Origin of the sequence: Rhizobium sp. C104, assembly GCF_022354505.1 — a bacterium.
Taxonomy (GTDB): Bacteria; Pseudomonadota; Alphaproteobacteria; order Rhizobiales; family Rhizobiaceae; genus Rhizobium; species Rhizobium redzepovicii.
In genome coordinates this window covers 968157-1023927 of the sequence record NZ_CP092348.1, presented here as the reverse complement: position 1 = coordinate 1023927, position 55771 = coordinate 968157, and the positions used below count along the sequence as shown (strand labels likewise).

Below are 55771 nucleotides of genomic sequence, written 5' to 3'. Positions count from 1 at the left end.
GATAATCATCAAGCGACGCGGGAAGAAATCGGGATAGCCGAACCAACTCGCAATCGCGGCGTAATCGTCTCGGAAGAGCCAGCCATGCCCGGGCATGCCGGGTGCATCCGGATTTCGAAGGGATCAGGAAATGGACGTCGCACGCAGTAAGGTTTCCGAGGCCGGCACGCCCGTCGCTTGCCGTTCCTGCCAGGCCCGGCACGGCGTCGTCTGTGGCGCCTTGTCGAGCAGCCAGTTGCGAGAGCTCGGCCGCCATTCGCTGCGCCGCAAGGTCGATGCGGGCTCTGAGATCGTCGCTCAAGCGTCGGAAAGCTCTTTCTATTCGAACATCATGCGCGGGGTGGTGAAGCTCTGCAAGGTGATGCCGGACGGTCGCCAGCAGATCGTCGGCCTGCAATTCGCCCCAGATTTCGTCGGCAGGCCTTTCGTGCGCGAGAGCACGCTGTCGGCCGAGGCTGCGACCGATGCCGAAATCTGCGTCGTCCCCCGCAACTTGCTCGACCGCATGATATCAGAGACTAGGGAATTGCAGCGCAGCCTCCACGATCAGGCACTGAAGGAGCTGGATGCCGCGCGCGAATGGATGCTGACGCTCGGCCGGCGCACCGCCGAGGAGAAGGTCGCAAGCCTGCTCCACCTCATCGCCACGCATGCCGAGCCGCAAACGGCCACCAGCACCGCCTTCGATCTGCCGCTATCGCGCGCCGACATCGCCGATTTTCTCGGGCTGACGATCGAAACCGTCAGCCGCCAGTTGACCCGGCTGCGCAAAGAGGAAGTCATCCGCATCGAGAACATCCGGCATATCGTCGTCCCCGGCATGGATGAGCTGGAAAAGAAAATCAGCGCGTAATCACCACACGGGTATTGGCAAGGCCGGCCTGACGCGCCAGCGAGAAGAACTCGGCCGCATTGTCGGGATGCAGGCGGACGCAGCCATGCGAGGCCGGCCGGCCCAGGCGCTTCAGGTCGAAAGTGGCGTGAACGGCGTAACCGCCGTTGAAGAACACAGCGTAGGGCATCGGCGCATTGTCGTATTTCCGGGAACGATGATCGCGCGACAGCCACTTGGCGCTCCACGAACCGGTGGGCGTGACGTAGCCGTTGCGTGCGGTCGAAACCTTCCAGCGATACTTGACGAAGCCGTTCTCGGTGACGGTCATCGTCTGCTTGCCGATGCTGATATTGGCAACCAGCATTGCTGCCTCGGCGGCAACGGGAAAAAACTGCAGCAATAAACTTGCGGCCGCAGCCGCCAAAATCGTCTTCATGATAGCCCCTCTTCGCACCCGCGCAGTTTATTGCGCCCTCACGACAGAGAGACTAAGCCAATACTTTCTATATTGCTTTAATCCGAATGGTAATCACAATTTTAACACGTTTAAGCCGTGAGCAACTAACCTACTGGAGCTTGCGCCCGGCCGCAGGCCGGCTGACGCGCTGATAGGCCTTGTTCATCTTCTCGCGGATAGAGGCCATCGTGCCGAGATTGTGACCGCAGGCGGCACAGGTAATGATATCGGTCTCCCGGATTTCGGGCCGCTCGAACTTCATCTTGGTGCTCTTGCACTTCGGGCACGGTAATTCAACCTGAACTGTCATCGCTCTGCTTCCGGTCTGATGAGATATGAGGCGCTTCGCATAAACCTTTGCGGCGGAGCTGTCCACCGGGGCGTGGACGCGCTGCGTGGCGCCCTACAGAAAACACAGAAACAACCCGAAGATCAGACCGGTGAGCACCATGCAGCTGGCATAGAACACCGACACGCCGTCTTCAATGTCCGCGGCGGTGGCGACGTCCCGCCCCGGGTTGTTGATCATCGGCTCCGTCACGACGACACCGCCATAAATGCGCGGTCCGGCGAGCTGGACATTGAGGGCGCCGGCCATGGCCGCCTCCGGCCTGCCGGAATTCGGCGAGCGGTGCAGGCCGCCGTCGCGCATCGCCACGCGGATCGCCTCGCGGCAGGGGCTCATGCCGCGCCGGATACAGGCCCCGGCGGCGATCAGCAGGATGGAGAGCCGCGCGGCCGGCCAGTTGACGATATCGTCGAGCCGGGCAGCGGCCCAGCCGAAATCGATGTATTTTTCCGATCTGTGGCCGATCATCGAATCGGCCGTGTTCAGCATCTTATAGGCAAGCAGGCCCGGGAGGCCGAAGATGGCATAGCATAGGGCCGGCGCCACGACGCCGTCGGAGAAATTTTCCGCAAGGCTTTCGATCGCCGCGCGGCAGACGGCCGGCTCGTCGAGCGTTTCGGGATCGCGGCCGACGATGCGGGAGACAGCGTTCCGGCCGCCGGCGAGCCCTTCGCCGCGCAAGGCGGTCGCGACGGCCGCGACATGATCGGCAAGGCTCTTCTGCGCCAGGAAAATCGCCACCAGACCGGCCTCCAGCACGAGGCCGGCAAGGCCGAAGAGCGCGAAGAACCGATCGAACACGAAGCCCGCGGCGATCGACAGCAGCAGCAGCGCCAGGATTGCCGCGACGCCGTTCATCCGGCGCTGGGAGCCCGTAAGGCTTGAGGGATTGAGCTGCTGGTCGGCATAGGAAATCGCCACGCCGAACATGACGACGGGATGCGGCACGCGTGACCACAGCCACTGCGGATCGCCGGCGATCCGGTCGAGCAGCAGCGCCAGAAGCAGCACAAGAAGGTTTTCGTCGATCGTCATCGCTCAAATCCCTGAAGGGCTTCGCCAAGCCGCCTGTCCGCCGCCGGATCGGGCGTCAAGCCGAACCGCAGCCAATCCGGCGCATAATCGAACTTGCGGACGAGAATATGATGCCGGCAAAGATGCGTGTAAATGTCGCTCGCCCTGCTATCGGCGGCAAGGGTGAACAATGCCGTTCCTCCCCTGATCCTCAACCCGGCCGAAGTCAGCGTCGCCTGCAGCGCGGCGCTACGTTTATCGAGAGAGTGGCGGATCGCGGAGACGTCGGAGCGAAACAGCGAGGCGGCCAGCGACAGCGCCGGGCCGGAGACCGCCCAAGGGCCAAGCCAGTCCTCGATACGAGCCAGAATATCCTCGCGCGCGATTGCAAAACCGAGCCGCAGGCCGGCAAGCCCGAAAAACTTCCCGAAGGAGCGGAAAATGATCAGGTTGGAGAGCTCTTGCGCGTGGGCTGCGAGGCTCCGCGCCGGATCGGCATCACCGAAGGCCTCGTCGACGACGAGAATCCCGCCTGCCGCTTTCATCCTGTCGTGCAGGCCGATCAGCGTTTTGGCCGGCCAGACCCTGCCGTCCGGATTGTTCGGATTGACGACGACCGCAAGCCTGTGTTCACCGCCGGTCGCAGCAATATCATCGACCGCATCGACGACAAAACCGGCAGAGGCGAAGGCGCGCGCATATTCGCCGTAAGTCGGCGATACCACGACAATCCTATTGTCCGTCACGGCGACCCTGTCGTCCGTCGCGGCGCCCCGGCCTCCCTGTCGAAGCAGGCGCGGCAGGAGCTGGATCACGGATTGCGTCCCGGGCACCGGCAGCGGCAGGATCGCTCCGCTGCCATAATGATCGCGCGCCGCAAATCTTGCCTCGTCGACGAGATGCCTGTCCGGCAGACGGTGCCAGGCCATTGCCGGGATGTCAGGCAGGGCGACGGGACAGGGGTTGATGCCGGTGGAAAGGTCGAGCCAGTCTTCCGGCCTGCCGCCGAAAGCAGCGGCTGCGGCGGTAATGCCGCCGCCGTGGGCGATCGGCGCGCTCACGCGGCCGCTCTCGCAAGATCGATCAGATGCATGTAGGAGCCAGCTACCTGGCCGCGCCGGAGCCCGACAGCACCGAGATCGGTTCCCAAAGCGTCCTGTGCGGCAAACAGCCGCTTTCCCTCGCCCTCGGAAACAACGCTGGAATAGTGGAATTCATGCGCCGTCATCGTCCGCGCGAAGAAGGCGCCGTCGAGCGGTGTCACACGGCGATAGCCGAGATGACGCCGGCGCTCGGCATAGCTGGTGACAACAGGCAGCAGGCCGAGCATTTCATGGCGCTTGCCCTCGGCATCGATCAGCCCATCGCCGAGCACCATGTAGCCGCCGCACTCGCCGTAGATCCTGATGCCGCGCGCCGCCGCATCGAGCATGCCGGCGCGGAAATTCTGCGCTTGGGAGAGCCGTCCCGCATGCAGCTCGGGATAACCGCCCGGCAGATAGATCGCATCGGCGTTGCCGGCCGGCGCCTCGTCGGCGAGCGGCGAGAAGAAGGAAATATCGGCCCCGCGGCGGCGCCACCCCAGCAGCATATGCTCGTAAGAAAAGGCGAAGGCGACATCGCGCGCCACGGCGATGCGGGCGCCGATCGGCATCAGCCGATCGATATTGGCGGCAGACGGCCGGTTGAGCCCCTGCCTTGCGATGCGCAGCAGGAATTCGAAATTGCATTCCTCGGAAACGGCGTCCGCCGCATGGTCGATGAAATTCTCAAGCGTCGCATGTTCACCGGCCTGGACGAGGCCGAGATGGCGCTCCGGCAAGGCAAGCGTCTTGTCGCTGGCGATCACGGCGACAACAGGCATGCGGATCGCTTCGAGCGAGTGGCGCAGCATCGCCTCATGCCGTTCGCTGCCGACCTTGTTGAGGATGACGCCGGCAACGCGGACATCGGCGCGAAAGCCGGCGAATCCTGATACCAGCGGCGCCACCGATTGCGACATGCGCGAGGCATCGACGACCAGCACCACGGAGAGGCCGAGCTGGGCGGCAAGATCGGCCGCCGTCCCCTTTCCGTCGGCCGCTCCGTCGAAAAGTCCCATCATCGCCTCGATGACGAGGATGCGGTCGCCGGAGCGGTGAAGGGCTGAATTGGCCGAGATCAGTTCCGGGCGCATCGCCCAGGGATCGAAATTCAGGCAAGGCGTGCCGCTTGCCGCCGCATGGAAAGCGGGATCGATGTAATCCGGCCCGGCCTTGCCGGGTGCCACCGCAACGCCGCGTCGGCGCAGCGCCCTCAGCAGCCCGAGCGTCACCGTCGTCTTGCCGGCGCCGGAGGAAGGGGCTGCGATCAGAAGGCCGCTCATATCAGCACCTGGCCGGACCGGCGAAATGGATCGGATTGCAGGCGCCGGCCCGCCAGGGCGCCGAGCCAGTCGAGCGAGGCTCTGAGCCGCACCACCTCGCCGACGACGACCACCGCTGGCGGCTCGAGCCCGGAGGCGGCGACTGTCTCGGGCGCGTCGCCAAGCGTCGTTTCCAGCACCTGCTGCCGGCCGGTGGCGGCGTTGCAGACGAAGGCAACGGGTTCGGACGGCGGCCGGCCGGCGGCGATCAACCGGGCGCTGATCTCGGCAATATGTTTCATCGCCATATACATGACGATGACAGGTGAACCCCGGCCGATCGCCTCCCAGTTGATCCTGTCGGGCACGATGCCGGAGGAATCATGGCCGGTGAGGAAGGTGACGGCATGGTTGATGTCGCGATGTGTCACCGGAATGCCGGCATAGGCAAGCCCACCGATGCCGGCGGTGATGCCGGGCACGATGCGGAAGGGGATGTTGTGCTCGACCAGCGTCAGCGCCTCTTCGCCGCCACGGCCGAAGACGAAGGGGTCGCCGCCTTTTAGCCGCAGCACTCGCTTGCCGGCCCGCGCCAGCTCAACCAGCCGTAGCGAGATGTCGCGCTGTTTCGCCGAAGGCTTGCCGCCGCGTTTTCCCGCAAATTCCACCACCGCCTGCTGCCGCGCCAGCGCCAGGCATTCCTCGTTGACGAGCGCGTCGTGCACGATGACATCAGCCTCGGAAAGTCCCTTGGCAGCCAGCAGCGTCAACAGCCCGGGATCACCGGGGCCGGCCCCGACGAGCCAGACGCTGCCCGGCTCCAGCGCCGGAAGATGAGAGAGTTGGCTATTCAACATTTTGTTGATCTAGGCCCAGCGAGGAGCAAGGTCAACGCCGCCTGCCCCGCCTCACTTGAAGTTGCTGAGATGACCATGACTCACTTTACGAGAAAGCGGATTCGAATTCTCCGAAAATCCGAATAACAATATGAATATATTATCATATGATCGCAAAAGCCGGCCGCGATGCAGCCGGCCTCCCAGTCGGTCAAACGCGAAGCAGCGCCTTGCGGATAAGGTCGATGACTTTCTCCGATTCGATACCGGTGCAGATGATCTGGCTCGGTAGACCATCCCAGTCGCCCGGCGGGAAACGGCGACCGTCCGGCTTGATGATTGTCTGGCCGTCGGCAATGCCGCCGCACACGACGCGCACCGCACCCGATATCGACGAGAACAATTCCGGCGCCACGACATAGACCGCAGCGCAGCTGTCATGCACCATCATGCCGTCTTCGACCGCATGCTTGTAGAAATCGATATAGGACTGCGACAGTGCGTCGAGCAGCTTTACAGCCTCGTCGCCCTTGGCAGCCATCTCGCCGAGATAGCTCCGGCTCATCGTGGTGATCGAGGTGACGTCGAGGGCGATGACGGCGACCTTCCAGGGCGCGGTCATGACGATGTCGGCCGCTTCGGGATCACCGTGGATATTGGCCTCGGCGACCGGCGAGACATTGCCCGGCACATAGAAATTGCCGCCCATGATGACGACGTCCTTGACCAGCCCCGCAATCTCCGGGTCTTCCTTCAGCGCCCGTGCCAGATTGGTCATCCGGCCGACGGCGACGAGGCGCACTTCCCCTGGGTTGGCGCGGACGGTGTCGATGATGAAGCGATGCGCCGGACGCGGATCGAGTGCCACATCAATCTTTTCCGGCACCTCGATATCGCCGAGGCCGTTGTCGCCATGCACCATCGCCGGCCATTCCCGCTCGGCGCGCGATGGATCGATGGTGACGCTGGCGCCCTTGGCAACCGGCGCTGCGATACTCCATTCGCGCTTCAGGAAAAGCGCATTGCGCGTTGTCGTCTCGACCGAGGCATTGCCGAAAACGGTGGTGATACCGATCAGATCGATTTCGGGATGGCGGTGCAGGAAAAGAAGCGCCATGGCGTCGTCGACGCCCGGATCCGTGTCATAAATGACCTTGTGCATGGAATATCCTTTATGTGCAAACCGCGAGCTGCCGGACGGCGCCGCGAATTGCCGCCACCATAACGCCCGTCAGGCTTTCTGCAACCCGATGCGGGCGACCGCCGCCGTCGCATGCGCGGATTTGATTTTGCCGAGCAAGAGCTCCGCATCCGCTCCGATGGCCACAAGTGCCGCCGATTCCGCCACGCCGTGACAGCCGACGCGGGCAAAGACGATCTCCGAGGGATTTTTGAGCCGCGGCGTTGCCGCTTCCAGCCGCGGCGCATCGAAGAACAACGCCGGCACGGAAAAATGCTCGGCAGCGGCAAGGATTGCCGCCTCCTGCCTCCGGCTGTCGATGGAAGCGATGGCAGCAAGCTCCGCCCCGCCGATACCGGCCGCATCGAGGGCCGTTATCGCCAGCGCTAGAACCTCCGCAGAGGGCGTCCCGCGCTCGCAACCAAGGCCGAGCACGTGGCGTCGTGCCGTATCGAAGGAAATATCACTCATGGAAGCCGTCGAATGCGCTCTGCTGTGTCCCAGAAGATGATGCCGTCGGGAAACCGCTCCTGCTTGTCGGCATCATGCTCTGGCAGCCATTGCAGCTTAGAATGGGAAATGCAACAAAGCCACCCGAAAGCTCTCCGGAATACCATCTTGCCTGACATTGCTCCTCATCTGCTTCTGCTGCTCTGCGCGGCTGCCTTCTTTGCCGGTTTCGTCGATTCGATCGCGGGCGGCGGCGGTCTCATCAGCGTTCCCGCCATGCTGATTGCCGGCATTCCGCCGCTGCAGACGCTCGGCACCAACAAGGTGCAGTCGATCTTCGGCGCAGCCTCGGCAACGCTCGCTTATGCCCGCAAGGGCCACGTGCAGCTTCGCGAACAATTGCCGATGGCGCTGATGGCGGTCATGGGCGGGGCGCTCGGCGCCGCTCTTGCCACGATCGTGCCCGGACAAGTCCTGCAGGCGATCATGCCGGTGTTGCTGCTGTCGATCGCGATCTTCTTTGCCGTCAAACCGAACCTCAACGACGTCGATACCCATCGCCGCATCACGCCCTTCGCCTTCGGTCTGACACTGGTCCCGGCTATCGGCTTCTATGACGGTGTCTTCGGCCCCGGCACCGGTTCCTTCTTCATGCTCGCCTTCGTCACCCTCGCCGGCTTCGGCGTGTTGAAGGCGACGGCGCACACCAAGCTTCTCAATCTCGGCTCGAATTTCGGCGCGCTGATCGTCTTCGCAAGTTTCGGCGCAATACTGTGGAAGATCGGCCTGTTGATGGGCGTCTGCCAATTCCTCGGCGCGCAGCTCGGTTCGCGGCTCGCCATGCGTATCGGCGCAAAGCTCATCAAGCCGCTGCTCGTCATCGTCTGCGTCGCCCTTGCAGTCAAACTGCTCGCCGATCCGGCAAATCCGCTGCGCGTCTGGCTCGGCGTTTAGCCTAAATATTTGACCGCCTCCATTACCTCTGACGTAATTGATAGGCCGCATCGCCTTCCCGCATGATCGCGCTGCCTGGAGTGAACGGGCGATCAAAAGGAGATGACCCGATGAACGACGCAAACAGCAATGCCGAGCGCTACCTCGCCGTCTGGAACGAGACGGATGCGGCTCACCGCCGCGCTCTCATCGCCGAGAGCTGGGTGGAAGCCGCAACCTACGTCGATCCGCTGATGTGCGGCGAAGGCCACGAGCAGATCAATTCGCTGGTGGAGGCCGTGCAGAACCGCTTTCCCGGTTTTCGTTTCGAACTGATCGGCACGGCTGACGGCTATGGCGACAATCTGCGTTTCTCCTGGGGCCTCGGGCCTGCCAATGGCGAAGCACTGATCAAGGGCACGGATTTTGCCGAGCTTGAGGGTGGCAAGCTGAAATCCGTCCGCGGCTTCATCGACCAATTGCCGGAAGCCGCCTGATGGCGCCGACCGCCCGCTCTCTTGGCGATCATTTGCGCGAATGGCGCCAGCGCCGCCGGATGAGCCAGCTCGACCTGGCGCTGGAGGCCGATATCTCGCAGCGGCATCTGAGCTTCATCGAGAGCGGGCGCTCGACGCCGAGCCGCGACATGCTGCTGCATCTTGCCGAACGCCTCGGCGTGCCGCTCCGCGACCGGAACCCGCTGCTGCTGGCGGCGGGTTTCGCTCCCGTCTTTACCGAGCGTGCGCTCGACGATCCCGCCTTGGAACCAGCGCGCCGCGCCATCGACATGGTGTTGAAGGCTCATCAGCCTTTCCCGGCGCTCGCGATCGACCGCCACTGGACCCTCGTTGCCTCCAACGCGGCGCTGGCGCCGCTCATCTCAGGCATTGCCGATCCGTCCCTGCTGGAACCCCCGGTCAATGTGCTGCGCCTCAGCCTGCACCCGCAAGGACTGGCGCCCCGCATTGCAAACCTCCCGGAATGGCGCGCCCACCTTATCGACCGGCTGCGCCAGCAAATATCGGCCTCGGGCGATCCGGTATTGGAAAGGCTGCTGAAAGAACTGCTGTCCTATCCGGTGCCCGAAGCGGCGAACGACGCGCATAGCGACCACGCCGGCATCGCCGTTCCGCTGAAGCTTTCGACCAAGGCCGGCCCGCTATCCCTGATCTCGACGACCACAGTCTTCGGCACGCCCGTCGACATCACTCTGTCGGAACTGGCCGTGGAATCCTTCTTCCCGGCGGATGAGGAAACAGCCGCGATCCTGCGCGGCCTTTCCCTCAACTGATGCCTAGAATTCTACCCCCGGCTGCCCCTTGATGCCGGAGCGGAAGGGATGTTTGACAAGCTCCATCTCGGTCACCAGATCCGCGATCTCGATCAGTTCTTCTTTGGCGTTGCGCCCCGTCAGCACCACATGGGTCATGGCGGGCTTCTCGGTCTTCAGGAATTCCACCACCTCGTTGATATCGAGATAGTCGTAGCGTAGCGCGATGTTGATCTCGTCGAGCAGCACCATGGAATTGCGCTCGTCGCGGATCAGTTCCTTGGCCTTTTCCCAGGCAGCCGAGGCGGCGGCAACGTCGCGGGCGCGGTCCTGCGTTTCCCAGGTGAACCCCTCACCCATGGTGTGGAACTGGCAGAGATCGGAGAAATGCTTCTCGATCAGATCGCGCTCGCCGGTCCACATCGCGCCCTTGATGAACTGCACGACGGCCGAGGGTTTACCATGGGCGATGTGGCGAAAGATCATGCCGAAGGCGGCGGATGATTTGCCCTTGCCCTTGCCGGTATGGACGATGATCAGCCCCTTGCCGTCGGTCTTGGTCGCCATGATCTTGTCGCGCGCGGCCTTCTTCTTCGCCATCTTCTCGGCGTGGCGCGCATCATCCTTGCCCGTTTCGTTGTCCGGGATTTCGTCACTCATCGGTTCACCTCATTCTGTGGTTTGGCCAGGTCGAACCGGGCCGAATTGCTGCGCGGCGTCCAGAGGCTGCGGTCGATCGCCTCGCGCAGCCGCGCTGTCATCTCGTCGAATGCCGCCGGGTTCTTTTCCGTCATGAAGCTACGCACAGCCGGATCGGTGACGAAAGCCTGGTAGACCGCCTCGAAATGATGCGCACCGACCGCGCCCGTCGTCGCCGCGAAGGCGAAGAGATAGTCGACGGTGGCGGCAATTTCGGCCGCACCCTTGTAGCCGTGGCGCATGACGCCGGATATCCATTTGGGATTGACGACGCGTCCGCGCACGACGCGACCGATCTCTTCCTCCAGCGAACGGATCACCGGCCGCTCCGGCCTCGAGTGATCATTGTGGTAGATCGAGGGGCGCGCGCCGCTGAGCGCCTCGGCCGCCGCCGCCATGCCGCCCTCGAACTGGTAGTAGTCATCGCTGTCGAGCAGGTCGTGCTCGCGATTGTCCTGGTTCTGAACGACGGCCTGCACCGAGCGCAGCCGCTCCTCGAACAGGCCGCGTTCGGCCTTGCCCTCCTCACCGGCGCCATAGGCATAACTGCCCCAGACGAGATAGGCCTCGGCGAGATCGGCGCGTCGCTCCCAACCCTTTTCGTCGATCAGCGCCTGCAATCCGGCGCCGTAGGCGCCGGGCTTCGAGCCGAAAATCCGGTAGCCCGCCCGACGTTTCGCCGCGGCGGCGTCGAGGCCGGCAGCCGCAAGCCTTGCCGCCTCGCCGCGCATGCGCGTTGCGATCGGATTGTCGGCCTCGTCCTCTTCAAGCGCGCCGACGGCGCGGACCGCCTTGTCGAACAGAGCGATCTGCTCGGGAAAAGCGTCGCGGAAGAAGCCGGAGATGCGGAGTGTCACGTCGACACGCGGCCGCCCGAGCATGGCTTGCGGTATGATTTCATAGCCGGTAACGCGGCGAGAACTCATGTCCCAGAGCGGCTTGACGCCAATCAGCGCCAGCGCCTGGGCGATATCGTCGCCGCCGGTGCGCATATTCGACGTTCCCCATGCCGTCAGCCCCAGGGAAACAGGCCATTCGCCGTGATCCTGCACATAGCGGCGCACCAGCAGCTCGGCGGATTTCTTGCCGAGTTCGTAAGCGGCCGGTGTCGGCACTGCGCGGCTGTCGACCGAATAGAAATTTCGGCCCGTGGGCAGCACGTCGGGCCGCCCGCGTGTTGGCGCGCCGGATGGGCCAGGTGCGACGAAGCGACCGTCGAGCCCGTTGAGTAGACCGTGAATTTCGGCGGGGCCGCAGGCGAGGATGGAGGGCTTGAGGCGGGTTTCGATCTCGGAGAGTACAGCCTGCGTAGCCTTCCACTCTGCTGGGCACTCCATTTCGCCGGAAACGAACTTCGCTGCCAGCAGTTCGACGCGCTCGACGGCGTCGCCATTGGTGCGCCAGGGTGCATCGAGAACGTCGGCGAGGATGGCGGGACGTGTTCTGGTCCAGGGGGTGGCCATGTCGCAGTCGAGAGGGTCGAACGTGGAGTTACCCCTCTCTGTCCTGCCGGACATCTTCCCCACAAGGGGGGAGATCGGCAAGGAGTAAGACAATCGCTCTATATCGATTGTTTGGGGAGGCCGGCGCTCCGATTCAATCTCCCCCCTTGTCGGGGAGATGTCCGGCAGGACAGAGGGGGGTGCCCCAGGCACATTGCCCATCCCCGCATCCGCCGCGATCACCCGCTGCAAGCTCGCATCACCGCCCTCGCCCAGCCCGCGCGGCACCCGCGCCAGCGCCACGGTGAGATCTGTCAGCAACCGCCCCTCCGGCGACACGCCGAACACATGCAGCCCATCCCGAATCTGCATTTCCTTGAGGTCGCAGAGATAGGCGTCGAGCTTCTTCAGCGCTTCGCCTTCGCTTTCGCCGCTCTTTATACCGGCATCCCGGTCGAGGCCGATATCGGTCACCAGATCGAGGATCTGCCGGCTGAGCAGGCGAATGCGGCGGGGATCACTGCCGGAGGCCTCGTAATATTCGTCGACCAGCGCTTCCAGATCCTTGAGTGGCCCATAGCTCTCGGCCCGCGTCAAAGGCGGCGTCAGATGATCGATGATGACGGCGGCAGTCCGGCGCTTGGCCTGCGTGCCCTCGCCCGGGTCGTTGACGATGAAGGGATAGAGATGCGGCAGCGGCCCGAGGATCGCCTCGGGATAACACTCCTCCGATAGCGCCAGCGCCTTGCCCGGCAGCCATTCGAGATTGCCGTGTTTGCCCATGTGGATGACGGCATCGGCGCCGAACGCGCGCCGCAGGAAAGCATAGAAGGCAAGATAACCGTGCGGCGGCACGAGATCCGGCGAATGATAGCTCTCCTTCGGATCGATATTATAACCGCGCGCCGGCTGAATGCCGACGAGGACGCTACCGAAGCGGGCGAAAGGCAGGGCGAAGACGCCGTCGAGAAAATACGGATCGTTCTCGGGATCGCCCCAGCGGGCCCTCACCTCATCCTGAATCTTATTAGGAAGAGTATCCAGGAAGCCGTTGTAGAGACTCAGGGAAAGGGTCTCGCGAATGACCCTGCCGTCATGACCTGAATTGGTCGGCCCTTGCATCAGATGCCGGATCAGCGCGTCGCCATCGGCCGGAATATCGGCGAGCGGATAACCCGCTGCCGCCATCGCCCGAAGCACCTCGATGCTGCCGGCCGGCGTATCCAGGCCAACCCCGTTGCCGAGCCGGCCGTCGCGATTCGGATAGTTCGCCATCACGAGCGCGATGCGCCGGTCGCGAGCCGGAGTAGCGCGCAGCCGCGCCCAATTGGCGGCCAGTTCCGCCGTATAGCGCACCCGGCCGGCATCCGGTTCGCTGGCGACAATGTTGGTCTCGACGGCTGCATCGTAACGCGCCGCCGTCTTGAAGGAGACCGCCCGCGCCAGCACCCGGCCGTCGACTTCGGGCAGCGCCACGTTCATGCCGAGATCGCGCGCCGACAGGCCTTGCGAGGAGGCCGCCCACGCTTCCTTGGAGGACGCAGACAAGATCGCCTGCAGCACCACCGCCCCATTCGCCTCCAGCACCGTCGGCTGCCGGTCGGCACCAGGCGCGGAGACGGCAAAGCCGGTCGTGTTGATCACGACATCGGGTTTCAGTACTGAGAACACGCTCTCGATAATGCCGGTCGAAACGGGGTCCTTGAGGCTATAGGCAAAGACCGGCAGCGGCCGGAGACCGTGCGCCTGCAAGGCTTCGATCAGCGCTTCGATCGGCTTGGTCTCGCCGCTCTGCACGAGCGCTCGGTAGAAGCTGATGGCGACGATTGGCTCCACCGCCACCTTCTCTGTCACCCGCCGCCACTCCTCGACCCCGATCAGCCCTCGCCCCGCCCACCAGATCCCCGCCTTCATCAACGGTACCGCCGGCGCGGGCTTCTCCGCGCCCGACAGCATCGCCGCGGCATAATCGAGAAAGGCGCGCCCATTGGCCTCGCCGCCCTCGATGAGATAGGCCCAGAGCGCATCGAGATCGTCGACCTCGATGTTCGAGAAGGGTACCAGCCCCGCATCCGACCTGGCATCACCCGGCAGCACCGCAATCTGCGCGCCGGCGCGGGACGCTGCAGCATGCAGCGCCTCCAGCGCATAGCGGAAATAGCTGGCGCCGCCGAGCGCACGGACGATGATGAGCCTGGCGTGCCGCGCCGTGCGCTCGACATAGGTATCGACCGACATCGGGTGCTTGAGGCTCATCAGGCTGGCAAGCCGCAGCGAATGCGGCCCACCGCAGGCGCGATGGGCGGCCGCGATCGCCGCAAGCTCGCTGTCGGCGGCCGACAGAAACAGGATATCGCCCGGCGTCTGACCGAGATCGATCGCCTCTTCGCCGTCGCTGATCATTCCCTGCTGGGCCAGAAGCAGATGCATGGGCCTACGCCAGCGCCTCGATCGCCGCTCTCACCGCACCCTGATCCATCTCATGCAGACCAATGACGACGAGGCGCGTGCCGCGGTTTTCCCCAGGCGCCCAGGCGCGATCGAAATAGTGGTCGATGCGGCTGCCGACTGCCTGGAGCTGCAGGCGCATCGGCTTGCCCGAAACATCGACGAAGCCCTTGAGGCGCAGCACGTCATGGGCCAATATGATGCTCTTCAGCGCCTCGATGAAGCCGGCCGGATCGGCGACCGGGCCGAGATCGACGACGAAGCTGTCGAATTCGTCATGATCGTGCGGCGTGCCGTCCTCATGCTCCAGTTCGTGATGGGACTTGCGGTTGGCGATATCGTCCTCCGTGCCGATGCCGAGGCCAAGCAGGATGCCGGCCGGCACCTCGCCGTTTTTCGCCTCGATCATCACCGGCTTGCGCGAGGTGCGGGCGGCGACCTCGTCGCGCACCCGGCCGAGGCCGGCCACGTCGATCAGGTCGGTCTTGTTGAGCACGATGAGATCGGCGCAGGTGAGCTGATCCTCGAACAGTTCCTCGATCGGGCTCTCGTGATCGAGCGATTCATCCTCGCTGCGCGCCGCCTCGACGGCATCGTGGTCGTCGGCGAACCGGCCGGCGGCAACAGCCGCACTGTCGACCACCGTGATGACGCCGTCGACGGTCACCTGGGTGCGAATGTCAGGCCAGTTGAAGGCGGCGACCAGCGGCTGCGGCAGAGCGAGGCCCGAGGTTTCAATGACGATATGGTCGGGCCGCTGCTCACGTTCCAAGAGCTTCGTCATCGTCGGAATGAAATCGTCGGCGACGGTGCAGCAGATGCAGCCATTAGTCAGTTCGATGATGTCGTCCTCGCTGCAGTTCTCCGCACCGCAGCCCTTCAGCACCTCGCCGTCGACACCGAGATCGCCGAATTCATTGATGATCAGCGCGATCTTTTTACCGCCGGCATTGGTAAGCAGGTTGCGGATCATCGTCGTCTTGCCGGCGCCGAGGAAACCGGTGATGACGGTTGCGGGAATCTTCTGTTGATTCATGGATTTAACCCTTCATTTTCAGCGGCAGGCCTGCCGCGATGAATAGACTTCGGCGGCCTTTGCCGCGATCAGCTGGTGGAGACGGCCGGCATGATCGCGAAAATCCCGCGCCATGCGATTGTCCGGCACGATGCCGAGGCCGATCTCGTTTGACACGAAAACGAGCCGCGCCTTTGCCCGCGGCAAATAATCGGCGAGCGCCAAAAAATCCGCCGCCATATCGCGCTCCTCCATCATCAGATTGGTGACCCAGAGCGTCAGGCAGTCGATCAGCACGACCCGGCCCTCGCCGTCGATGGCGGCGAGCCTGCCGACGAGATGGAGCGGTTCCTCATGCGTCGTCCATGACGGGCCGCGATCGGCTCTGTGCTGGGCAATCCGCGACTGCATCTCCTCGTCCCACGCCCGGCCGGTCGCGACGTAGTGACGATCGAGGCCGGTTGCAACGACGAGGTTTTCGGCAAACCGGGATTTGCCGGAGCGTGCGCCGCCGAGGATGAAAATGGCATTGGAGAGAGCGGTCGTCATGCGCAGACGGCCTGCTGGGAGAATGCGACACCCCACCACGCTCCCTCATTCCTGTGCCTGTCACAGGAATCCAGGCACGGCGCGTCCGCGCCGTGAATGACTCTCATTCGGGAAGTAAGTCTCTCGCGCCCAAGGACTTGGTCGCACTGGATTCCTGTGACGGGCACAGGAATGAGGGAGGAGAGGGAAATGCGCTCCAGTACCCCACGAGGCAACGCCGAATTCAATCGTTCAGCCAAAACAACCTCCGTGCTGGCAGCGGGTCTCTTGCCCAGGATTGGGCTTTTCGCCCGGCACGAATGGCAGGTCTCCTGGCTCGCGGTTGTCGGCCGCGATCGGGGCGGACCGGAAACCGGTCGCCCCTGATCGTGCCAGCGGATCTGCCTCGCCTTCCCGGCTGCATTGGTGAAGAGGTGGACGATTCGTAGAAATAGAGGCGTCCGACCCCGGTTGATCACCATGCATGTCCAGTGGCTTTTCCGGCATGTCGCCCGTCACGCCCGCCTGCATGATTGCAAGCGGGCAGGAAGGGCTCGATGCCGGATGGAAGACCCTGACCGCTCTACAGTCGCGGGGTCGGCTGTGATGAAGGCGCCCGGTGTGGGTCCGCCCCGTCACATTCCCTTTTCATCCGGAAGGCGTAACGCCGATCCGGAACCATCCGTTATATCCGAGGATGGCCAGATGACCATCCGCGTGGGATGGTCTGGCGACCATCCGTTGAGGGATGGTTAGGCAAGCTCAGGAGTGAAGTCAACCGGCCTTGGCGGTCGGCCGTGGGCGGCAAGGCAGGCACGCTCATCCAAACACGACTTACTCGACCAGGAATATCGTCATTTATCAGAGGCTTACGTCATAAATATTTGACGCGCCCGCCGGCTTTTCGCCGCAATTGCGCTGCAAGCGGACTGCGCCATCGCCCTTGACCGGGCCTCTTCCTGCCTAGTTGTCTTGCCATGCTTATGAAATTGGATCGGCGCCGGTTCCGAGCGCTGCGTGTTTTCTTCGATCCGGGGCGGCTGCGGGCGCTGACCCGCCGCAGCGAAGTCGGTCTGTCTCTGGCGGGCGCTGTCGTCGGCATTGCCTCCGGTCTTGCCGTGACCGGCATGAGCTTCGTGTCCAATGAACTGCATCAGTTGGTCTTCGGTATCGCCGACAGCGAAAGGTTGAGCTCGTCGGTGATCGACGACAAGCTGCTGCTGCTCACCGCCCCGATCATCGGCGGCATCCTGCTCGGCCTGTTGCTCTTCATTTTGGCCAAACGCCGCAAGAAGCCGATGGTCGACCCGATCGAGGCCAATGCGCTGCATGGCGGCCGCCTGTCCTTGACTGACAGCATTATCGTCGCCGTGCAGAACCTGATCTCCAACGGGTTCGGCGCCTCCGTCGGCCTGGAGGCCGGCTATACCCAGCTTGCCGCAGGGCTCGCCTCGAAACTCGGCCTGAAGCTGCAGCTTCGCCGCTCGGATCTCCGCGTCCTCGTCGGCTGCGGCGCAGCCGGCGCCATCGCCGCCGCCTTCAACGCGCCGCTGACCGGCGCCTTCTATGCCTTCGAACTGATCATCGGCACTTATACGATCGTCTCGCTGACCCCTGTGGTGGTTTCGGCCCTTGTTTCCACCCTGATCGCAAGGCTGCTCACCCACGGCGATTTCACCATCGATATCGGCGGCTTCGGCGCGGTCGTGCCGGCCGATTATATCCCGGCGCTGCTGCTCGGCGCGGTCTCAGCCGGCGTCGGCATCCTGATCATGCAGGGTGTCGCCTTTGTCGAAGAACTGGCGCGCAAGAGCGCGATCGCCCCGCCCTTCCGCCCGGCCCTCGGCGGCATCATCGTCGGGCTGCTGGCGATGATCTCGCCGCAGGTGCTTTCGGCCGGCCATGGCGCGTTGCATCTGAACCTCTCCCGCGACGTCGCCATCCCGGCGCTGATCGGCCTCTTCCTGTTGAAATCCTTGGCTTCGGCGATCTCGATCGGCTCGGGCTTCAGGGGCGGCCTGTTCTTCGCCTCGCTGTTCATGGGCGCCCTGCTCGGCAAGCTCTTTGCTTATTGCGGCCCCTATTTTGCCGATGCGACGCTGACGCCCGTCATTTATGCCGTGGTCGGCATGAGTTCGCTTGCCGTCGCCGTCATCGGCGGGCCGCTGACGATGACCTTCCTGGCGCTCGAAATCACCGGCGACTTCCCGATCACCGCGCTGGTGCTCGCCGCCGTCATCACCTCCTCGCTCGTCGTGCGCTCGACCTTCGGCTACTCCTTCGCCACATGGCGCTTCCACCTGCGCGGCGAAAGCATCCGCAGCGCCCATGACGTCGGCTGGATCCGCAACCTGACGGTGGACAAGCTGATGCGCGCGGACGTCAAGACGGCAAGGGCTGGCATCTCGCTGGAGGAATTCAAGCAGGCCTTCCCAATCGGCTCGACCCAGCGTGTCATCCTTGTCGAGGAGAGCGACAAATATGCCGGCCTCGTGCTGGTGCCGGAGATCTACGCCAACCCGACCGACACCCAGGACGAGGGCAAGACGCTTGCCGATTTCATCCACTACCGCAACGATTTCCTGCAGCCACAGATGAATGCAAGGCAGGCGGCGGCGATCTTCGATAAGAGCGAAAGCGAAGCACTCGCCGTCGTCAACAATTTGATCGAGCGCAAGGTGATCGGCCAGCTCAGCGAAAGCTATACGCTGCGCCGCTACAGCGAAGAACTGGACCGCCGCCGTCGCGAAGTCTCCGGCGAAATCTGAAGGGGTGTTATGACGCGGCGCCGGCCAGCCGGAAGACGTCGGCCTTCTTCGAAACGCCCCGCAATTCGAAAGAGCCGAGATACTCGCAGGGGACGGCTGAGGTCGCCGCGAAGCTCTCCGACAGCAGCAGGTGCTGCTCGAGCATTCCGCAGAGCTTTTCCAGCCGCGAGGCTTCGTTGACAGCCCTGCCGATCACCGTGAAGTCGAGCCGGCCGTGGGCGCCGACATTTCCGTAGAAAACCTCGCCGAGATGCAGCACGACATCGATGCCGATATCGGGGCCTCCGTTGCGTGTCCGCTCGCGATTAAGCTCTTCGTTGGCCTTCAGCAGATTCTGAGCCGAAGCCAACGCTGCCCTGCAGGCCTTTTGCGGATCCTCCGCCTCAGTCGGAAAGATCGCCAGTACACTGTCGCCCATGAACTTGAGGATCTCGCCGGAATTTTCCTCGACATGCCGGTCGATCAGCTCGAAATGCTCGTTGAGAAACCCGACGATCTCCGCGGGCTGATAGACCTCGGTCAAGGCCGTGAAATTGCGAAGGTCGGCCAGTAGGATGGCGGCATCGATGGAACCGCCCATTCCTCTGCGGGTTTCGCCGGCAAGGATACGCGCACTCGTCCTAGCGCCGGTATAGACCGCGAGGATATCGCTCGCCGTCTTCGAAACCGCCACGCGGTAGGCCGCCAGTCCGAGTGCCGGGAATAGCGCTGCGACGATCGCCAGTTGATCATCGGAAAATCCGCCCGGCGCATCGCTCGTCAGCGAGAAACCGAGCCCGCGCAACGCGACTTCCTTCGGGAATTCGAACAGGCTAATCACGTGATCCGTGCCCCCGGAAAGCGCGAATTCGTTGAGCTCGGTATAATCGAGACCCTCGCCCCTCGCCAAATTCCATCGCCCCGTTCTTTCGCCGCGGCTCAAAAGGTAAAAGATCGGCGTCTTCTCGAAGTCACGCTCCGTAGCACTGCCGTGCTCGGCATTTTCAAGGACGGTCTCACCGCCCCGCATGAAATTGGCCGCGACGCCGCGATACATCGGATGCAGGGACGGCATTCTGATACTCGCCCGCCAGATCGGAAACCCGTCCGCGATCAGCCGCTTACACAGGCCGGAAACGAGGTCGCCAATATGCTCGCTGGTGATTCCCTGCTCTATAATCCACTGAATATGACCGTTAATTTCCGAACCTCCACATGAGCCGGCGCAACCTTATGACGGCAAATCGGGCAAATGGGCGGCGATGCCGAACCGGCTGCCGCCCTATCAATTGATAGTCGCGCCAAACCGATATTTCCAGCCGTTATCAACGGCAAGTCATTTCATCCGAAGCCGGCACAACGCCGGCGGGTATCGTCCTCACATCCGGACCGTCATGCCGCCGTCGACGGTCAATACGTGGCCGTTGACGAAGGATGCGGCGCCGCTTGCAAGAAACAGTGCTGCACCGGCGATCTCGTCCGGGCGTCCCCAGCGTTGGACCGGGATGCGCTGGCGCACGAAGGGCATCAATTCCTCATTCGCGGCCATTGCCGCGTTCGTCTCCGTGGCGAACCAGCCGGGTGCGATCGCGTTGCTGGTGATGCCGTAAGGGCCGAATTCGACTGCCATGCCGCGCATCAGTCCGGTCAGACCCTGCTTGGCAGCCGGATAGACGCAGTCGCCGGGCATGACGACATGACCGCTGATCGAGGTCACCGCGATCAGGCGGCCATAATTGCGCCGCTTCATCAGCACCGCGGCATCGCGCGAAAGCATCATTGCCGCGGCCAGATCGGTGTGCAGCAGCTCGATGATGGCCTCATCGTCGAATTCGGTCAGCGGCCGCCTGTCGCGGGCGCCGACATTGTTGATCAGAATATCGAGACGGCCGCGGACCTTTTCGATATCGGCCATCACAGAACGCTGGGCCTCGCGGTCGGCGATGTCGAACACGGCAGCCTCCGCCGAGCCGCCCGCCGCACGCAGCGTTCTTAGGGCCTCGTCCAGCGTCGCCGCCGTCCGTCCGGTGATGATGACATGCGCGCCGGCCTCGGCAAGCACGCGCGCCATCTCGAAGCCCAGACCGCGGCCGCCCCCGGTCACGAGCGCCACCTGACCAGCCAGTGAAAATCTATCCATTACGCTCATGGTTTATGCTCTCGACCGAATTCTCGTGGTGAGAGAATTAATGGACTCAGTCAACTAATTTGGCAAGAGTGGAGCGGCAGACAGTGGGCGCAAGTCGCTGCTCTGAGCATTCGATGGCGCCCCAACTCTCCTCCTCCTTCATTCCTGCGCTTGTCACAGGAATGACGGAGAAGAGGTTAAGCACCTCAGATCAACCGAACATAGGGGACCTGCTTCCAGCGGGAGCAAGGCAGCGCGGCAATCCCCGCCTAACACACATCCATCCCTACCCCAGCAACCCCGCAAGCCAGCGCGCATCGAGATGCTTCTCCAGGTCACTCGCGATTTCATCCAGCGCCCACTCGACGCTCTCGCGGTAATTCCTCTGCTCCCCCGAGAGCCCAAAGCTTTGAAGCAGCAGGGCGCGATAGGCGTCGCTGCCGAAGAGCCCGTGCAGATAGGTGCCCATGATCCGGCCATCGGCCGAAAGCGCCCCGTCGGGTGCGCCGTCGATAATCGCCGAAGGCCGGTCGCAATCCGGGCCGTGGGTGATGCCGAGGTGGATCTGGTAGCCGGCAAGCGGCACGTCGTATTCAGTCGAGCGGGCATGGCTGTTGCGCACGGTTTTTTCAGGCGCCATCTCGGTCTCGACGTCGAGCAGCGCAAGCCCCGGCGTCTCGAGTGTCCCGCCCTCGAGACCGAGCGGATCGTGCACCGTGCGGCCGAGCATCTGGTAGCCGCCGCAAATGCCGATCACTCGGCCGCCGCGTCTGACATGCATATGGAGATCGCGGTCCCAGCCTTCAGCCCTGAAATCGGCGAGATCCGATATCGTCGCTTTCGAGCCGGGAAGAATGACGAGGCTCGCATCGGCAGGCAGCCGTTCGCCCGATCGCACGAAGACCAGTTCGACGTCCGCCTCGGCCCGCAGCGGGTCGAGATCGTCGAAATTGGCGATGCGCGGCAGCACCGGCACGGCGATCTTCAGCGCCCCGGCCCTGCCCTTCGCCAGCCGTTCGAGCACGACCGAATCTTCGGCCGGCAGGCGCGCCGCACCCGGCAGCCACGGCACGACGCCGAAACACGGCCAGCCGGTAAAGCCTTCGATGGCGCAGATGCCGTCGTCGAACAGGGAGATGTCGCCGCGGAACTTGTTGATGATATAGCCCGCGATCATCGCCCGGTCCCCATGATCGAGAATCGCATGCGTGCCGACCAACGAGGCGATGACGCCGCCGCGGTCGATATCGCCGACGAGCACGACAGGCACGCCGGCCCGGGTCGCAAAACCCATATTGGCGATATCGCCGGCCCTGAGATTGATCTCGGCCGGCGATCCGGCACCCTCGACGATGACGAGATCGGCGCCCGCAGCGACTTTTTCGAAGCTTTCGAGCACTGCGCCGAGCAGCTGCGGCTTCAGCCGCTGATAATCCCGCCCTTTCGCCTGTCCGAACACCCTGCCCTGCACGATGATCTGACTGCCATTCTCCGATTGCGGCTTGAGCAGCACCGGGTTCATGTGCACCGAGGACTGCGTGCGCGCCGCCAGCGATTGCAGCCACTGCGCCCGGCCGATTTCGCCGCCGTCATCGGCAACCGCCGCATTGTTCGACATGTTCTGCGGCTTGAATGGCCGGACGGCAAGCCCGCGATTGGCCGCCAGCCGGCAAAGGCCGGCGACCAGCACCGTCTTGCCGACATCCGAGCCGGTTCCCTGCAGCATGATCGCTCTTGCCATAGTGGCCGCCTTTCGCTGAGGCGAGGCCTACAATGGGCGACGATCCCGGGTCAAGGCGTGCCCTCGGTCAAGACGTGTTCTGAGTCAGGACTTGACCCTGCTCAAGCGTCCCGCAGAAACGCGAAAACCGCGCATGGCCTTGGCTCTGCGCGGTTTGCCGAAAACTCAGGCGTCTTCGCCCCTACACGGCGAAGCTCGCTTTCCCCGGTACGCACTACCTGAACCGGGGAAGCGGCGGTCATTGCCGCCACGACCCAACTGATAACGGCACATTCTTACCGGAGAGTTATTGAAGCCTTACGCAAATGTTAATTTTGACTTTTTTTGACTTTCTCGCCGAAATTTCTGCCGAAGCCCCACCGGCGATCGCCAAGAGCGTGCAAACTGCTTAAAGGCGCCATTTTCGGGATATTGAGATAAATTCTTCGAATTCAATCATTTAGTCCCGCAACCATCAGCAGAAGACGGTTGATTTCTGCGAGCGAACGCGTAGGCTTTCCAAAAACGCCATTTTCGAACCATGACCTGCGATAAGCTGCCGGAGCCGCAAGGACGAAGGCGCCCCATGAAGCGGAAAACGTTTGTCGCGGGATCGCGGCATTTCCTTTTGGGCGCCGGAGAAACTTGTCGCTGATTTGCGACCCCCGGCTGCGCATCGGTAAATGTCTCCCAGCATCCTTAGCGCGTCTGAAAAGACGCGGCGCTGTAAAGAAGAATTCGGGGAATGACGATGAAGACGATTCTGATTCCAGCCGTCTTTGCCGCGGCTCTTTCTACCGTTGCGCCGGCCGAAGCCGCAGAGTGCGGCAAGGTTTCGATCGCCGAGATGAAATGGGCCTCAGCCGGTATTGCGGCGAATTTCGACAAGATCATCCTGGAAAAGGGCTACGGCTGCTCGGTCACCATCGTCGACGGCGACACGCTGCCGACCTTCGCCTCGATGAACGAGAAAGGCACTCCGGACATCGCCTCTGAATATTGGATCAATTCCGTCAGAGCCTTGCTTGATCAGGCCGTCAACGCCGGACGGCTGGTGCAGGGAGCCGAGATCCTGGCCGACGGTGCGGTCGAGGGCTGGTGGATCCCGAAATTCATTGCCGACGCCAATCCCGACATCCGGTCGGTCGAAGATGCGCTGAAACATCCCGAACTGTTCCCCGCCGAGGACGATGTGTCGAAGGGCGCGGTCTACAATTGTCCCGCCGACTGGAGCTGCCAGATATCGACCACCAACCTGTTCAAGGCGCTTGCCGCGGACAAGAAGAGCTTCGAACTCGTCGAAACCGGCAGCCCCGAACGGCTCGATGCCTCGATTGCTCGCGCCTTCGAAAACAAGGTCGGCTGGCTCGGATACTATTGGGCGCCAACGGCCGTCCTCGGTAAATACGACATGACGCGGCTGAGCTTCGGCGTCGGCCACAACAAGACAGAGTGGGACCGCTGCACGGCGGTTGCCGGCTGCTTGAGGCCGGAAGTCAATTCCTACCCGGTCTCGCGCGCCTTCACCTTGATGACCAGGTCTTTTGCCAGCCGCTCCGGACCTGTCACCACCTATCTCAAGACCCGCAAATGGGACAATCAGACGATCAATCAGGTTCTCGCCTGGCAAGACGAAAACCACGAAAGCAACGAGGATGCCGCCATCCATTTCCTTCGCAATTACGAGGGTCTGTGGATGAAATGGGTTCCGGCCGATGTAGCCGAGAAGGTCAAGGCGAGCTTATAACGGCAGGAGACGATCAACGACCGGACGATTCGACATGAATGGCAATGTTCCCTTTCCCGACCGCGATACCGTTGCGGAAAAGCTCGCCGCGCTGTCGGAGACGGACAAATCATATCTGACGCTGCTCATGGAAAATGTCGCTCAGGACGATAACCTGCTTGACGGCCTGCGCCGCCATCTCGATCTCGCCGCGGGTTCGCGTTTCCTGAACTCGCTGAAGCTCGAAAATCTCGGCCTGTGGCTCGGAGCTCAAGCACCGGATCGGCTGCAGATCCGGCTGATGGAAACCGCCCGTTCCAGCCAGCATCCTGCTTACCAAGCCTTCCGGACCGGTCTTGACCGATCCGGCGGCCTGGAAAAGGCTTATCCCCCGGTCAACTCTTGATCCGGCCCGGTCAACATTTGATCCGGTTCCCGGGCAGGACTTGATCGGCCGATTCCCGCAGGAATTGAACGGCCGTTATTTCTTCGCAGCGCGGTCAACCGAGCGGCCGGCGTCCTGCGTGGCGTTCACGGTGTTTGCGGTATCTTTTCCTATGCCGCGGATCGTGTTGCCGCAGGAGGAGAGCGCCAGAAGAACCATCAAGGCTGCGGCGATTTTGGCCGTTGTCGTCATTTCGAATATCCTTGTTTGAAATCAACCCCGAACGGGACTTATGCCGTTCGCGCCGATAACGCACAAGGGGACAAAAGGTTCAACGCTGGAAAGAGATCGTCAGGCAGCAACCGCCTTCGCTCTCTCGGCAAAGGCGCCACGAATGCTGTCGGCTACCGTCTCGATCGGCCCTGATACTTGCGAGGCGGTCAGCAGGCGGATATCGAAAGCGCCGAGTTCCGGCAGGCCTTCCTGCGGGCCCAGGATCGCCATGTCTTCATTGACATAGGATAGCGGCAGCGGCGCAATGGCCAGATCGGAGAGCACGGCGGCGCGTTGTGCCATGGTGTGGCCGCTGAGATAGGCGACGCGATAGTGCCGTTTATTGCGTTCGAGTTGGGAGAGCGCCTCCTGGCGCCAGATGCAGCCGTCTTCCCAGATCGAGATCGGCAGTGGATCGCGGCGATGCGCCGAACCGCACCTGGCGCCGGCCCAGACCAGCCGCTCGCGGAACACCACCTCGCCACCTGTCGGGAACGGCCGCGTCGCACAGTTGATCAAGGCCAGGTCGAGCCGCTGCTCCTCCATGCGCTTTTTCAGCCCAATGCTCATGTCAATCGTCACATCGACCATGATGCCGGGATAACTTTCAGCGAAACTCTTCAGGATGCTCGGGAGCAGCCGCTCACCGATATCCTCCGGCGCGCCGAGCCTGACGACACCGCTGAGCTCCGGCATGATGAAGCGCGACACCGCCTCGTTCGACAGTGCCAGGATGTTGCGGGCGTAAGACAGCAGCATCTCGCCGTGGCGCGTCAGCGATACCGAGCGCGCGTCACGCAAAAACAGTGTTGCGCCCAGCTGTTCCTCGAGCTTCTTGATCTGCATCGACACCGCCGAAGGCGTACGGAAGACCGCCTCAGCGGCAGTCGAAAAATTGCCTGTCTCGGCGATGGCCACGAAGGTTCGCAGTACATCGTTGTCAAGCAAAGGAATGGGACGGCGAAAGGGAAGGCTCATCGTCGCATCTTTCAATTTTTCTGATTTATAACCCCATATCATTTTGTTTGATTGAATGTCAATCGGCACTCATATTCTGGGTATCGGAGGCTAAAGCAAGCAAAGGAGGCCGAACATGGCACAATCAAGCACATGGAATATCGTACAGGCTCTTTCCGCATTCAAGTCGCGCCGGCGCAGAGATGCGAACCACGAGCATGCGTTGCGGGAATTGAAGCGATTTCCGTCGCACCTGATGGCCGATTGTCAGCGTGAAATGGAGCCGCCGCTTGTGAACAGGGCCGCTCGGCCGAAGCGGGCGCTGAGGATCGTAGAATCACCGAGCCGCGCATAAGGCGCGCCGCCAGCGCCGCTTTTTTCAGACGCGCAGAGCTTGCAATTTGTCGCAGGTTCTGACTTGGTCTGCGCACGGGTCTGCTGAACAGGAACCGCAAGGACGGCTCGCCAATTCGTCACCGTGCGTAAAGCCGACCGTTGAGTCGTCTACATCCCGCCGAGCAGCTTGAAGGCGATGATCCACATGGTGAAAGCGACGACTGTTTCCACCATCCGCCAGGACGACGGTTTCGAGAAAATCGGCCGCAGCCATGTCGCGCCATATCCGAGAGAAGAAGAACAGGAAGGAACCCGTTACCGCTCCCGCGGCAAACGAAGCCTGCTGTTCGGGGTAACGCGTCGAGATCGTGCCGAGCAGCACGACCGTATCGAGATAGACGTGCGGATTCAGCCAGGTGAGCGCGAGGCAGGTTGCGAGCGTCTGGCGAAAGCTTGAAGTCTTGGCTTCTGCCGCCGAGAGGGTAGCGGATGACCGAAAGGCGGAATAGAGGCTTTTCGTGCCATACCAGGCGAGAAACGCCGCCCCTCCATAACGCATGACCGGATCGAGCCAGGGCATGAACCGGGCGATCTGCTGCAGGCTGGTCACGCCGAGCACGATCAGCACGGCATCTGAGAGCGCGCAGGCGAGACAGACGGCGAAAACATGTTCATTGCGCAGACCCTGGCGCAGGATGAAAGCGTTCTGCGCACCGATTGCGACAATCAAGCTGAGGCCCATCATCAGGCCGGTGGCATAGATCGAAAAATTCATTGCTTCGGCGAACACCCTCACTTCGGTAACGGTGGGCTATCGCCATTCCGCGAATTAGACTAATTAATCCAACTCATCCCAATTAAGAAAAACTAATCCATGCTCGATTATCCCGCCCTGCGCGCGGTCGCAAGCGTTGTCCAGACCGGCAGCTTTGAACGCGCCGCGACCATCCTCAACGTCACGCCATCGGCGATTTCGCAGCGCGTGAAGCAACTCGAAGAGCGTCTTGGCACCGTGCTCATCGTCAGAGGCACGCCCTGCACGGCAACGGAAAAAGGAGAATGGCTCTGTCGTCACATGGAGAATGTCGGCATGTTGGAGGCCGAACTCCTCGGGCAGTTGCCGGCGCTCTTTGATCCCGACGAGCCGCGCCAGCGGGTCACCCTTCAGATCGCCACCAATGCCGATAGTCTCGGAACGTGGTTCGTCGAGGCCATGGCGAATTTCGCGAAGAACGCGTCCTACCTCCTGAACATCGCCGTCGACGACCAGGATCACACCGCCGAATGGCTTGAGCGCGGACGGGTGATCGCCGCCGTCACCAGTCTGGAAAAGCCGATCAGGGGATGCCGTCGCTTCGAACTCGGCATTCTCCGCTATCACGCCACGGCGAGCCCCGATTTCGTTGCGCGCCACTTTCCTGATGGCGTTACCGCCGAGGCGATCCGCAATGCGCCGACGCTGACCTTCAATCAGAAGGACAGGTTGCAGAGCGGCTGGATAAGGCAGACCTTCGGACAGGATCTCGATCACCCCACCCACTGGCTGCCCTCGACGCAAAGCTTCGTCGAGGCCGCCCTTTCGGGTATGGGCTGGGGGATGAACCCGACTCAGCTGACCCGCGAACATTTCGCCTCAGGTCGGCTTGTGGAACTCGTTCCCGGTACACCGCTGGATATTCCACTCTATTGGCAGATCAACCGCCTCGCCGCCGACCGCCTGGCGGAGCTGACGCGCGAAGTCGTCACTGTGGCGAAGCGCCGCCTCTATTGCGATCAAACGTAAGCGGTGCGGCTGCCGAACTCGCTGGTCTCGTCGAAATTCTTCGTGCCGATACGGTCGCTTTCGCCGGCAAGCTCCTGCGGAGCCTCGGCGGCGGGCTTCGATCCGGCAGACGCCTCGGCCTTGCTGCTCTCGGACGCTTCGAGCTTGGCAATCTTGGCTTCCAGCGTCTCGATGGATTTTTCGATTGTGGCTTTCTCTTTCTCGTCCTTTGTCTGCGACAGGGCTGCCTGCTTTTCGGCAAGCTGCGCCTCGAGAGAAGCAAGTTGATTCGATGAACTGGAAGACGAGGTTGAAGCGGCTGAACTCAGAATGGTGGATGCAGAACTGGAAATTGCGCTGACCATAAGCATGACTTTCGATGATGGAATGTCACCTTCTAAGTCACGATTGGTAAATGCCTCATAAATAAAGTACCAAGCAGTACCATTTTTATAACAATAATTGCGTGTCGCTGAATCCGACACCACTTAGAGATCGCGTCCTATGCGATAGTGATGATCTCAAGTTCCTGGCCGCCCGTTTCCACCACGTCGCCGACAGCCCGGCCCATCAGCAACCGCGCCACCGGCGAGACATAGGAAATCGATCCGGCCTTGGGATCGGCCTCATCCTCGCCGACGATCCGATAGGTCTGCACGCGCCCGTCGTCACGGCTGAAGGTCACCGTGCTGCCAAAGGCAACAGTGTCGGTTGACGCAGGATCGGCCATAAGTTGGGCGGTGCGTAGCCTTACCGCGAGGTAGCGCAGGTCGCGCAAGGGACCTGCAGCCTGCCGCCGCCGTTCGTTCACGTCATCGATTGTGCTCGCTGCATCATAAGCCTCGCGAGCTTGCCGGAACTGCCATTCCAGAGCCGTGAGCCCGGCCTCCGTGACCAGGTTCAGATGCGGCGAAACCGGACGATCGGGCAGCAGGGTTTCCGAAGCGGTTTCGAAACTCTCTTCCTTGGTGAAGGCGACAGCCAATTCTATACTCCGTTTTGGGCGCAACGCCCTTTGGTTGACGGGCGAACTGCCCATATTTGAAACCATACATACACCGGCTGCCACCGAACCGCCAATCTCGACCTGGCGGCCGCGGCGCAACGGAAACGTCCTGCGCCGTATGGCGTTTAGACCCTGATGCATCGAGGCTGAGGAGGATCGAATGCCCGACGAGCAGCGTAAAGGGCGAGACGAAGCCTGGAGCCCGGCATGCCTTCGCTCCTGACCGACGCCATGCCGCTGACGCCGAGCTGGTGGGATATCGCCGCGCGCATCATGCTGACGGTGATTGCCGCCGGCCTTATCGGCCTCGATCGCGAGCGCGGCGGCCACGCCGCAGGCTTCAGGACCACGATCCTGGTGGCGCTTGCCGCCTGCATCGCAATGGTCCAGGCGAACCTGCTACTCTCGACCTACGGAAAAACCCTGAGTTTCTTCACGCAGATGGACGTGCTGCGTTTTCCGCTCGGCGTCCTCACAGGCGTTGGCTTTATCGGCGGCGGAGCAATCCTCAGGCGCGGCGACATGATGACCGGCGTCACCACGGCGGCAACCTTGTGGTTCATGACGGTCGTCGGCCTCTGTTTCGGCGGCGGCCAGGTCGTCACCGGCACAGTGGCGACGGTCGTTGCCTTCATCGTGCTGTCGCCACTGAAACGCCTGGACAGTTGGCTGCGCTGCGAACGCAAGGCGACACTCGTCGTCTATGGCTCGAGCTCCAATATTCCCGACCTGTCAGCTGTGCTGGACTCTGTTGAGTGCAGCGCATTGTTCGTTTCGCTGGGACAGGCCGAAGACGGCCGCATCGGCGTGACGTTCGAATTGCGCTGGCTGGCGAAAGATCCGGATGCATCAGCACGCGCAATCCTTTTCGCCGTCTCCGAGACGCACGAGGTCGCGAATTTCTCGATGCATTCGACGACGACGTGAACAGGACGACCCCCGCCATCGCTGCCGCTGTTCTTCGACCTATTTGGAGGCGTGCTCCGGTTTACCCTTTCTTTTGGTGGAGGCGAACTCCTCCAGCTGCTTCTCGCTCATGGATTCCTCCATCTGCTTCGAGGCACCCTTGAGCTCTTTCTTGGGCGTATCGCCGCGCTTGGCCGAGAGTGCGGCACCCGCCGCCTTCTGCTGGGCCTTGGACTTGGCTGGCATATCGATCTCCTTCTCGTTGGGATCAGCAGCCCTTTAAAGCTTCCTCAGTTGGTCTGGCTTGTGCGCGGCGCGTTTTCCCGATTTATCGCTCTCGACGATATATTGCGGCTCCGCCGCCGATGCCTTCACCTGGTGACTTTTGATCTTCGTGGGGCTGGTCTGCTTCTTCACCACCTTGCCTTCGGTCTCTCCCTGGCTGGTATCCCAGCTTACTTCGTCGCCCTTTTTCAATTGTTTGGACATATGTGTTCCCTTGATATGGGGCTGCGGCCGAAGCCGCAGCCGATTGCTCGTCAGTTGATGGTGGCCCACTGGCTGCGGACATCCCTGGCATTCTTCGACAGGTGAACATGTGCGTCGACGTGATCGACCCAATCGATCGGGATCAGGTGGTGTTTGCCGTCTTCCGAGTTGGTCTTCGTCAGCTTGATGCGGGTGGGACCGTCGAGATGATCGACCGTCCCCATATGGGTGCCGTCGGCAGCCCGCACTTCCATATGTTCTCGGATCTGGTCTGCGGAAATCATCGTTTCCTCCTTTGCGTCATTGCTACGAAGCGGCAACGACGTGGAGCGGACATGGTTCCGATGCGTCTTGCCGCAGCCGGAATTATGCTGGCCGGGATCAATCCAGCGACTCAAGAAAACCCGGCAGCGGCGCAATGATCATTCAATATCTCTGATGTTATCCATAAACTCTATTCGTTTGAATGATGGGTTCCCAGAGGCCATATTGGCATCATGGACATGGACGAACCTCCCATCGATGACCATGTCCCTGACCTAAGAAAGGAACCGGAAAATGACCACGCTCACCTATCGCGGTGGCGGCAAGCCCTTCACCTCCGGCGCAGGCCGCTTCGATCTGGCAAATTATGCTCGCAAGCTCGTGCTTGCCTGGACCCGCTGGCGGACCGCCCGTGAAATCGAAGCGATGCCCTTCGACATTCGCAAGGATATTGGCTGGCCGAGCACGGACGACAACAAACACCGGACCATGTAATGAATGCGACATTCCTCTCAAGATGAGGGCGGCGTCTGCATCACGCAACGCCGCCTTTTTCGCGGCCTGACCGCCCATTCCCAGGCCGTTTTCAGGCTTGAATGTCAGTCGCCCGTCAGCCCGATCTTTGTCCCATCCTCAGCCCTCCGGGCGGTTTGACTGACTAGATCGCGACCAATGTCGCATATTTGCTCTTCCCGGCCGCATTTTTCCATGCCAGTGTCGCTTTCAGGACATCGGCGCGACGCATTCCGCGCAACGAATGTATCATCGCCCCTCGAGCATGGATTTCGCTATGAACAGGATGCAGATCAAGAAGCGTTCGCTGGTCTTCTTTATGGTACCGCAATTCACCATGCTGCCCTTTTCGGCGGCCGTGGACACCTTGCGCATCGCCAATCGCATGCTCGGCTACCAGGCCTATACCTGGCGGCTCGCCTCCCTCGACGGGGAGAAGGTCTATTCCTCCTGCGGCATCGGCGTCGAGGCCAATTCCTCGCTCGCCGAAGAGCGCCGCCATCTCGGCGGCGAAAACCGGCCGGGCATGGTGCTTGTCTGTTCCGGCATCGATGTCGAGCAGTTCAACAACAAGTCGGTCAATGCCTGGCTGCGTGAGTGCTACAATCGCGGCGTTGCCGTCGGCAGCCTCTGTACGGGCGCGCATGTGCTGGCCCAGGCCGGCCTTCTGAACGGCAAGCGCTGCGCCATTCACTGGGAAAACCTGCCGGGCTTTTCGGAAGCCTTTCCGCAGGCCGAAGTCTATGCCGATCTCTACGAGATCGACGGCAATCTCTATACCTGCGCCGGCGGCACCGCCTCGCTCGACATGATGCTGAACCTCGTCGGCGAGGATTTCGGCGAAAGCCTCGTCAACCGCATCTGCGAACAGCACCTGACCGACCGCGTGCGCAACCCGCACGACCGCCAGCGCCTGCCGCTGCGCGCCCGCCTCGGCGTGCAGAACGCCAAGGTACTGTCGATCATCGAGCTGATGGAAGGCAATCTGGCCGAGCCGCTGTCGCTGATCGAGATCGCCGATGGTGCCGGCCTCTCCCGCCGCCAGATCGAACGGCTGTTCCGCCAGGAGATGGGCCGCTCGCCGGCCCGCTACTATCTCGAAATCCGCCTCGATCGCGCCCGCCATCTTCTGGTGCAATCCTCGATGCCCGTCGTCGAGGTCGCGGTTGCCTGCGGTTTCGTCTCGGCCTCGCATTTCTCCAAGTGTTATCGCGAACTCTACCATCGCTCGCCGCAGCAGGAGCGCGCCGAGCGCAAGATGACCATGGCGACCGCGCGCCAGCAGGCGGTCGCTGCCTGAGAGTTTGAAAGAGCGCGCCGCCTGACATTAGGGCGGCGCTTCGCCTGAATAGCTTATTGCGCCGCTTCTTCCGTCATCCTGGCGTCGGAATAGACCTGGTTGCGGCCTCTGTGCTTGGCCATATAGAGGAACTGGTCGGCGGCGTTGAGGTAGTTCTCGAAAGTTTCGTAGCCTTCGATTTCGGCAATGCCGATCGAAATCGTGACGCCGAGTTCCTCGTCGTCGGCGGTGACCTTCAGCCGGGAAATGTCCGAGCGGATCTCGTCGCAAAGCTTGGTCGCGGCAAGGGAATCCATCTGTGGGAAAAGGATGGCGAATTCCTCGCCGCCAAGCCGCGAGAGCAGATTGTCGCTGCCGTCGAAGATCGTGAACAGCCTGTTCGCGACAGCCTTCAGCACCTTGTCACCGATCTCGTGGCCGTAGGTATCGTTCAGCCGCTTGAAATGGTCGATATCGAGAATGGCCACGGAACTCGGCACTTTCAGCCGCAGACACTCATTCACCAGCTTCGGGCCGTTGTCGTAGAAATAGCGGCGGTTGTAGAGGCCGGTCAGGTAGTCGCACGCCGCCGCCGCCCTCAGCTGCCGCATCTGCGCCAGCGTTTCCGCATTGTTGGCGATGCGGCACTGCAATTCCTCGGCGACGAAGGGCCGGTAGACGAAATCGCTGGCGCCGGCCTTGAGGAAACTGGCAGACAGCATGCGGTCATTGGAGGCGGAAACACCGATGACGCGCAGCCTGTCCGATCCGAAGCGGTGGCGGATACGCCGCGTCAGCTCGTAGCCGCTCATGTCGGGCATATGGTGGTCGGTGACGACGAGCTCGATATCGCTGTAAGCCTCGAGTGCTGCCAGTGCCTCGAGCCCCGAATTTGCCTCGACGACGAGATATTGCTGCGCCTTCAGCAGGTCGACCAGCACCTGCCGCGCCGAGACGACATCATCGACAACGAGCACCCGCGTCTTGCGGTTGGAGATCGCCCGCCGGACGGTGGCAACCAGATTGTCGAGCGCGAATTCATTGTCCTTCAGCACGTAATCGATGACATTGCGCTCCATGATCCTGTTGCGCGTGTTGAGATCGAATGTCGCGGTGAAGACGATCGCCGGGATATCGTGCTCGATCGTGCAGTCAAGCGCTTCGCCATAGGGCGAATCCGGCAGGTTTAGATCGACGACGGCCATGGTATAGCCGTGACCGTCCTCGGCAAGTTCCTCGCGAAGAGCCTTCAACGACGGGCAGGACTTGACTGCAAGGCCGAGCTCCGTCTGGAACCGATGGCAGAGCACAGCGGAAAACATCCGGGAATCTTCAACCAGAAGTATTTTGAGCCCGCCTGAGCGGAGCCCGATGCCATCTCGCTGAAAATCCGCTTGAAAAGCCACAGCCGCTAATCCCCCATGCGTCCGATGGCCTCGACTCGGCCCTCTCCCCGGCGCGGCGGACGATAACCGAGGGGCCTGCGCGCGTGAAGGGGACAAATGACGGCGTTACTTGTAATTGCAGAAATTCGATGACGGTCTGCGACCATCATCTCCGCCTCGCTGGCGATATCGATACTGGAAGGGCCGTCAGGCAACCGCCCGCTCCCTGCGCATCGACTGGATTTGCAACAGCGTATCGAGGTTCTGGTTGACGCGGCAATAGAACTCCTCGTCGATGAAGGGGCGCAGCATGAAATCATTGCCACCGGCCTTCAGGAAACGCGCGGAAAGCAACCGGTTCGAGGAGGAGGAAACGCCGATGATGCGCAACTCATGCGAGCCGATATTCGAGCGGATGCGCCGCGTCAGCTCGAAGCCGTCGATGTCGGGCATGTTGTAATCGGTGATCATCAGGCCGATATCGCGGTTGGCCTTCAGGATCTCCAATGCCTTGGCGCCGTTCTCGGCGGTGCTGACGCGGAAATTATAGCGTTTCAGCCGGCTCGACAGCAGCGCGCGGGCCGTGGCGCTGTCGTCGACGATCAGCACGTGGTGACGATGATTGGTCAGGAACCGGCAAATCGATTCCGCCAGAAGGTCGACGGCGAAGATATTGTCCTTGAGGATATAGTCGACAATGTCCTTGGCCATCAGCTTGTCGCGCATGCCGTCGTGGAAGGTGCCGGTAAAGACGATGGTCGGGATGGAAAGATCGACCAGATATTCAAGCGCTTCGCCGTTTTCGGCGCCGGGCAGGTTGATGTTCGAGATTGCCAGCGTGATCGGATCGGAAGACTTGTCGTAGGAAAACTGCAGATCCTCGAAGCTGCGGCAGATCTCGACGTCAATGTCGAACAGCTCCTTGAGGCGTTTGCTGATCATCGAGGTGAATACGTTGGAATCTTCCGCGACAATAATACGCGCACCAGCAAACATTTCCCCGGAATATTGCATCCCGAAATACCTAGAAACGCCATAGCAAACCTTTGATGTAAAATCTGTCCCCGGATCAATTTGGTACATCAATTGATTTGAGTAATTATTAATCGGCGCGTCCGGATGTGAAACGAAGAAGCGGCCTGATAGGGCCACCTCCGACTTCTTGCAGATATGATTAAGAAATCAGCCGCGAAACGGAGGCTGCAGCCTCGAAGGACGGGCCGATCACGCGGGTAAGACGCCACTTACGCGCGCCCATCGGCTGGCAGCGCGCCGCCGAAGCATTTTAAACAGGGTTACGACCGACCCGCCGACGAGGCTTGCCCATGACCCAATCCGACCCGGTGATCGAATGGCTGATCGATTCCGACCCGTCGATCCGGTGGCAGGTGATGCGCGGCCTGCTGGACGCCCCGGAGCGGGAATGGATGGCCGAGCGGGCCAGGTGGAGACCGAGGGCTGGGGCGCCAGGCTGCTTGCCTGCCGGGACGAGGACGGGCAATGGGCGGGCGGCGCCTTCCTGCCGCCGGTTTCGATCCCCAGGAATGGCGCGAGCACGGCCAGCCATGGACGGCCACGAGCTTTTCGCTGTCGCAACTCAGGGAATTCGGTCTCGATCCCGCCTGCGGGCAGGCCAGGCGCAGCGTCGAATTGATCGGCACCAACGCCCGTTGGGAAGAAGACGGCCAGCCCTATTGGCAGGGCGAAGTCGAAGAATGCATCAACCGCCGCACGATCGCCGACGGCGCTTATTTCGGCATCGATGTCTCGCCAATTGTCGACAGGCTGACCGGCGAGCGTCTCGACGACGGCGGCTGGAACTGCTTGCGGGTCGACGGCTCCTACCGCTCCCCTTTCGCCAGCACCATCAATGTGCTGGAAGGCCTGCTGGAATTCGAGAGATCGACTGGCGGCACGCCGCAATGCCGGGAGGCGCGCCGGTCTGGTGAGGAATTTCTGCTTAAGCGCCACCTGTCGCGCCCCTCCGAGCTGGTACTGGAAATCCTGCCTGAGACGCACAAAGGCGCCTTCACCAAGGAAGACGGCGAGAAAGTGCTCGACGCCAAGGGCAAGCGGATCGTCTGATCCCGCTTACTTCACCACGGCCGAGCCCTTGACAATGTCGATCGTCTCGCCGCCGTCAAGCCCGATGCGGTCGCCGTCGGGCGTCGTCATGAAACAGCCGGAAGCGCAGAGGTTCTCCGAAGCACCGGCATCGACCACGACCTCGACGCGCTGGCCGCTCTCGGTGATGACAAGCACCACTGCAGCCGGATCGGTGTTGGTGATGGATGCCGCCTGAACCGCGGGCGCGGCAAGCAGCGGGACAAGCAAAACGGCGGCAAACCTTGCCATCATGTGCGGCGGCGCGGGCGCGCCCTCCCCTCGAACGACCGGTGCTGCCCTCGGCAGCGATCCCGATGGTGGAGATCATGCACATAGACCTGTGAATGATGGCTGAATGAGCCGTTCAGCTCTTCAAGCTGCCATCCGCCGTCCGCCCGCGCAGCTGCCGCACCGGCCGCTCCTCTTCCTCGATGGGCTTGTTCTTTGGAGTGTCCCGGCCGTCCGTCCGCTCCTTGACGGCATTGGCAAGGACAGGCGGAGCATCGCGATGGATGGTGAGGTCGCTCTGCGGCAGCGGGATCTCGATGCCTTCGGCCTTGAAACGCCGGAGAATCTCGATCCTGAGATTGTTGCGCACCGTCATGCCGTCGCCCATGTCGGCGAGGAAGAAGCGCAACTCGAAATCAAGCGAATAGGGTCCGAAGCGCAGGAATTCGACGTGCGGCTCGGGATTGCGCATGACCAGCGGTATCTTCGCCGTCAGTTCCAGCAGTATATCCATCACCTGCTGCGGATCGGCATTGTAGCTGACGGAAACCGGAATTTCCGAGCGGCCGATCTTGTTACGATGCGTCCAGTTGCCGACCAGGCCGTTGATCAGCTCCGAATTCGGCACGATGATCGACTGCTTGCGGAAAGTCTCGATCTCGGTGGCGCGCACCGAGATGCGCTTGACGATGCCTTCGGCCGTGCCCGAGACGACGTGGTCGCCGACCTTGAACGGCCGCTCGACGAGCAGGATCAGGCCGGAGACGAAGTTGGAAACGATGTTCTGCAGGCCGAAACCGATACCGACAGAGAGCGCCGAGGCGACGAGCGCGAAGCTCGACAGATCGATGCCGGCGGCCGAGACGCCGATGATCGCGGCGATGCCGACGCCGAGATAGCCGATGCCCGTCTTGACCGAATTGCGCACGCCGAGATCGACATGGCTTCTTGCCATCACATTTCCGTCGAGCCAGCGCTGCAGCCAGCGTGTCAGCAGGTAGACGCCGGCAAACAGCAGGATGCCGGTGCAGATGCCGAGCAGGGAGATGCTGATGCCGCCGAGCCTGACCTCGGTAAACAGCCTATAGGCGATGATCTGCAGATCCTGCACATGAAAGCCCCAGAGCAGCAGGATCAGCGGGACGCCGACGATCAGCGCCACGGCATAGATGGCAAGGCCGACGAGCAGGCCGGCCTGGTCAATCGCCACCGGCCCCAGATTGAAGCGGCGTGTCAGGAAGCGGGCAAAGAAGGTATCGCCAAAGCTTTCCTGCCTTGAAATCGCCTTGCCGGAAAGCAGGCCGACATACATGGTGGCGACAACAGCACCGGTGATGATGAGCTGCGTGGCGACGAAGCGCGCGAGCCCGACATACCCTGTCAGCGCGGCGATGATGAGACTGGCGCCGACGACCCGCAGGATGATCGCCATGCCGCGCGGCCAATGCCTTCCCGGCGCGTCGGGATCGCCGTTCCTCGCCAGCATCGGCTTGCCGAAGGAGACCGTGATCAGGATCATGCCGATGATCAGCGCCGCAAACAGGCTTCTGATCACGGTCAGCACCAGCGGCGAGCCCATCGCCTCGCTGACGGTGCCGAACAGATAGTCGAGCCCGTTGACCACAGCCATCGCCAGCAGGCAATAGCCGATCGAGCGGGCGCCGAGATTGGAAAGCCGCACAAGCCGCCAGCGCGGCTCACGCGGCGCGAAGATGGCGTTGACGAAGCGGCCGACGAAATAGACGAGCCCGATTGTTCCGAACAGCGCGCCGATGACCGGCGCGATATCCGGCCTCAGCACGTTGAAGCCGTTCAGGAAGAAGAACGAGGTGACGAGCAGCACCGAGAGCGCCAGCGTACGGATCAGGGTCGACCAGAAGGCGATCGACAACCGGCCGATATAGGATGGCTCCTCGACCGCCTCATCGCGGCGTAGATACGCGCCGAACAGCCGGTAGCTGCCGGAAAGCAGGATGAGCGCTGAGGCGAGCGACAGGAAGATCGCGGCAAACATCGGAAAACGCTTGAATTTCCAGACGAAGACGGCCCAGCTCGACAGAGCCTGCGAGAATTCGCTGATCTCGTGCACGAAGGCGCCAGCCGCATCGTCGATCACCGAAGCGGAGACCTCGGTCCGCTTGAAAAGCGTATCGGCAAACAGCTGCCGCCGCATCTCGATGATCTGGTTGACGAGCTTCGTCACCGCGATCGACAGGTTTTCGGCGTCGCCTGTCACCGCATTGATCTGCGCCCGCTCGGCAGCGAGCGTATTGCGCTCCTGGGTGACGATCTCGGCTTCGGGAGGCTGCCCGTCCTTCGGCGGATCGCCGATCTCGGCAAGCCGGTTCTTTATCTGGTCGAAACGCGGCCTGAGATTGACCGATATGGTGATGACGGCGCGGCTGAGCTCGTCGGCCTTGGTCGCGAGCCCAACCAGCGCATCGTCATTGTCGGCATTCTGCTTGACGCCGTCCTGAAGCGCCGTCAGTTGGACCTTCGCCTTGTCGATCTCTTTCGCCGCCTGGTCGAACGGCGTATCGACAGGCGCCGGCACGGCCGCCTGCGTCTGCGCTTCCTGCGCGAAGGCTGCGGCACCCTTGAAATGCGCGCCGGCGAGCGCCAGCGTCACGAGAAGAATGGTGCGAAGCAGGATGGACCTCAGCCGCAAAAGCGCCTCCGGAAAGGTTGTCGTCGGGATGGAGTTCCAGCTTTTCCTAGCAAAGAAAGGCGACAGAAAGGCGGAAGCTCCTGGAAAGGTTTAGAAGCCGGCCCCGGGCTTGGAGAGATAATCGCGTTCCCCAGCCGTCGATTCCCGTCCGAGCATGGCATTGCGGTGCGGAAAGCGGCCATAGGCGGCGATTATGTCGCGATGGCGGATCGCATAATCCAGATATTCCTCATCGCCGAGCGCGGCGAACAATGCCACCGAACGTTGCTGCTCACCAAGGTCTTCGGCATGTTCTAACGGCAGATAGAAGAAGGTGCGGCAGGCGGTCTCGACCACCTGGTCGGCGCCGACGGCAAGGGCGAGCTTGGCCTCCCGAAGCGCCAGCCCGTCGGTTGCGAAGGCGAGAGGCGTGCCGCGATAAATATTGCGGGGAAACTGGTCGAGCACGATGACGGCCGCGAGCCGGCTCTCGGCATCCGCCCGCCATTCATCACTGATGCCCGCGGCAAGAGTCAGATGCGTCTCTCGGAAGCCTTCGCGGATCTCGACGTCGAGCTCCGGCGGCGGGCGAAACCACAGCTCCCGGCCGCATCGGACGAACCAGAAATCATAGACTTCCCTCGGCGTACGGATCGTCGTCATGTTCGCTTCACCTAGCGTTATGTTCGATAATGCGGCGTCGGTAAGCCATTGCAGAGAAGGGATCATAGTGTGCGGCATGATCCATACAGCAGACCTTCCTACTTCCAGCCACCCACGTCTATCTACTTCCCCTCACTCAACGAAAACACCAGCGTCGCCTTTGTCCCATCATGCCCGGGGTCATAGGCAAAATCCGATTTCAAGCTCGCAGCCATGGCCGTCAATATCCGCGTGCCGAGCCCGGTTCCCCTCGCCGGGCTCTCCGGATCGAATCCCGCCCCATCGTCTTCGACGATGACCCTCAACGCCTCATCCGTCTGATCGACAACGACGCGGATTTCGCCCGGCACGCCGTCGGGATAGGCGTATTTGAAGGCATTGGTGACGAGCTCGCTGACGATCAGGCCGAGCGTGATCACCTTGTCGGTCGCCAGATTGACGGGCCCAGCGGTGAGCACGATGCGGTGCGGCCGTTTGTCATCGCGCACCGAGGCTTCGAGTTCGGTGAGCAGGCTGTTCAGATATTCATCCACCTGCACCGAGCCGACCTGCCGGTTGGTATAGAGCCGGCGGTGCACGCTGGCGATGGCGTTGATGCGCATCTGGGTTTCGTGCAGCGCATCGATCGCCACCTGGTCCTTGGTCATCGAGGATTGCATGCGGATCAGCGCGCCGACAAGGCCGAGACTGTTGGCGATGCGGTGATTGACCTCGGCAAGCAGCATCTCGGCAAGGTCGCGCTGCTGGCGGATCACCTCCTGCGCCTGCGCCGTCTCGCGGCGAAAGCGCGCCCGCTCCAGCGCCTGTTCGAGGGCAGCGGCGAGCAGGTCGAAATAATCGGCCGAGATCCCCTTGAGCATATAATCGTCGGCGCCGGCTTTCAGCGCCGCGACGGCGATGCTGGTATCATCCGAACCCGTCGCATAGATGACCGGCGGATGATCCGGCAGCGCCGTGATGCAGGGCAGTATGTCGAGTCCGGTCTCGCCGGCCAGAACATGATCGAGCACCACGGCGTCGATGCCGCCTTTGCCGAGTCTCGCAAGGCCGGCAGCACCGCTCTCGGCCCATTCGACCGAAAAGCCGCGCCGGCCGAGGTTCTTCTGCATCAAGAGGGCGAGTCCCTCGTCGTCATCGATATAGAGGATGCGGATCAGGGCATCCGCATCGCCGCTAGAAGTGCTCATTCCATCTCCCGGCTTTCTCTCGCAGCGACGACCGCCCGCAAGCGTCCGAGTCGTCCGCGTAGCAATGTGGTATTGCATCGGCCGCCTGCGGTAAACAGCGGCTATCCCTCGCCCTTCTTGCAGGCGGCGCGGAAGGAGGATGGCTGGAAGCCGGCATTTTCAGAACACGACCTGACCTGGAGGAGGTTCCCATGGAGCCGTTCAAGGAGATTGGAAACGGAAAACCTGAAATGAAACGCTGAAACGCCGAGCGGCCCGATTGGTTCCGCCGGCGGGCTAATTCCTCTGGAATTTCCGATGGCCGGACACTTCGGCGCCTGCCTCCGCCGGCAATTGCAGGAAGCGCAGCGACGACATGACGCCGATCGCGCCGACCACGACGAAGGCCCAGCGGAAATCGGCAAGAACGGGATTATCGGCGCCCCTGAGGGCCGAGGTGATATTCAGCACGGCCGCCGCAACGGCGACGCCGAGCAGCATCGACACCTGCTGCAGCATGCTCGACAGCGTCGAGGCCGAGCTTCGCTGCGCCGGACCGATATCGGCAAAGGCCAGTGTGTTCAGCGCGGTGAATTCCATCGACCGCGACAGGCCGGCAAGAAAAAGCAGCGCATGGATGAAAAACTGCGGTGTACCCGGCGTGAGGAAACCGCAGGCGGCGATTGAAAGTGCCGCAATCAGCCCGTTGAACACCAGCACGACGCGGAAGCCGAAGAATCGCAGCAGCGGTGTCGTCACCGTCTTCATGCCGAGATTGCCGAGGAAATAGACGAGCAGATAGGTGCCGGCAGCAATCGAACTCAGCCCGAAACCGAGCTGGAACAGGAGCGGCAGCAGGAACGGCGTCGCGTTGATCGCCACCCTGCAGGCCGTGCCAGCCGACAGCGTCGACATCGAGAAGGTCTGGACGCGGAAGGCTGAAAGGTCGAGCAGCGGATTGTCGACAGCGAGGAAATGCCGGGTCGCCATCACAGACAGCACGATGCCGGCGGCGAGCATTGATATGACGGGGAAAAGCCCGCCGTCCCATTTGACCGAAAGCTCCAGGGCGGCAAGCAGGAAGGTCAACCCTGCAGCACTCAGAACGAAGCCGGCGAAATCCAACCGGCCGGGATCTGTCTCGCGCTGCTCCGGCACGAAGCGCAGCACCAGCGCCATGCCGAGAATGCCGACCGGGATGTTGATGAGGAAGTTCCAGTGCCAGCTGGCATAGGTGGTGATGAAGCCGCCGAGCACCGGGCCGATCACGGGTGCGGTCAGCGCCGGCCAGGTGATCAGCGCAATCGCCTGGACGAGTTCGGATTTGCGGGCGTTCTTGAGCACGATGATGCGCCCGACCGGCGTCATCAGCGCGCTGCCCGCGCCTTGGAGGGCCCGCCACAGCACAAATTCCGTAAGACTGCCGGACAGACCGCAAAACAGAGAGGCGGCGGTAAAGACGGCGATCGACATCAGGAAGATACGGCGCGCACCGAACCTGTCGCCGAGCCAGCCCGACAATGGAATGAAGGCGGCCATCGTCAGCATGTAAACGGTGATGCCGATGCTCATCGACACCGGCTGGACATTAAAGCTTGCCGCCATCTGCGGCAGCGAGGTGGCGACGATCGTGCCGTCGAGGATCTGCATGAAGAAGGAAACGGCAACGACAAGCGCCACGATCTTCGCCTGGCGGCCGCTTGCCGCCTCCTGCCCGTTCTCGCTCGTCTCTGCCGTCGTCATCGATCTGCCAATGAAAGTTTGGATACCGCGGCAGGAAAACGGGAAGGAAGCCGATCGGAGATCTGCCGCGCGAGAGAACGCGGAAAAGCGCCGCGCAATGGCTGCATACGCTCGTTGCGCGCGGCCGGAAAGGCTAAATCTCGCACTGCGCGGGAATATTCCCGACGCGGCGGGCGGCGCGACTTTAAGAAAAAGGCCCCGCCGGAGCGAGGCCAAGTTTGAACCGCTCCCGGGAAAACAGGAACGGCACCGAGGTCCATATCCTGCGGCCCATCTCGCATCGAGGTCAGATTTCTCCGTATCGGTACTCTCGCAAACCAAATTCGGGGAAGCGCCGAGATTAGTCCGCGAAGTCGTTACCCACTTGGCGAGCGGCCTGTTGGGTGCAGCAACGATTGGCGCTTGCAATGTTTATATAAAGTGCTATCACTAAACATATTGCTAAACATGATGATTGAGGAGTTCATGTGAGCATTCTCTAAAATGGGTGAACATGCGACGCCGGCGGGGAGCCGGCATTGGTTCTGGGAGGAACTTATGCAGAAAACATCGAAAGCCCTTTTGGGGCTGGCTGCGGCACTCGTCATGTCGTCGGCATTGCCCAATCTCGCCAAAGCTGAGGAACTGACGCTGTGCTGGGCCGCCTGGGACCCCGCAAATGCGCTGGTCGAGCTGTCGAAGGACTTCACCGCCAAGACTGGCACGCAGATGAAGTTCGAATTCGTTCCCTGGACGAGTTATGCCGACCGCTTCCTCAACGAGCTGAATTCCCATGGCAAGCTCTGCGACCTCATCATCGGCGACAGCCAGTGGATTGGCGGCTCGGCCGAGAACGGCCACTACGTCAAGCTCAACGACTTCTTCGACAAGGAAGGCATCAAGATGGATGACTTCGTGCCGGCGACGGTCGTCGGCTATTCGGAATGGCCGAAGAACACGCCGAACTACTGGGCACTGCCTGCCATGGGCGATGTCGTCGGCTGGACCTACCGCAAGGACTGGTTCGAGAAGCCGGAACTGCAGAAGGAATTCAAAGCGAAATACGGTCGCGATCTCGCAGCTCCGAAGACCTACGACGAACTGAAGCAGATCGCCGAGTTCTTCCAGAAGCGTGAGATCGACGGCAAGACCGTCTACGGCGCCTCGATCTATACCGAGCGCGGCTCCGAAGGCATCACCATGGGCGTGACCAACGTCCTTTACGACTGGGGCTTCCAGTACGAGAACCCGAAGAAGCCTTATGACATGGAGGGCTTTGTAAACTCGGCCGACGCGGTCAAGGGTCTCGAATTCTACAAGTCGCTCTATGATTGCTGCACACCGCCCGGCAGCTCCAACGTCTACATGGTCGAATCCGCCGACGCCTTCAAATCCGGCCAAGTCGCCATGCAGATGAACTTCGCCTTCACCTGGCCCGGCCTCTACAAGGACGAGAAGGTCGGCGGCGACAGGATCGGCTTCTTCCCCAATCCTGCTGAAAAGGCGCATTTCGCCCAGCTTGGCGGCCAGGGAATCTCGGTGGTCTCTTACTCCGACAAACGCGACGCCGCCCTGCAATACATCAAGTGGTTCGCACAGCCCGATGTGCAAGCCAAATGGTGGGAGCTCGGCGGGTTCTCCTGCCTGAACTCCGTGGTCAATGCGCCGGATTTTGCCAAGAGCCAGCCCTATGCCCAGGCCTTCCTGGACTCGATGGCGATCGTCAAGGACTTCTGGGCCGAGCCGAGCTACGCCTCGCTGCTGCAAGCTATGCAGAAGCGCGTCCATAACTACGTGGTTGCCGGCAACGGCACCGCCAAGGAAGCGCTCGACGGCTTGGTGAAGGACTGGAGCGACGTCTTTAAGGACGACGGCAAGATCTAGTGCCGGACGAAGGAACAGGCGGCACCCCTCTGCGCGCCATCCTCACCAGGGTGGCGGCCCGGATCGGCAGACGAGCCGGGCCGCCAGATCTTCCATATCCCAATAGACCGGGTGAAAAATTGACCATTTCCCATTCCTCCATCGTCGAGAATGCAGTCGATGCGACAGCAAGGGCAACGCCGGTCTCGGTCGCCCGGCGCGTCCGCGGCCTCTCCGACAGCGCGATCGCCTGGCTGTTCATCGCGCCTGCCATCATCCTACTGCTGGCGATCAACATCTTCCCGCTGATCTGGGCAATCTATCTCTCCTTCACCAATTACCGCGCCAACCGGCCGAATGCGCCGGTCCAGGGTGTTGGCTTTGGAAATTACCAGCGCGTGCTGAACGACCCCGATATCTGGCAGGCGATGCAGACCACCGCGCATTTCGTCTTCTGGACCATCCTCCTGCAAACGGTGATCGGCTTCAGCCTTGCCTATCTGATCGACCGCAAGTTCCGCGGCCATGCCTTCTGGACAACGATCATCCTGATCCCGATGATGCTGTCGCCCGCCGTCGTCGGCAATTTCTGGCGCTTTCTCTACGAGCCGCAAATCGGTCTCTTCGCCTATGCCGTCTCGCTGGTATCAGGCATTCCGACCTCCGATATCCAGATGCTTGGCAATGTCACTCTGGCGCCCTGGGCGATCATCATCGTCGATACCTGGATGTGGACGCCTTATGTGATGCTGATCTGCCTCGCCGGCCTGCGCTCGATCCCCGACTATATCTACGAGGCGGCCGAGGTCGACCGCGCCTCGCCGTGGCGCCAGTTCTGGTCGATCACCGTACCGATGGCGCTGCCCTTCATCATGCTCGCCGTGCTCTTCCGCGGCATCGAGAATTTCAAGATGTTCGACATGGTGACGCTGCTCACCGGTGGCGGGCCGGGCTCGGTCACCGAAGTCGCCTCGATCACGCTGAAGCGCGCTGCCTTCGAAAGCTGGGCGACCGGCCGGGCCTCGGCCTTCGCCATCATCCTCTTCGTCGCGGTGTTCGGGCTCGCCAACATCTATGTCAAGGCATTGAATAGGGTGAAGCAACGATGAGCGCCGCCAACTCAGCCCATTCGGTCGTCGCACCGAGCCGTTCAAGCAAGCGTATCGCCGGCACGATTGTCGTCCTCTATGCGCTGATCACCCTCATTCCGCTCGTCTGGATCTTCCTGACCAGCATCAAGTCTCCGCCGGATTCGATCAGCTATCCGCCGAAGATCGTCTTCACGCCATCGCTCGAAGGTTATTGCAACCTGTTCACCACGCGTACGCGGCAGACGCCCGACTATATCGCCTCGCTGCCGGCGCCGGTCGACACCTGTGATGAGGTGACCCGCAAGCGCAACATGGTGATCGCAGGTCCGTCGAATTTCCTGCCGCGCTTCATCAATTCGCTGGTGATCGCCTTCGGCTCCACCTTCCTGGCGGTCTTACTCGGAACGCTTGCCGCCTATGGCTTCTCGCGCTTCAAGGTCCCGCTTGCCGACGACCTGTTGTTCTTCATCCTGTCGACGCGCATGATGCCGCCGATTGCCGTCGCCATCCCGATCTACCTGATGTATCGCGAACTCGGCTTGTCGGACACGGCCGTGGGCATGATCCTGCTCTATACCGCCGTCAACGTCTCGCTCGCCGTCTGGCTGCTCAAGGGTTTTATCGACGAGATCCCGCGCGAATACGAGGAAGCGGCGATGATCGACGGCTATACGAGGCTGCAGGCCTTCCGCAAGGTCGTGCTGCCGCAGGCAACCACCGGCATCGCCGCGACCGCGATCTTCTGCCTGATCTTTGCCTGGAACGAATATGCCTTCGCCGCCCTGCTGACCTCGGGCGAGGCCCAGACCGCACCGCCCTTCATCCCGACGATAATCGGCGAAGGCGGGCAGGACTGGCCGGCCGTCGCCGCCGGCACGACGATCTTCCTGATCCCGATCCTCGTCTTCACCATTTTATTGCGCAAGCAGCTGCTGCGCGGCATCACCTTCGGAGCCGTCCGCAAATGACCCACCTGATCGAAACACGCACCCCTGCCCGCTCGAAACGACCATTCTTCCTGCGCCGCGGCCCGATGGAGAGCATCGCAACCGTTCTGATCGGGCTCGGCTTCCTGATGCTGTTCCAGCCCTTCCTGCTGGTGCTTTACACCTATTCGCTGGTCACCCTCCTTGCGGGCACCGTCATGTTCATCATCGTCTCGAAATTCCCGGAGTAAATCATGGCGGATATCCGGATCGAAAATCTCCGCAAGGAGTTCGGCAGTTTCGTCGCCGTGCAGGATTCGAGCTTCACCGTTCATGACGGTGAATTCCTGGCGCTGCTCGGTCCATCAGGCTGCGGCAAAACGACGACGCTTCGCATGATCGCCGGCCTCGAGCTGCCGAGCAGTGGCAAGATCTATCTCGACGGCGAGGATGTTACGTTCAACCGCGCCAGCGCCCGTGACATCGCCTTCGTCTTCCAGCTCTTCGCACTCTACCCGCATATGAACGTGCGCAAGAATATCGGCTTCCCCTTGCTGTCGCAGGGCATGCCCAAGGCCGAAATCCGCCAGCGCGTCGAAGAGACCGCTCGCCTGCTGCAGATCGACCATATTCTCAACCGCTCGGTCTCGGGTCTCGCCGGCGGCGACCGGCAGCGCGTGGCGCTCGGCCGCGCCATCGTCCGGCGCCCGAAATGCTTCCTGATGGACGAGCCGCTCGGCACGCTCGACGCCGAGTTCCGCGAAATCATGGTCCACGAGCTACGCGAACTGCACAACCGCATCCATGCCACGACCGTCTACGTCACTCACGACCAGCACGAGGCGATGGCGATGGCCGACAAGATTGCCGTCATGAACCATGGCATCATCGAGCAGTTCGGCACGCCGCAGGAAATCTACGCCAAGCCCGCGACCATGTATGTCGCCGATTTCATCGGCTCACCGCCGATGAACTTCATGCGCTTCACCTCGGGACTGAAAAGCGGTGACCGCTCCATCCTGCTCGACGGCGTCGATGTCGCCGTTCCGGAGATCCATCAGGACATGGCCCAAAGCGAGCTCGCGCTCGGCGTGCGGCCGGAGCATATCCGATTCAGCGACGCCTCGGCGCTCCGCGGCGCCATCTACGGCAGCGAATATCTCGGCACCAACCAGGTCGTGGCCGTGGAAACCCAGGGCGGCCTGATCAAGGCCCGCGTTCCCGCCAATCGCAGCTTCCGGATCGGCGAGACAGTCGGCCTCGAATTCAACCCGTTGAAACTCGCGCTCTTCGATTGCACGTCGGGCCGCGCGGTGCCGTCCCAGCTCTATCAGGAGACCCGGCATGGCTGATGTCGTCCTCAGAAAACTTAACAAGCGCTTCGGCGACACCCAGGCTCTATCGGATCTCGATCTGTCGATCCGCGACGGCGAATTCGTCGTGCTGCTCGGTCCTACAGGCGCCGGCAAGACCACGACGCTACGGCTGATCGCCGGCTTGGAAAGGCCGGATAGCGGCCGCATCGAGATCGGCGGCCGCGATGTCGCCGCGGAAGCACCCGCCGAGCGTGACGTTGCCTTCGTCTTCCAGCAATATTCGCTCTATCCGCACATGACGGTTTACGAGAACCTCGCCTTCCCGCTGAAGGCGCCGGTCCGCAAGCTGAGTGCGGTGGAGATCGACCGGCGCGTCCGCGAGGTCGCCCGCATGGTCAGGATCGACCACAAGCTGGAGAACCGCTCGACCAGGCTTTCCGGCGGCGAGATGCAGCGTGTCGCGATCGGACGGGCATTGGTGCGCCGGCCGGCGATCTATCTGATGGATGAACCCTTGTCCTCGCTCGATGCGAAGCTGCGCGCCGAACTGCGCCTGGAACTGAAGCGCATCCAGAAGGAACTCGGCTCGACGCTGCTCTATGTCACCCATGACCAGGTGGAAGCCATGACCATGGCCGACCGGATCGGCATCGTCGCCGAGGGCCGGCTGATGCAAGTCGGAACACCGCGCGAGATCTATGGCAATCCCGCCAATCTGCACGTCGCCGCCCGCCTCGGCCAGCCGCACATCAACCTTCTGCCGGCGGACCTCCTGCCGGGCGGCCGGCCGCCGGCCGGCACGAAGACAGTCGGCGCCCGCACCGAACATCTCGACATAATCGTCGGCAAGGATGCCAATGCCGAGATCGACTGGATCGAGCATCTCGGCGACCAGAACCACCTGCACATCAGGGTTGCCGATCCCAAACAGCCAGCGCGGGATCACAAGCTCGTCACACTTGCAGATCCATATCTGGCGATCGCACCGGGCGACCGGATCAGCCTGACGCTGCGCGATCCGCTTTATTTCGACGCGAGTGGACAGCGCCTTTCCTGACCGGCAAACAGACGTGGTGATGGCATGAAAAACAAACAGACGGGTGTCAATCGATGAAACATTTCTTCAACCGCAGGGAAAACATCGTCACCGAATCCTTGGACGGTCTGCTTCTGACGAGCGGTGCTGGCCGTCTTGCCCGCCTCGACAGCTATCCCGACATCAAGGTGATCCTGCGCGCCGACTGGGACAAGTCGAAGGTGGCGATCATATCAGGCGGCGGCGCCGGTCATGAGCCCTCCCATGCCGGCTTCGTCGGTAAGGGCATGCTAACGGCTGCCGTCTCCGGCGAAATCTTCGCCTCGCCGAGTGTCGATGCCGTGCTGACGGCGATCCGCGCCGTCGCCGGCGAAAAGGGCGCCCTGCTGATCGTCAAAAACTATACCGGCGACCGCCTGAATTTCGGCCTCGCCGCCGAAAAGGCGCGCGCCGAAGGCTTCGATGTCGAGATGGTCATCGTCGCCGACGACATCGCTATCCCCGGCATCAACCAGCCGCGCGGCGTGGCCGGCACGCTATTCGTCCACAAGATCGCAGGCTATCACGCCGAAAGGGGCGAGGACCTGAAGACGGTCGCAACCTATGCCGCTAGTGCCGCAGGCGACATCATTTCGCTTGGCATGTCGCTCTCCACTTGCAGCGTGCCCGGCCAGGCGCATGAGGACCGTCTCGGAGCCGACGAGGGCGAACTCGGCCTCGGCATCCACGGCGAACCTGGCATCGAGCGCATCACGCTGCAGCCGGTCGCCGATATCGTCGCCACCATGGTGGCGCGCCTGTCGCCGACGTTGCGCGAAGGGGTAAGCCACGCCCTCCTCGTCAACAATCTCGGCGCCGTGCCGCCGCTCGAAATGGCGGTCATCGCAAATGCCGTGCTGTCCTCGCGGCTTGGCCGTCACGTCCGACTGATCATCGGGCCGGCGCCGATGATGACCGCGCTCAATATGAACGGCTTCTCGCTGTCGCTGATCCGGCTGGATGACGTTCGCGAGGCGGCGCTGACGGCGGCGGTGGAACCGCATGCCTGGATGCCTGCCGTCGAACGCCACGAGATCAACATCATCGCCGCACCGAGAACGCCGGCCGGCATGAATGGCGCGGCCGCAGCCGGGGAAAACACGCGCAACCGTCGCTTGATCACGGCGCTCTGCGAGCATCTGATCTCGCAGGAAAGCGAACTCAACAGGCTGGACGGCCGCGTCGGCGACGGCGATACCGGCTCGACAGTGTCGGCGGGCGCCCGCAGCGTGCTTGCCCGCCTCGACACGCTGCCGCTAGATCGTCCGGCGGCAACGCTCGCCTCGCTCGGCGATATCCTCGGCACCAGCATGGGCGGGTCGAGCGGCGTGCTGCTATCGATCTTCTTCACCGCGGCGGCAAAGGCGATGGCTGACAAGGCCGAATTCGCCGCCGCTCTCCTTGCAGGGCTCGACAGGATGACGTTCTATGGGGGCGCCGGAGTCGGCGACCGGACGATGGTCGATGCGCTGTCGCCCGCCCTGCAGGCGCTCGCGTCGGGCGATGTCGCTGCGGCGGCAAAGGCTGCGGCATCAGGCGCCGAGGTCGACGAAGACGATGACGAAGGCGAGAGCCGGGCGCGCCTCCTATATCGGCGAAAGAGATCTGGCGGGCGTCGCCGATCCCGGCGCCGTCGCGGTTGCCGGCGCGTTCGGGGTGGTGGCCAGCCTCGCCTGACCTGAGTAAAGTTTGAGAGCCGCACGGGAGATGCGGCGACAGGGAGGATGACAGTGCAGGCGGAACCGGTGCTTGTGGCAGGATTGATCGAGGTGTGCCGCGCGACGATCGCGGCAAACAGCGATCACCTCTGCGCGCTCGATCGCGCCATCGGCGATGGCGATCACGGAACCAATATGCGGCGCGGCTGCGAGGCAGTCAGCGCCGAAGGCGAAAGCCTGTCCAGCCTGCCCTTCCCCGACGCCATGGAAAAGATCGGCCTGACGCTGGTGATGAATGTCGGCGGAGCGGCCGGGCCGCTCTACGGCACGCTGCTGATGGAGATCGGTCGCGAGCTTCGCAAAAGCGACGAGACGGCCGATTTTTCGCTGGTGCTGAAGCAGGCTATCGACGCCGTCGCGAGACGCGGTCGGGCGCATGCCGGCGACAAGACCCTGCTCGACGTGCTCTATCCCGTGCATGCCGCGTTAGCGAAGAGGTCTCCACTCGGTGACGTCGCCCGCAAGGCCGAACGCTCGGCCAACAGAACCGCCGCGATGAAGGCGATGCGCGGGCGCGCCGCCTATCTCGGTGACCGCTCGATCGGCCATGTCGATCCCGGCGCGTCGAGACTGCGCGCTGCTGACCACGGCAATCTGCCGCTATCTCGGGGAGCATCGTCCGCAATGAATGGAAAGACCGCAAATGTGGGTATCGTGATCGTCTCCCACTCGCCGCTGGTGGCAAGGGGTATCGCCGACATGGTCAGGCAGATGGTGGGCGACAGCGTGCCGCTCTCTTGGTCAGGCGGCAATGTCCATGGCGATCTCGGGACCGATGCCGGCGGCATCCTGAGAGCGATCGAGGCCGCCTGGTCCGAGGCCGGCGTCGCCGTCTTCGTCGACCTCGGCGGCGCCGAAACCAACAGCGAGATGGCGATCGAAATGCTGGGCCTTCCCCGCTCGGCCCTCGTCTCCATATGCAACGCGCCGCTCGTCGAAGGCGCCGTCATCGCTGCTGCCGAGGCGTCGGGGGGCGCGTCGCTGGCCAAGGTCGTCGCCACAGCCGAGGAACTGTCCCCCTGATGACACCAGGATTGCGTAGTGAAAAACAGGAGCCCGATCCATTGCACGTGAATTGCCAGACGGAGGTGGAAGTCAAGCACGGTGTCGGGCTGCACGCCCGCCCCTCCGTCACCTTCACGCGGCTTGCCAAGTCCTTCCCCTGTTCGATCGAGGTCGCCGTCAACGGCAGCGATATCTGGCTGAACGGCAAGAGCATCATCAAGATCATGGGCGCGAGAATCCGTAAAGGTTCGATCCTCAGGATCCGCGCCGACGGCATTCTCGCCGAAGAGGCGATCCGCGCGCTGAAGGAACTCATCGAGCGCAACTTCGATGAGGAAAAGAAGCATGGCCGAACCGCTTAGACTGAAAGCGAAGAGCGCATCCCCGGGCATCGCATCCGGCCCGGCCTTTCTCGCGGAGGAGCCGAAGGCTCCTTCCGCTGCCGAGCGGCCGGACGCCGCCCCTGCATCCCGAGCCGTCGGTGGATACAGCGCGCTGGAGAAGGCGATCGACATCTCGATCGGCGAACTCGAGCACCTTGCCGATGGAGCCGATGCCGAAAGCCGGGATATCATCGATTTCCAGATCGAGGTGCTGCGCGATCCGACGATCGCGGAAGCGACGGGCGCGCGCATGGAGGCCGACGAGAATGTCGTCTTCGCCTGGGTCGCCACCCTCGACGCCTATATCGGTGAACTCGAAGCGGCCGACGAAGAACAAATGCGGGCACGCGCCGTCGATATTCTCGACATCAAGAACCGCGTGCTCGGGGCGCTCGCCGGCACCCCGATCGCCGATTTCCCGCCCGGCTCGGTCTTCGTTGGGAAGGATATGGAGCCGAGCCGCTTTCTCGCCCATGACTGGTCGAAAGGCGGCGGCATCGCGCTGTTTGCAGGCAGCACCGCCGGCCACGTCGCCCTGCTTGCCAGGGCGAAATCAGTGCCGATGGTGGTCGGCACGGGCCGCTTTTCGGCAGCAGATGGAGATCCCGTTCGCGTGGATGGCGATGCCGGCACGGTCGTCCTGAAGGCCGGCGGCATGCTGATCCCCTTGCCGGCGCCCGCACGAACTCCTGCCACCGACAAGCAAACAGCAAGCGGCGAGCTACGCACGGCGGATGGCGTCCCGATCCTGCTCTCCATCAACATCAACGATCCTGCCGAGATCGGCGCGCTCGATCCGGCAACGGCAGGCGTCGGCCTGATGCGCTCGGAGTTTTCAGTTGCCTCGGTCGCCGATGCCGCCAACGAGGAACGACAGCTGGCAATCTATCGCCGCGTGCTGGAGCAGGCGGGCGAAAAGCCGGTAACGATCCGCATGCTCGATATCGGCGGCGACAAGCCGCTCGCCGGCCTGGAAGACCTGCCGGCTCTCGCCGCCTCGGGTCTGCGTGGTATCCGGCTGCTGCTTGCCCAGCCGGAAATTGCCCGCGTCCAGGCCCGCGCCCTACTGCGCGCCGCCGTCTTCGGCAGGCTGTCGGTGATGCTGCCGATGGTGACCTACCCTGATGAGGTCGACAGGATGCGCGAGCTATTCCGCGAGGAAGCCGAAAAGCTTGGCCGCCGTTCGCTTCCCCACCGGATGCCGCCGATCGGCATGATGGTGGAGGTGCCATCAGCCGCATTGATGCTCGACACGTTCGGCGCGGCGGCGTTCTTCTCGTTCGGAACCAACGATCTCACGCAGTATCTTGCCGCCTCCACGCGCGACTACATCGATGCCGATGCCGGCAAGACCGCACCCGCCGTGCTCCGGCTGATTGCTCAGGCTGTGAAGCTTGCCGCCGGCAAGCCCACCAGTATCTGCGGCGACATGGCCGGCAATCCCAGCTATCTGCCAGGGCTGCTCGCCGCCGGCCTTCGGCATTTTTCCGTGGCGCCGGCCCGGCGTCCCGCGATAAGATCGGCGATCATCGGCCTCAACGCCGATGGCACAAAGGCAGCCGGAGAATAGGATGGCGCGCGAAGACACCGAAGACGCCATTATCGCCTACAAGTCCATTCTGGCGCAGATCATCGACAACAGGCCATCGGGCACGCGTCAGCGCCTGGCGACGGCGCTTGGAAAACATCGCAGCTTCGTCACCCAGATCACCAGCCCGACCTATGCAACGCCGCTGCCGGCGCGCCATCTCGCGACCATCGTCCGCGTCTGCCATTTTAGCGCTGCCGAAGAGGAGCGCTTTCTCGAAGCCTATCAGGCCGCCCATCCCGGCAAGTTGCCGGATCTCGGCCATTCCGAGAAATTGCGACACCTGTCGCTAATGGTGCCCGACTTCGGTGACGACAGGAAGAATCGGCTGCTGGAAGAGGCGATCTCCGATCTGGTGCAGAAGATCGTCGCGATTTCAGGGGCGAGTGAGTAGTGGTGAGCAGGTTGACGTAACGTAATGCCTTTGGCCTTGGGAGGGGCTTGATGAAGAAGTTCATGAACACTGCGGAATCCATGGTCGCCGAAAGCGTCGAAGGCTTCGTGCGCGCCCATGAGGCCTTCGTGGTGTTCGGGCCTGAGCGCAGATGCATCCGCCGCCGCCATCTCACCCCTGGCAAGGTGGCTCTCATATCAGGCGGCGGCGCCGGCCATGAGCCGATGCATATCGGCTTCGTCGGCCAAGGCATGCTGGATGCCGCGTGCGTCGGCCATATCTTCACCTCTCCGACACCGAGCCAGATCATCGCCGCCATCGAAGAGGCCGATACCGGCGCCGGCTGCCTGCTCGTGGTCAAGAACTATGACGGCGATCTGATGAATTTCGAAATGGCGATCGAGATGGCCGGCGACCGCCACAACATCGACATGGTCGTCGTCAGCGACGACATCGAAACGTCGCGGATCGGCGAAGGCAGAGGCCGACGCGGCGTCGCCGGAACACTGATCGTCGAAAAGCTCTTGGGTGCAGCGGCCGAGCGCGGCATGCCGCTGGCCGAGTTGAAGCAGCTTGGCGAGGGGTTGAACACCCGCATCCGCTCGATGGGTGTGGCGCTGAACGGCGTGACGGTGCCGCAGACCGAGCGCACGACGTTTGCGCTCGGGCCTGGCGAGATGGAAATGGGCGTCGGCATCCATGGCGAGCCCGGCCATGCCAGGCAGCCCTTCGCAGCCTCCGACGCCATCATCGGCCATCTCTGCGAGACCATCGCCGGCGACATCGCGGCAGCGCCTCACGCAAGGGCACTGCTCTTCGTCAACGGCCTCGGCGGCACGCCGCCGGCCGAACTCTACCTGGCCTACAACGGCGCCCGCCGCTTTATCGAGGAAAGAGGCATCTCGATCGAGCGCTCGCTTGTGGGAACCTATGTCACTTCGCTCGACATGCAGGGCCTGTCCATCACCCTCGCCCTCCTGACCAACGAGGAGATCGCGCTGTGGGATGCCCCGGTGGCGACCGCAGCTCTAAATTGGCCGTAAAAGTTCCCCAGGCGTCAGAGGTAAAGCGCTGCCATCTTCCGCCATGCGCCGGCACGGTGGGCGCGACCATCCCACACATGCAGCTGATGGCCGACATTCTTGTCCGCGAGCAGCCGACTGAAATGCCGGTTGTTGTCGAGAAAAGGATCAGCATCGCCGATGGTGAGAACGATGTCGCGTCGCGCAGCCTGTCGAGCCGCCAGTCGCCGCCGAGACCGGGCAGGAAATGCATCGGCGTGTGGAAATAGACGCCGACGTCGTAATAGCCATCAAACAGGTCGCCGAAGGATTCCACCTTCATCGTCAGATCGTAGCGCCCGGAAAAGGCGACGAGCTTCCGGAAGAGATGCGGGTGGCGGAAGACGAGGCTTGCCGCCTGGAAGGCGCCGAGGCTGCATCCGTGCTGCACGATGGTCCAGTCATGCGGGTTCTTCGCCGCCATCAGCGGCAGCACCTCGTTGAGGATATAATCCTCCAAAGCGGCATGCCGGCGGATGCGATCGGCCGGATGGCGGTGGAAGCCGTAAAGGCTCTCGGTTGCCAGTCCCTCGATGCAATAAAGCTGGAGATGACCGGCCTGCAGCTTGTCTGCAAGGCTTGCGACCAGACCGAGCTGTTCATATTCGAAAAAGCGCCCTTCCCGCGTCGGAAAGACCAGCACCTTTGCGCCGGCATGGCCGAGCACCAGCATCTCCATGTCTCGATGCAGACGCTGACTGTACCAGCGCAGATATTCGCGGTTCATGGCACCCTGAAGAACTGTCCGATCTCGTCGCGGAGCACCGCTTCTTGCTCAGCACTTCCAGGGTAGTCGAAATGCCCGGCGTCCAGGATGAAGATTTCATTAAATTTCGGTATCGAATTGGCGACAGCGAACTGGCAGGGCGGCGCGACCGAAGGATCGAAAAGCGCCACCGCCGTCAGCATCGGCACCCTGATCCGCCGCGCGGCTGTCGCCGCATCGAAGAAGCGCAGCGTCTCCAGCACGTTTCCATGTTCCGCCTGATATTCCTGCACTCCTTGCGCACTGCCGGCGCTCGGCAGTTCGAGGCGCAGCGGCTGGTGCCCGAAGCTTGGAAGTGCGAGATGCCCGCGGTCGATGCGCGGATCATAAGCGATCGCCATCGCTCCGATACCGCCGCCGAAGCTGATGCCGCTATA

At 62.3% G+C, this 55771-nt stretch carries 53 protein-coding genes, 7 pseudogenes and 1 riboswitch (1 of these 61 running past the window's edge); of the genes and pseudogenes, 28 read left to right on the top strand and 32 right to left on the bottom strand.

Annotated elements, in window-relative coordinates:
- Positions 1–130: 130 nt before the first annotated feature.
- A complete protein-coding gene (locus MF410_RS06230) occupies positions 131–853 on the top strand; it encodes a Crp/Fnr family transcriptional regulator (protein ID WP_239620272.1) in 723 nt (240 codons plus the stop codon).
- Here MF410_RS06230 and MF410_RS06225 read toward each other — a convergent pair.
- The 8 genes from MF410_RS06225 to MF410_RS06190 all read right to left on the bottom strand — a co-directional run bounded on the left by MF410_RS06225 (position 843) and on the right by MF410_RS06190 (position 7486).
- Positions 843–1271, bottom strand: coding sequence for a L,D-transpeptidase (locus MF410_RS06225; protein WP_097625797.1), 429 nt, complete (start codon positions 1269–1271; stop codon positions 843–845). The genes MF410_RS06230 and MF410_RS06225 overlap by 11 nt on opposite strands.
- A 130-nt stretch (positions 1272–1401) precedes the next feature.
- Positions 1402–1602 (bottom strand): hypothetical protein, encoded by a 201-nt coding sequence (locus MF410_RS06220; protein ID WP_003594021.1) that lies wholly within the window; start codon positions 1600–1602, stop codon positions 1402–1404.
- A 93-nt stretch (positions 1603–1695) separates the two neighbouring features.
- A complete protein-coding gene (cbiB, locus tag MF410_RS06215; protein WP_097625798.1) occupies positions 1696–2676 on the bottom strand; it encodes an adenosylcobinamide-phosphate synthase CbiB in 981 nt (326 codons plus the stop codon).
- Entirely contained in the window at positions 2673–3716 is a 1044-nt protein-coding gene (gene cobD, locus MF410_RS06210; protein WP_097625799.1) for a threonine-phosphate decarboxylase CobD, read from the bottom strand. The genes cbiB and cobD overlap by 4 nt, the downstream gene beginning before the upstream one ends.
- A complete protein-coding gene (locus tag MF410_RS06205) occupies positions 3713–5020 on the bottom strand; it encodes a cobyrinate a,c-diamide synthase (protein ID WP_097625800.1) in 1308 nt (435 codons plus the stop codon). The genes cobD and MF410_RS06205 overlap by 4 nt, the downstream gene beginning before the upstream one ends.
- Complete coding sequence (gene cobA / locus MF410_RS06200) at positions 5017–5856, bottom strand: uroporphyrinogen-III C-methyltransferase (RefSeq protein ID WP_097625801.1); 840 nt, start codon at positions 5854–5856, stop codon at positions 5017–5019. Before cobA ends, MF410_RS06205 begins: the two co-directional genes overlap by 4 nt.
- A gap of 190 nt (positions 5857–6046) precedes the next feature.
- Positions 6047–6997 carry a nucleoside hydrolase gene (locus MF410_RS06195; protein WP_097625802.1) on the bottom strand — a complete coding sequence of 317 codons (951 nt, stop codon included), beginning with the start codon at positions 6995–6997 and terminating at the stop codon, positions 6047–6049.
- Between the two features lie 69 nt (positions 6998–7066).
- Complete coding sequence (locus tag MF410_RS06190) at positions 7067–7486, bottom strand: cobalamin biosynthesis protein (RefSeq protein ID WP_097625803.1); 420 nt, start codon at positions 7484–7486, stop codon at positions 7067–7069.
- Positions 7487–7633: 147 nt separating this feature from the next.
- Between MF410_RS06190 and MF410_RS06185 the strand changes: the two genes are divergently transcribed.
- The 3 genes from MF410_RS06185 to MF410_RS06175 all read left to right on the top strand — a co-directional run bounded on the left by MF410_RS06185 (position 7634) and on the right by MF410_RS06175 (position 9689).
- Positions 7634–8419 (top strand): TSUP family transporter, encoded by a 786-nt coding sequence (locus tag MF410_RS06185; protein WP_097625804.1) that lies wholly within the window; start codon positions 7634–7636, stop codon positions 8417–8419.
- Between the two features lie 110 nt (positions 8420–8529).
- Entirely contained in the window at positions 8530–8895 is a 366-nt protein-coding gene (locus MF410_RS06180) for a nuclear transport factor 2 family protein (protein WP_097625805.1), read from the top strand.
- Positions 8895–9689, top strand: a complete 795-nt coding sequence (locus MF410_RS06175) for a helix-turn-helix transcriptional regulator (RefSeq protein WP_097625806.1) — start codon at positions 8895–8897, stop codon at positions 9687–9689. The genes MF410_RS06180 and MF410_RS06175 overlap by 1 nt, the downstream gene beginning before the upstream one ends.
- A 3-nt stretch (positions 9690–9692) precedes the next feature.
- Here the strand turns inward: MF410_RS06175 and cobO are convergent, their stop codons facing one another.
- From cobO to cobU, 4 genes and pseudogenes are all read right to left on the bottom strand, one after another.
- Positions 9693–10328 carry a cob(I)yrinic acid a,c-diamide adenosyltransferase gene (gene cobO / locus MF410_RS06170; RefSeq protein WP_097625807.1) on the bottom strand — a complete coding sequence of 212 codons (636 nt, stop codon included), beginning with the start codon at positions 10326–10328 and terminating at the stop codon, positions 9693–9695.
- Positions 10325–14239, bottom strand: coding sequence for a cobaltochelatase subunit CobN (gene cobN / locus MF410_RS06165; RefSeq protein ID WP_097625808.1), 3915 nt, complete (start codon positions 14237–14239; stop codon positions 10325–10327). The genes cobO and cobN overlap by 4 nt, the downstream gene beginning before the upstream one ends.
- A gap of 4 nt (positions 14240–14243) precedes the next feature.
- Positions 14244–15293: a cobalamin biosynthesis protein CobW gene (cobW, locus tag MF410_RS06160; RefSeq protein ID WP_097625809.1), complete on the bottom strand. Its 1050-nt coding sequence runs from the start codon at positions 15291–15293 to the stop codon at positions 14244–14246.
- Between the two features lie 4 nt (positions 15294–15297).
- Positions 15298–15821 (bottom strand): annotated as a pseudogene (gene cobU / locus MF410_RS06155) (bifunctional adenosylcobinamide kinase/adenosylcobinamide-phosphate guanylyltransferase).
- 283 nt (positions 15822–16104) lie between these two features.
- Positions 16105–16498: riboswitch (cobalamin riboswitch) on the bottom strand.
- A gap of 279 nt (positions 16499–16777) precedes the next feature.
- On the opposite strand from cobU, the gene MF410_RS06150 reads away from it, so the two are divergent.
- A complete protein-coding gene (locus MF410_RS06150; protein WP_097625812.1) occupies positions 16778–18568 on the top strand; it encodes a chloride channel protein in 1791 nt (596 codons plus the stop codon).
- Positions 18569–18575: 7 nt separating this feature from the next.
- On the opposite strand, the gene MF410_RS06145 is transcribed toward MF410_RS06150, so the two are convergent.
- The 3 genes from MF410_RS06145 to MF410_RS06135 form a co-directional block, all read right to left on the bottom strand.
- The gene (locus MF410_RS06145) at positions 18576–19664 is read right to left on the bottom strand and encodes an adenylate/guanylate cyclase domain-containing protein (RefSeq protein ID WP_097625813.1); all 1089 of its coding nucleotides are present in this window, start codon (positions 19662–19664) and stop codon (positions 18576–18578) included.
- Positions 19665–19925: 261 nt separating this feature from the next.
- Positions 19926–20696 (bottom strand): SDR family oxidoreductase, encoded by a 771-nt coding sequence (locus tag MF410_RS06140; protein ID WP_097625814.1) that lies wholly within the window; start codon positions 20694–20696, stop codon positions 19926–19928.
- Between the two features lie 265 nt (positions 20697–20961).
- The gene (locus MF410_RS06135; protein ID WP_097625815.1) at positions 20962–22416 is read right to left on the bottom strand and encodes a cobyric acid synthase; all 1455 of its coding nucleotides are present in this window, start codon (positions 22414–22416) and stop codon (positions 20962–20964) included.
- Positions 22417–23140: 724 nt separating this feature from the next.
- On the opposite strand from MF410_RS06135, the gene MF410_RS06130 reads away from it, so the two are divergent.
- Positions 23141–24142, top strand: a complete 1002-nt coding sequence (locus MF410_RS06130; protein ID WP_179867119.1) for a glycine betaine ABC transporter substrate-binding protein — start codon at positions 23141–23143, stop codon at positions 24140–24142.
- 34 nt (positions 24143–24176) lie between these two features.
- Positions 24177–24527 (top strand): hypothetical protein, encoded by a 351-nt coding sequence (locus MF410_RS06125; protein WP_097625816.1) that lies wholly within the window; start codon positions 24177–24179, stop codon positions 24525–24527.
- A 75-nt stretch (positions 24528–24602) separates the two neighbouring features.
- On the opposite strand, the gene MF410_RS06120 is transcribed toward MF410_RS06125, so the two are convergent.
- Both MF410_RS06120 and MF410_RS06115 read right to left on the bottom strand, forming a co-directional pair.
- Positions 24603–24758: a hypothetical protein gene (locus MF410_RS06120; protein WP_003540537.1), complete on the bottom strand. Its 156-nt coding sequence runs from the start codon at positions 24756–24758 to the stop codon at positions 24603–24605.
- 99 nt (positions 24759–24857) lie between these two features.
- Complete coding sequence (locus MF410_RS06115; RefSeq protein WP_172643288.1) at positions 24858–25799, bottom strand: LysR family transcriptional regulator; 942 nt, start codon at positions 25797–25799, stop codon at positions 24858–24860.
- A gap of 73 nt (positions 25800–25872) precedes the next feature.
- Between MF410_RS06115 and MF410_RS06110 the strand changes: the two genes are divergently transcribed.
- Complete coding sequence (locus tag MF410_RS06110) at positions 25873–26091, top strand: hypothetical protein (RefSeq protein ID WP_097625817.1); 219 nt, start codon at positions 25873–25875, stop codon at positions 26089–26091.
- Between the two features lie 149 nt (positions 26092–26240).
- Here MF410_RS06110 and MF410_RS06105 read toward each other — a convergent pair.
- A pseudogene (locus MF410_RS06105) lies at positions 26241–26847 on the bottom strand (LysE/ArgO family amino acid transporter).
- Between the two features lie 99 nt (positions 26848–26946).
- Here MF410_RS06105 and MF410_RS06100 point away from each other — a divergent pair.
- A complete protein-coding gene (locus MF410_RS06100; protein WP_097625818.1) occupies positions 26947–27855 on the top strand; it encodes a LysR family transcriptional regulator ArgP in 909 nt (302 codons plus the stop codon).
- On the opposite strand, the gene MF410_RS06095 is transcribed toward MF410_RS06100, so the two are convergent.
- Positions 27846–28205, bottom strand: a complete 360-nt coding sequence (locus tag MF410_RS06095; RefSeq protein ID WP_097625819.1) for a hypothetical protein — start codon at positions 28203–28205, stop codon at positions 27846–27848. The two genes, MF410_RS06100 and MF410_RS06095, sit on opposite strands and share 10 nt — an antisense overlap.
- 131 nt (positions 28206–28336) lie before the next feature.
- Positions 28337–28819: a transcription elongation factor GreA gene (gene greA, locus MF410_RS06090; RefSeq protein ID WP_097625820.1), complete on the bottom strand. Its 483-nt coding sequence runs from the start codon at positions 28817–28819 to the stop codon at positions 28337–28339.
- Between the two features lie 228 nt (positions 28820–29047).
- Between greA and MF410_RS06085 the strand changes: the two genes are divergently transcribed.
- The gene (locus MF410_RS06085; protein ID WP_097625821.1) at positions 29048–29767 is read left to right on the top strand and encodes an MgtC/SapB family protein; all 720 of its coding nucleotides are present in this window, start codon (positions 29048–29050) and stop codon (positions 29765–29767) included.
- Positions 29768–29806: 39 nt separating this feature from the next.
- Here the strand turns inward: MF410_RS06085 and MF410_RS06080 are convergent, their stop codons facing one another.
- The 3 genes from MF410_RS06080 to MF410_RS06070 are packed head-to-tail and all read right to left on the bottom strand — an operon-like array spanning position 29807 to position 30519.
- The gene (locus MF410_RS06080; RefSeq protein WP_097625822.1) at positions 29807–29992 is read right to left on the bottom strand and encodes a DUF3008 family protein; all 186 of its coding nucleotides are present in this window, start codon (positions 29990–29992) and stop codon (positions 29807–29809) included.
- A gap of 33 nt (positions 29993–30025) precedes the next feature.
- Entirely contained in the window at positions 30026–30235 is a 210-nt protein-coding gene (locus MF410_RS06075; RefSeq protein ID WP_097625823.1) for a DUF2945 domain-containing protein, read from the bottom strand.
- Between the two features lie 50 nt (positions 30236–30285).
- A complete protein-coding gene (locus MF410_RS06070) occupies positions 30286–30519 on the bottom strand; it encodes a DUF2171 domain-containing protein (protein WP_239620265.1) in 234 nt (77 codons plus the stop codon).
- 274 nt (positions 30520–30793) lie between these two features.
- Between MF410_RS06070 and MF410_RS06065 the strand changes: the two genes are divergently transcribed.
- From MF410_RS06065 to MF410_RS06050, 4 genes and pseudogenes are all read left to right on the top strand, one after another.
- Positions 30794–30994, top strand: coding sequence for a hypothetical protein (locus MF410_RS06065; protein WP_003593933.1), 201 nt, complete (start codon positions 30794–30796; stop codon positions 30992–30994).
- A 262-nt stretch (positions 30995–31256) separates the two neighbouring features.
- A pseudogene (locus MF410_RS06060) lies at positions 31257–31778 on the top strand (DJ-1/PfpI family protein); the annotation flags it as partial.
- A pseudogene (locus MF410_RS06055) lies at positions 31694–32053 on the top strand (hypothetical protein); the annotation flags it as partial. The pseudogenes MF410_RS06060 and MF410_RS06055, both read left to right, overlap by 85 nt.
- Entirely contained in the window at positions 31986–32312 is a 327-nt protein-coding gene (locus tag MF410_RS06050; protein WP_310807762.1) for a helix-turn-helix domain-containing protein, read from the top strand. The pseudogene MF410_RS06055 and the gene MF410_RS06050, both read left to right, overlap by 68 nt.
- 53 nt (positions 32313–32365) lie before the next feature.
- Here the strand turns inward: MF410_RS06050 and MF410_RS06045 are convergent, their stop codons facing one another.
- Together MF410_RS06045 and MF410_RS06040 are read right to left on the bottom strand one after the other, a co-directional pair.
- On the bottom strand, positions 32366–33697 hold the full coding sequence (locus tag MF410_RS06045) for a diguanylate cyclase (protein WP_097625824.1): 1332 nt from the start codon (positions 33695–33697) through the stop codon (positions 32366–32368).
- Positions 33698–33883: 186 nt separating this feature from the next.
- Positions 33884–34690, bottom strand: a complete 807-nt coding sequence (locus tag MF410_RS06040) for a response regulator (protein WP_012557984.1) — start codon at positions 34688–34690, stop codon at positions 33884–33886.
- A gap of 486 nt (positions 34691–35176) precedes the next feature.
- Here MF410_RS06040 and MF410_RS36755 point away from each other — a divergent pair, with 486 nt between their 5' ends.
- Positions 35177–35761: a hypothetical protein gene (locus tag MF410_RS36755; protein WP_331813643.1), complete on the top strand. Its 585-nt coding sequence runs from the start codon at positions 35177–35179 to the stop codon at positions 35759–35761.
- Positions 35762–35767: 6 nt separating this feature from the next.
- Here the strand turns inward: MF410_RS36755 and MF410_RS06030 are convergent, their stop codons facing one another.
- The 5 genes from MF410_RS06030 to MF410_RS06010 form a co-directional block, all read right to left on the bottom strand.
- Positions 35768–36034 (bottom strand): hypothetical protein, encoded by a 267-nt coding sequence (locus MF410_RS06030; RefSeq protein ID WP_097625825.1) that lies wholly within the window; start codon positions 36032–36034, stop codon positions 35768–35770.
- A gap of 112 nt (positions 36035–36146) precedes the next feature.
- Entirely contained in the window at positions 36147–38678 is a 2532-nt protein-coding gene (locus tag MF410_RS06025; RefSeq protein ID WP_097625826.1) for a mechanosensitive ion channel family protein, read from the bottom strand.
- 90 nt (positions 38679–38768) lie between these two features.
- On the bottom strand, positions 38769–39320 hold the full coding sequence (locus MF410_RS06020) for a DUF924 family protein (protein WP_097625827.1): 552 nt from the start codon (positions 39318–39320) through the stop codon (positions 38769–38771).
- Positions 39321–39442: 122 nt separating this feature from the next.
- On the bottom strand, positions 39443–40507 hold the full coding sequence (locus tag MF410_RS06015) for a histidine kinase dimerization/phosphoacceptor domain -containing protein (RefSeq protein WP_097625828.1): 1065 nt from the start codon (positions 40505–40507) through the stop codon (positions 39443–39445).
- A 276-nt stretch (positions 40508–40783) separates the two neighbouring features.
- On the bottom strand, positions 40784–42229 hold the full coding sequence (locus MF410_RS06010) for an MFS transporter (RefSeq protein WP_097625829.1): 1446 nt from the start codon (positions 42227–42229) through the stop codon (positions 40784–40786).
- A gap of 537 nt (positions 42230–42766) precedes the next feature.
- Between MF410_RS06010 and MF410_RS06005 the strand changes: the two genes are divergently transcribed.
- The 13 genes and pseudogenes from MF410_RS06005 (at position 42767) to MF410_RS05945 (ending at position 54610) form a co-directional block, all read left to right on the top strand.
- Positions 42767–44092, top strand: coding sequence for an ABC transporter substrate-binding protein (locus MF410_RS06005; protein WP_097625830.1), 1326 nt, complete (start codon positions 42767–42769; stop codon positions 44090–44092).
- A gap of 119 nt (positions 44093–44211) precedes the next feature.
- Entirely contained in the window at positions 44212–45180 is a 969-nt protein-coding gene (locus MF410_RS06000) for a sugar ABC transporter permease (RefSeq protein WP_097625831.1), read from the top strand.
- Positions 45177–46130, top strand: coding sequence for a carbohydrate ABC transporter permease (locus MF410_RS05995; protein WP_097625832.1), 954 nt, complete (start codon positions 45177–45179; stop codon positions 46128–46130). Before MF410_RS06000 ends, MF410_RS05995 begins: the two co-directional genes overlap by 4 nt.
- The gene (locus tag MF410_RS05990; RefSeq protein WP_097625833.1) at positions 46127–46339 is read left to right on the top strand and encodes a hypothetical protein; all 213 of its coding nucleotides are present in this window, start codon (positions 46127–46129) and stop codon (positions 46337–46339) included. Before MF410_RS05995 ends, MF410_RS05990 begins: the two co-directional genes overlap by 4 nt.
- Before the next feature lie 3 nt (positions 46340–46342).
- Positions 46343–47440, top strand: coding sequence for an ABC transporter ATP-binding protein (locus MF410_RS05985; RefSeq protein ID WP_097625834.1), 1098 nt, complete (start codon positions 46343–46345; stop codon positions 47438–47440).
- On the top strand, positions 47433–48461 hold the full coding sequence (locus tag MF410_RS05980) for an ABC transporter ATP-binding protein (RefSeq protein ID WP_097625835.1): 1029 nt from the start codon (positions 47433–47435) through the stop codon (positions 48459–48461). Before MF410_RS05985 ends, MF410_RS05980 begins: the two co-directional genes overlap by 8 nt.
- A 53-nt stretch (positions 48462–48514) precedes the next feature.
- Positions 48515–50156, top strand: a pseudogene (locus MF410_RS05975) (dihydroxyacetone kinase subunit DhaK).
- Between the two features lie 47 nt (positions 50157–50203).
- A pseudogene (gene dhaL / locus MF410_RS05970) lies at positions 50204–50825 on the top strand (dihydroxyacetone kinase subunit DhaL).
- Positions 50822–51220 (top strand): dihydroxyacetone kinase phosphoryl donor subunit DhaM, encoded by a 399-nt coding sequence (gene dhaM, locus MF410_RS05965; RefSeq protein WP_097625838.1) that lies wholly within the window; start codon positions 50822–50824, stop codon positions 51218–51220. Before dhaL ends, dhaM begins: the two are co-directional and overlap by 4 nt.
- Positions 51220–51564 carry an HPr family phosphocarrier protein gene (locus tag MF410_RS05960; protein ID WP_097625839.1) on the top strand — a complete coding sequence of 115 codons (345 nt, stop codon included), beginning with the start codon at positions 51220–51222 and terminating at the stop codon, positions 51562–51564. The genes dhaM and MF410_RS05960 overlap by 1 nt, the downstream gene beginning before the upstream one ends.
- Complete coding sequence (locus MF410_RS05955) at positions 51548–53155, top strand: putative PEP-binding protein (RefSeq protein ID WP_239620263.1); 1608 nt, start codon at positions 51548–51550, stop codon at positions 53153–53155. The genes MF410_RS05960 and MF410_RS05955 overlap by 17 nt, the downstream gene beginning before the upstream one ends.
- 1 nt (position 53156) lies before the next feature.
- Positions 53157–53567 carry a hypothetical protein gene (locus MF410_RS05950; RefSeq protein WP_097625841.1) on the top strand — a complete coding sequence of 137 codons (411 nt, stop codon included), beginning with the start codon at positions 53157–53159 and terminating at the stop codon, positions 53565–53567.
- Between the two features lie 50 nt (positions 53568–53617).
- Entirely contained in the window at positions 53618–54610 is a 993-nt protein-coding gene (locus MF410_RS05945; RefSeq protein ID WP_097625842.1) for a dihydroxyacetone kinase subunit DhaK, read from the top strand.
- A 14-nt stretch (positions 54611–54624) separates the two neighbouring features.
- Here MF410_RS05945 and MF410_RS05940 read toward each other — a convergent pair.
- A pseudogene (locus MF410_RS05940) lies at positions 54625–55355 on the bottom strand (alpha/beta hydrolase-fold protein).
- Positions 55352–55771 carry the 3' end of an acetylxylan esterase gene (locus MF410_RS05935; protein WP_097625843.1) on the bottom strand. Its footprint extends 540 nt past the window's final position, so 420 of the gene's 960 nt are visible here — the last part of the coding sequence; the start codon falls outside the window, past its right edge; its stop codon occupies positions 55352–55354. The pseudogene MF410_RS05940 and the gene MF410_RS05935 overlap by 4 nt, the downstream one beginning before the upstream one ends.

Bases quoted from the DNA above. Each gene is read 5' to 3' on its own strand.
- MF410_RS06085 (WP_097625821.1), top strand. From the start codon at position 29,048: ATGCCTTCGCTCCTGACCGACGCCATGCCGCTGACGCCGAGCTGGTGG.
- MF410_RS06120 (WP_003540537.1), bottom strand. From the start codon at position 24,758: ATGACGACAACGGCCAAAATCGCCGCAGCCTTGATGGTTCTTCTGGCG.
- MF410_RS05960 (WP_097625839.1), top strand. From the start codon at position 51,220: ATGACACCAGGATTGCGTAGTGAAAAACAGGAGCCCGATCCATTGCAC.
- cobO (WP_097625807.1), bottom strand. From the start codon at position 10,328: ATGAGTGACGAAATCCCGGACAACGAAACGGGCAAGGATGATGCGCGC.
- MF410_RS06125 (WP_097625816.1), top strand. From the start codon at position 24,177: ATGAATGGCAATGTTCCCTTTCCCGACCGCGATACCGTTGCGGAAAAG.
- MF410_RS06070 (WP_239620265.1), bottom strand. From the start codon at position 30,519: ATGATTTCCGCAGACCAGATCCGAGAACATATGGAAGTGCGGGCTGCC.
- MF410_RS05985 (WP_097625834.1), top strand. From the start codon at position 46,343: ATGGCGGATATCCGGATCGAAAATCTCCGCAAGGAGTTCGGCAGTTTC.
- cobA (WP_097625801.1), bottom strand. From the start codon at position 5,856: ATGTTGAATAGCCAACTCTCTCATCTTCCGGCGCTGGAGCCGGGCAGC.
- MF410_RS06130 (WP_179867119.1), top strand. From the start codon at position 23,141: ATGACGATGAAGACGATTCTGATTCCAGCCGTCTTTGCCGCGGCTCTT.
- MF410_RS06005 (WP_097625830.1), top strand. From the start codon at position 42,767: ATGCAGAAAACATCGAAAGCCCTTTTGGGGCTGGCTGCGGCACTCGTC.
- MF410_RS06230 (WP_239620272.1), top strand. From the start codon at position 131: ATGGACGTCGCACGCAGTAAGGTTTCCGAGGCCGGCACGCCCGTCGCT.
- MF410_RS06175 (WP_097625806.1), top strand. From the start codon at position 8,895: ATGGCGCCGACCGCCCGCTCTCTTGGCGATCATTTGCGCGAATGGCGC.
- MF410_RS06190 (WP_097625803.1), bottom strand. From the start codon at position 7,486: ATGAGTGATATTTCCTTCGATACGGCACGACGCCACGTGCTCGGCCTT.
- MF410_RS06080 (WP_097625822.1), bottom strand. From the start codon at position 29,992: ATGCCAGCCAAGTCCAAGGCCCAGCAGAAGGCGGCGGGTGCCGCACTC.
- MF410_RS06015 (WP_097625828.1), bottom strand. From the start codon at position 40,507: ATGAGCACTTCTAGCGGCGATGCGGATGCCCTGATCCGCATCCTCTAT.
- cobW (WP_097625809.1), bottom strand. From the start codon at position 15,293: ATGAATCAACAGAAGATTCCCGCAACCGTCATCACCGGTTTCCTCGGC.
- MF410_RS06220 (WP_003594021.1), bottom strand. From the start codon at position 1,602: ATGACAGTTCAGGTTGAATTACCGTGCCCGAAGTGCAAGAGCACCAAG.
- MF410_RS06115 (WP_172643288.1), bottom strand. From the start codon at position 25,799: ATGATATGGGGTTATAAATCAGAAAAATTGAAAGATGCGACGATGAGC.
- MF410_RS05950 (WP_097625841.1), top strand. From the start codon at position 53,157: ATGGCGCGCGAAGACACCGAAGACGCCATTATCGCCTACAAGTCCATT.
- MF410_RS06195 (WP_097625802.1), bottom strand. From the start codon at position 6,997: ATGCACAAGGTCATTTATGACACGGATCCGGGCGTCGACGACGCCATG.
- MF410_RS36755 (WP_331813643.1), top strand. From the start codon at position 35,177: ATGGGCGGGCGGCGCCTTCCTGCCGCCGGTTTCGATCCCCAGGAATGG.
- MF410_RS06010 (WP_097625829.1), bottom strand. From the start codon at position 42,229: ATGACGACGGCAGAGACGAGCGAGAACGGGCAGGAGGCGGCAAGCGGC.
- MF410_RS05945 (WP_097625842.1), top strand. From the start codon at position 53,618: ATGAAGAAGTTCATGAACACTGCGGAATCCATGGTCGCCGAAAGCGTC.
- MF410_RS06030 (WP_097625825.1), bottom strand. From the start codon at position 36,034: ATGATGGCAAGGTTTGCCGCCGTTTTGCTTGTCCCGCTGCTTGCCGCG.
- MF410_RS06205 (WP_097625800.1), bottom strand. From the start codon at position 5,020: ATGAGCGGCCTTCTGATCGCAGCCCCTTCCTCCGGCGCCGGCAAGACG.
- MF410_RS06135 (WP_097625815.1), bottom strand. From the start codon at position 22,416: ATGGCAAGAGCGATCATGCTGCAGGGAACCGGCTCGGATGTCGGCAAG.
- MF410_RS05995 (WP_097625832.1), top strand. From the start codon at position 45,177: ATGAGCGCCGCCAACTCAGCCCATTCGGTCGTCGCACCGAGCCGTTCA.
- MF410_RS05990 (WP_097625833.1), top strand. From the start codon at position 46,127: ATGACCCACCTGATCGAAACACGCACCCCTGCCCGCTCGAAACGACCA.
- MF410_RS06225 (WP_097625797.1), bottom strand. From the start codon at position 1,271: ATGAAGACGATTTTGGCGGCTGCGGCCGCAAGTTTATTGCTGCAGTTT.
- MF410_RS05955 (WP_239620263.1), top strand. From the start codon at position 51,548: ATGGCCGAACCGCTTAGACTGAAAGCGAAGAGCGCATCCCCGGGCATC.
- MF410_RS06020 (WP_097625827.1), bottom strand. From the start codon at position 39,320: ATGACGACGATCCGTACGCCGAGGGAAGTCTATGATTTCTGGTTCGTC.
- MF410_RS06110 (WP_097625817.1), top strand. From the start codon at position 25,873: ATGGCACAATCAAGCACATGGAATATCGTACAGGCTCTTTCCGCATTC.
- dhaM (WP_097625838.1), top strand. From the start codon at position 50,822: ATGAATGGAAAGACCGCAAATGTGGGTATCGTGATCGTCTCCCACTCG.
- MF410_RS05980 (WP_097625835.1), top strand. From the start codon at position 47,433: ATGGCTGATGTCGTCCTCAGAAAACTTAACAAGCGCTTCGGCGACACC.
- cbiB (WP_097625798.1), bottom strand. From the start codon at position 2,676: ATGACGATCGACGAAAACCTTCTTGTGCTGCTTCTGGCGCTGCTGCTC.
- MF410_RS06050 (WP_310807762.1), top strand. From the start codon at position 31,986: ATGGAAGGCAATCTGGCCGAGCCGCTGTCGCTGATCGAGATCGCCGAT.
- MF410_RS06150 (WP_097625812.1), top strand. From the start codon at position 16,778: ATGCTTATGAAATTGGATCGGCGCCGGTTCCGAGCGCTGCGTGTTTTC.
- MF410_RS06065 (WP_003593933.1), top strand. From the start codon at position 30,794: ATGACCACGCTCACCTATCGCGGTGGCGGCAAGCCCTTCACCTCCGGC.
- MF410_RS06095 (WP_097625819.1), bottom strand. From the start codon at position 28,205: ATGCTTATGGTCAGCGCAATTTCCAGTTCTGCATCCACCATTCTGAGT.
- MF410_RS06040 (WP_012557984.1), bottom strand. From the start codon at position 34,690: ATGCAATATTCCGGGGAAATGTTTGCTGGTGCGCGTATTATTGTCGCG.
- MF410_RS06100 (WP_097625818.1), top strand. From the start codon at position 26,947: ATGCTCGATTATCCCGCCCTGCGCGCGGTCGCAAGCGTTGTCCAGACC.
- MF410_RS06075 (WP_097625823.1), bottom strand. From the start codon at position 30,235: ATGTCCAAACAATTGAAAAAGGGCGACGAAGTAAGCTGGGATACCAGC.
- MF410_RS06140 (WP_097625814.1), bottom strand. From the start codon at position 20,696: ATGAGCGTAATGGATAGATTTTCACTGGCTGGTCAGGTGGCGCTCGTG.
- MF410_RS06180 (WP_097625805.1), top strand. From the start codon at position 8,530: ATGAACGACGCAAACAGCAATGCCGAGCGCTACCTCGCCGTCTGGAAC.
- cobN (WP_097625808.1), bottom strand. From the start codon at position 14,239: ATGCATCTGCTTCTGGCCCAGCAGGGAATGATCAGCGACGGCGAAGAG.